Origin of the sequence: Neisseria sp. HMSC31F04 (assembly GCF_001807735.1) — a bacterium.
GTDB classification, from domain to species: domain Bacteria; phylum Pseudomonadota; class Gammaproteobacteria; order Burkholderiales; family Neisseriaceae; genus Neisseria; species Neisseria elongata.
Map to the genome: position 1 here is coordinate 1 of NZ_KV790784.1, position 49830 is coordinate 49830.

The 49830-nt window shown below is 51.6% G+C and carries 60 protein-coding genes, 1 tRNA gene and 6 pseudogenes; 33 read left to right on the plus strand and 34 right to left on the minus strand.

Going from position 1 to position 49830, the window contains the following annotated elements:
* Window positions 1-312: 312 nt before the first annotated feature.
* Together hscA and hscB are read right to left on the minus strand one after the other, a co-directional pair.
* Window positions 313-2166, minus strand: coding sequence for a Fe-S protein assembly chaperone HscA (gene hscA, locus HMPREF3107_RS02620; RefSeq protein ID WP_070453097.1), 1854 nt, complete (start codon window positions 2164-2166; stop codon window positions 313-315).
* 41 nt (window positions 2167-2207) lie between these two features.
* Window positions 2208-2708, minus strand: a complete 501-nt coding sequence (hscB, locus tag HMPREF3107_RS02625) for a Fe-S protein assembly co-chaperone HscB (RefSeq protein ID WP_070453099.1) — start codon at window positions 2706-2708, stop codon at window positions 2208-2210.
* 199 nt (window positions 2709-2907) lie between these two features.
* Between hscB and HMPREF3107_RS02630 the strand changes: the two are divergent.
* Window positions 2908-3146: pseudogene (locus HMPREF3107_RS02630) on the plus strand (alternative ribosome-rescue factor A).
* Here the strand turns inward: HMPREF3107_RS02630 and iscA are convergent.
* From iscA to iscR, 7 genes are all read right to left on the minus strand, one after another.
* Window positions 3106-3426: an iron-sulfur cluster assembly protein IscA gene (iscA, locus tag HMPREF3107_RS02635; protein ID WP_070453105.1), complete on the minus strand. Its 321-nt coding sequence runs from the start codon at window positions 3424-3426 to the stop codon at window positions 3106-3108. The pseudogene HMPREF3107_RS02630 and the gene iscA sit on opposite strands and share 41 nt — an antisense overlap.
* A gap of 46 nt (window positions 3427-3472) precedes the next feature.
* The gene (locus HMPREF3107_RS02640) at window positions 3473-3727 is read right to left on the minus strand and encodes a recombinase RecA (protein WP_070453109.1); all 255 of its coding nucleotides are present in this window, start codon (window positions 3725-3727) and stop codon (window positions 3473-3475) included.
* A 141-nt stretch (window positions 3728-3868) separates the two neighbouring features.
* Window positions 3869-4255, minus strand: a complete 387-nt coding sequence (iscU, locus tag HMPREF3107_RS02645; protein ID WP_003770455.1) for a Fe-S cluster assembly scaffold IscU — start codon at window positions 4253-4255, stop codon at window positions 3869-3871.
* Between the two features lie 69 nt (window positions 4256-4324).
* Window positions 4325-4453, minus strand: a complete 129-nt coding sequence (locus HMPREF3107_RS12680) for a hypothetical protein (protein WP_003712319.1) — start codon at window positions 4451-4453, stop codon at window positions 4325-4327.
* Between the two features lie 242 nt (window positions 4454-4695).
* On the minus strand, window positions 4696-4977 hold the full coding sequence (locus HMPREF3107_RS02650) for a hypothetical protein (protein WP_141742813.1): 282 nt from the start codon (window positions 4975-4977) through the stop codon (window positions 4696-4698).
* Window positions 4978-4994: 17 nt separating this feature from the next.
* Window positions 4995-6209, minus strand: coding sequence for an IscS subfamily cysteine desulfurase (locus tag HMPREF3107_RS02655; protein ID WP_070453116.1), 1215 nt, complete (start codon window positions 6207-6209; stop codon window positions 4995-4997).
* A gap of 26 nt (window positions 6210-6235) precedes the next feature.
* Window positions 6236-6679, minus strand: coding sequence for a Fe-S cluster assembly transcriptional regulator IscR (gene iscR / locus HMPREF3107_RS02660; RefSeq protein WP_003770462.1), 444 nt, complete (start codon window positions 6677-6679; stop codon window positions 6236-6238).
* Window positions 6680-6909: 230 nt separating this feature from the next.
* Between iscR and HMPREF3107_RS02665 the strand changes: the two genes are divergently transcribed.
* A complete protein-coding gene (locus HMPREF3107_RS02665; RefSeq protein ID WP_040665678.1) occupies window positions 6910-8079 on the plus strand; it encodes an alpha-hydroxy acid oxidase in 1170 nt (389 codons plus the stop codon).
* A 128-nt stretch (window positions 8080-8207) separates the two neighbouring features.
* On the opposite strand, the gene HMPREF3107_RS02670 is transcribed toward HMPREF3107_RS02665, so the two are convergent.
* The 3 genes from HMPREF3107_RS02670 to mnmA all read right to left on the minus strand — a co-directional run bounded on the left by HMPREF3107_RS02670 (window position 8208) and on the right by mnmA (window position 12379).
* Window positions 8208-9245 carry a histone deacetylase family protein gene (locus tag HMPREF3107_RS02670; RefSeq protein ID WP_070453118.1) on the minus strand — a complete coding sequence of 346 codons (1038 nt, stop codon included), beginning with the start codon at window positions 9243-9245 and terminating at the stop codon, window positions 8208-8210.
* 266 nt (window positions 9246-9511) lie between these two features.
* Window positions 9512-11197: an AMP-binding protein gene (locus HMPREF3107_RS02675; protein WP_070453125.1), complete on the minus strand. Its 1686-nt coding sequence runs from the start codon at window positions 11195-11197 to the stop codon at window positions 9512-9514.
* Window positions 11198-11275: 78 nt separating this feature from the next.
* Window positions 11276-12379: a tRNA 2-thiouridine(34) synthase MnmA gene (gene mnmA, locus HMPREF3107_RS02680; protein WP_070453128.1), complete on the minus strand. Its 1104-nt coding sequence runs from the start codon at window positions 12377-12379 to the stop codon at window positions 11276-11278.
* Window positions 12380-12552: 173 nt separating this feature from the next.
* Here mnmA and HMPREF3107_RS02685 point away from each other — a divergent pair.
* A tRNA-Ile gene (locus HMPREF3107_RS02685) sits at window positions 12553-12628 on the plus strand.
* Window positions 12629-12838: 210 nt separating this feature from the next.
* Here HMPREF3107_RS02685 and HMPREF3107_RS12055 read toward each other — a convergent pair.
* From HMPREF3107_RS12055 to HMPREF3107_RS11330, 4 genes are all read right to left on the minus strand, one after another.
* Window positions 12839-13006, minus strand: coding sequence for a hypothetical protein (locus HMPREF3107_RS12055; RefSeq protein ID WP_168160507.1), 168 nt, complete (start codon window positions 13004-13006; stop codon window positions 12839-12841).
* 12 nt (window positions 13007-13018) lie between these two features.
* Complete coding sequence (locus tag HMPREF3107_RS12060; protein WP_070453131.1) at window positions 13019-13471, minus strand: hypothetical protein; 453 nt, start codon at window positions 13469-13471, stop codon at window positions 13019-13021.
* Window positions 13472-13595: 124 nt separating this feature from the next.
* A complete protein-coding gene (locus HMPREF3107_RS02695; RefSeq protein ID WP_070453135.1) occupies window positions 13596-13886 on the minus strand; it encodes a helix-turn-helix domain-containing protein in 291 nt (96 codons plus the stop codon).
* An 11-nt stretch (window positions 13887-13897) separates the two neighbouring features.
* Window positions 13898-14074: a DNA-binding protein gene (locus tag HMPREF3107_RS11330; protein WP_083284600.1), complete on the minus strand. Its 177-nt coding sequence runs from the start codon at window positions 14072-14074 to the stop codon at window positions 13898-13900.
* A 116-nt stretch (window positions 14075-14190) separates the two neighbouring features.
* Here HMPREF3107_RS11330 and HMPREF3107_RS02700 point away from each other — a divergent pair, with 116 nt between their 5' ends.
* The 13 genes and pseudogenes from HMPREF3107_RS02700 to HMPREF3107_RS02760 all read left to right on the plus strand — a co-directional run bounded on the left by HMPREF3107_RS02700 (window position 14191) and on the right by HMPREF3107_RS02760 (window position 19566).
* Window positions 14191-14562 carry a helix-turn-helix domain-containing protein gene (locus HMPREF3107_RS02700; RefSeq protein WP_070453137.1) on the plus strand — a complete coding sequence of 124 codons (372 nt, stop codon included), beginning with the start codon at window positions 14191-14193 and terminating at the stop codon, window positions 14560-14562.
* A gap of 1 nt (window position 14563) precedes the next feature.
* Window positions 14564-15187, plus strand: a complete 624-nt coding sequence (locus HMPREF3107_RS02705; RefSeq protein ID WP_002222574.1) for a hypothetical protein — start codon at window positions 14564-14566, stop codon at window positions 15185-15187.
* Window positions 15188-15216: 29 nt separating this feature from the next.
* Entirely contained in the window at window positions 15217-15375 is a 159-nt protein-coding gene (locus HMPREF3107_RS02710) for a S24 family peptidase (protein WP_246828577.1), read from the plus strand.
* A gap of 54 nt (window positions 15376-15429) precedes the next feature.
* Window positions 15430-16398, plus strand: coding sequence for a hypothetical protein (locus HMPREF3107_RS02715; RefSeq protein WP_070453140.1), 969 nt, complete (start codon window positions 15430-15432; stop codon window positions 16396-16398).
* Window positions 16395-16877, plus strand: a complete 483-nt coding sequence (locus HMPREF3107_RS02720) for a hypothetical protein (protein ID WP_070453143.1) — start codon at window positions 16395-16397, stop codon at window positions 16875-16877. Before HMPREF3107_RS02715 ends, HMPREF3107_RS02720 begins: the two co-directional genes overlap by 4 nt.
* A gap of 89 nt (window positions 16878-16966) precedes the next feature.
* A complete protein-coding gene (locus HMPREF3107_RS02725) occupies window positions 16967-17464 on the plus strand; it encodes a glycoside hydrolase family 108 protein (protein ID WP_070453145.1) in 498 nt (165 codons plus the stop codon).
* A complete protein-coding gene (locus tag HMPREF3107_RS02730) occupies window positions 17448-17834 on the plus strand; it encodes a hypothetical protein (RefSeq protein ID WP_070453148.1) in 387 nt (128 codons plus the stop codon). Before HMPREF3107_RS02725 ends, HMPREF3107_RS02730 begins: the two co-directional genes overlap by 17 nt.
* Window positions 17835-17853: 19 nt before the next feature.
* Complete coding sequence (locus tag HMPREF3107_RS02735; protein WP_172459032.1) at window positions 17854-18033, plus strand: hypothetical protein; 180 nt, start codon at window positions 17854-17856, stop codon at window positions 18031-18033.
* Window positions 18026-18169: a TraR/DksA C4-type zinc finger protein gene (locus tag HMPREF3107_RS02740; protein ID WP_371327472.1), complete on the plus strand. Its 144-nt coding sequence runs from the start codon at window positions 18026-18028 to the stop codon at window positions 18167-18169. The genes HMPREF3107_RS02735 and HMPREF3107_RS02740 overlap by 8 nt, the downstream gene beginning before the upstream one ends.
* A 65-nt stretch (window positions 18170-18234) precedes the next feature.
* Entirely contained in the window at window positions 18235-18555 is a 321-nt protein-coding gene (locus tag HMPREF3107_RS02745) for a hypothetical protein (RefSeq protein WP_070453151.1), read from the plus strand.
* The gene (locus HMPREF3107_RS02750) at window positions 18552-18851 is read left to right on the plus strand and encodes a hypothetical protein (RefSeq protein ID WP_246828578.1); all 300 of its coding nucleotides are present in this window, start codon (window positions 18552-18554) and stop codon (window positions 18849-18851) included. The genes HMPREF3107_RS02745 and HMPREF3107_RS02750 overlap by 4 nt, the downstream gene beginning before the upstream one ends.
* Window positions 18794-19120: pseudogene (locus HMPREF3107_RS02755) on the plus strand (phage head morphogenesis protein); the annotation flags it as partial. The gene HMPREF3107_RS02750 and the pseudogene HMPREF3107_RS02755, both read left to right, overlap by 58 nt.
* A gap of 2 nt (window positions 19121-19122) precedes the next feature.
* Window positions 19123-19566: a phage virion morphogenesis protein gene (locus tag HMPREF3107_RS02760; RefSeq protein WP_070453154.1), complete on the plus strand. Its 444-nt coding sequence runs from the start codon at window positions 19123-19125 to the stop codon at window positions 19564-19566.
* A 302-nt stretch (window positions 19567-19868) separates the two neighbouring features.
* On the opposite strand, the gene pntB is transcribed toward HMPREF3107_RS02760, so the two are convergent.
* Complete coding sequence (pntB, locus tag HMPREF3107_RS02765) at window positions 19869-21254, minus strand: Re/Si-specific NAD(P)(+) transhydrogenase subunit beta (RefSeq protein WP_070453157.1); 1386 nt, start codon at window positions 21252-21254, stop codon at window positions 19869-19871.
* A gap of 98 nt (window positions 21255-21352) precedes the next feature.
* On the minus strand, window positions 21353-22894 hold the full coding sequence (locus HMPREF3107_RS02770; RefSeq protein WP_070453160.1) for a Re/Si-specific NAD(P)(+) transhydrogenase subunit alpha: 1542 nt from the start codon (window positions 22892-22894) through the stop codon (window positions 21353-21355).
* 287 nt (window positions 22895-23181) lie between these two features.
* Between HMPREF3107_RS02770 and gloA the strand changes: the two genes are divergently transcribed.
* Window positions 23182-23589, plus strand: coding sequence for a lactoylglutathione lyase (gene gloA, locus HMPREF3107_RS02775; RefSeq protein ID WP_070453163.1), 408 nt, complete (start codon window positions 23182-23184; stop codon window positions 23587-23589).
* Between the two features lie 84 nt (window positions 23590-23673).
* Here gloA and serS read toward each other — a convergent pair whose 3' ends face one another.
* From serS to HMPREF3107_RS02790, 3 genes are all read right to left on the minus strand, one after another.
* Window positions 23674-24966, minus strand: a complete 1293-nt coding sequence (serS, locus tag HMPREF3107_RS02780) for a serine--tRNA ligase (RefSeq protein WP_070453165.1) — start codon at window positions 24964-24966, stop codon at window positions 23674-23676.
* A gap of 122 nt (window positions 24967-25088) precedes the next feature.
* On the minus strand, window positions 25089-26501 hold the full coding sequence (locus HMPREF3107_RS02785; protein ID WP_070453167.1) for an SLC13 family permease: 1413 nt from the start codon (window positions 26499-26501) through the stop codon (window positions 25089-25091).
* Window positions 26502-26680: 179 nt separating this feature from the next.
* Window positions 26681-27124: a DUF6882 domain-containing protein gene (locus tag HMPREF3107_RS02790; protein ID WP_070453170.1), complete on the minus strand. Its 444-nt coding sequence runs from the start codon at window positions 27122-27124 to the stop codon at window positions 26681-26683.
* Window positions 27125-27148: 24 nt separating this feature from the next.
* Here HMPREF3107_RS02790 and HMPREF3107_RS12280 point away from each other — a divergent pair, with 24 nt between their 5' ends.
* Window positions 27149-27436, plus strand: coding sequence for a hypothetical protein (locus HMPREF3107_RS12280; protein WP_210391380.1), 288 nt, complete (start codon window positions 27149-27151; stop codon window positions 27434-27436).
* On the opposite strand, the gene HMPREF3107_RS02800 is transcribed toward HMPREF3107_RS12280, so the two are convergent.
* The 9 genes from HMPREF3107_RS02800 to HMPREF3107_RS02840 all read right to left on the minus strand — a co-directional run bounded on the left by HMPREF3107_RS02800 (window position 27406) and on the right by HMPREF3107_RS02840 (window position 36292).
* Window positions 27406-27900, minus strand: coding sequence for a hypothetical protein (locus tag HMPREF3107_RS02800; protein WP_070453178.1), 495 nt, complete (start codon window positions 27898-27900; stop codon window positions 27406-27408). The two genes, HMPREF3107_RS12280 and HMPREF3107_RS02800, sit on opposite strands and share 31 nt — an antisense overlap.
* 101 nt (window positions 27901-28001) lie before the next feature.
* A complete protein-coding gene (locus HMPREF3107_RS02805) occupies window positions 28002-28268 on the minus strand; it encodes a WGR domain-containing protein (RefSeq protein WP_246828579.1) in 267 nt (88 codons plus the stop codon).
* A gap of 65 nt (window positions 28269-28333) precedes the next feature.
* Entirely contained in the window at window positions 28334-29959 is a 1626-nt protein-coding gene (locus HMPREF3107_RS02810; RefSeq protein ID WP_070453182.1) for an ABC-F family ATPase, read from the minus strand.
* Window positions 29960-30059: 100 nt separating this feature from the next.
* Window positions 30060-30551 (minus strand): DUF456 domain-containing protein, encoded by a 492-nt coding sequence (locus HMPREF3107_RS02815; protein ID WP_070453185.1) that lies wholly within the window; start codon window positions 30549-30551, stop codon window positions 30060-30062.
* 139 nt (window positions 30552-30690) lie between these two features.
* The gene (rodA, locus tag HMPREF3107_RS02820; RefSeq protein ID WP_003770545.1) at window positions 30691-31797 is read right to left on the minus strand and encodes a rod shape-determining protein RodA; all 1107 of its coding nucleotides are present in this window, start codon (window positions 31795-31797) and stop codon (window positions 30691-30693) included.
* The gene (mrdA, locus tag HMPREF3107_RS02825; RefSeq protein ID WP_070453188.1) at window positions 31794-33848 is read right to left on the minus strand and encodes a penicillin-binding protein 2; all 2055 of its coding nucleotides are present in this window, start codon (window positions 33846-33848) and stop codon (window positions 31794-31796) included. Before mrdA ends, rodA begins: the two co-directional genes overlap by 4 nt.
* Window positions 33845-34348 carry a rod shape-determining protein MreD gene (gene mreD / locus HMPREF3107_RS02830; RefSeq protein ID WP_070453191.1) on the minus strand — a complete coding sequence of 168 codons (504 nt, stop codon included), beginning with the start codon at window positions 34346-34348 and terminating at the stop codon, window positions 33845-33847. Before mreD ends, mrdA begins: the two co-directional genes overlap by 4 nt.
* A 6-nt stretch (window positions 34349-34354) precedes the next feature.
* Complete coding sequence (gene mreC, locus HMPREF3107_RS02835; protein ID WP_070453194.1) at window positions 34355-35230, minus strand: rod shape-determining protein MreC; 876 nt, start codon at window positions 35228-35230, stop codon at window positions 34355-34357.
* Between the two features lie 18 nt (window positions 35231-35248).
* Window positions 35249-36292 carry a rod shape-determining protein gene (locus HMPREF3107_RS02840; RefSeq protein WP_049248438.1) on the minus strand — a complete coding sequence of 348 codons (1044 nt, stop codon included), beginning with the start codon at window positions 36290-36292 and terminating at the stop codon, window positions 35249-35251.
* Window positions 36293-36488: 196 nt separating this feature from the next.
* Here HMPREF3107_RS02840 and gatC point away from each other — a divergent pair, with 196 nt between their 5' ends.
* From gatC to HMPREF3107_RS02900, 13 genes and pseudogenes are all read left to right on the plus strand, one after another.
* A complete protein-coding gene (gatC, locus tag HMPREF3107_RS02845) occupies window positions 36489-36779 on the plus strand; it encodes an Asp-tRNA(Asn)/Glu-tRNA(Gln) amidotransferase subunit GatC (RefSeq protein WP_040665683.1) in 291 nt (96 codons plus the stop codon).
* A gap of 26 nt (window positions 36780-36805) precedes the next feature.
* Window positions 36806-37294 (plus strand): hypothetical protein, encoded by a 489-nt coding sequence (locus HMPREF3107_RS02850; protein ID WP_239482445.1) that lies wholly within the window; start codon window positions 36806-36808, stop codon window positions 37292-37294.
* Between the two features lie 184 nt (window positions 37295-37478).
* The gene (locus tag HMPREF3107_RS12515) at window positions 37479-37682 is read left to right on the plus strand and encodes a hypothetical protein (RefSeq protein ID WP_246828580.1); all 204 of its coding nucleotides are present in this window, start codon (window positions 37479-37481) and stop codon (window positions 37680-37682) included.
* Window positions 37683-38145: 463 nt separating this feature from the next.
* Window positions 38146-38724, plus strand: coding sequence for a DUF4303 domain-containing protein (locus tag HMPREF3107_RS02860; protein ID WP_070453197.1), 579 nt, complete (start codon window positions 38146-38148; stop codon window positions 38722-38724).
* A 77-nt stretch (window positions 38725-38801) separates the two neighbouring features.
* Window positions 38802-40250: an Asp-tRNA(Asn)/Glu-tRNA(Gln) amidotransferase subunit GatA gene (gatA, locus tag HMPREF3107_RS02865; protein ID WP_070453200.1), complete on the plus strand. Its 1449-nt coding sequence runs from the start codon at window positions 38802-38804 to the stop codon at window positions 40248-40250.
* A gap of 205 nt (window positions 40251-40455) precedes the next feature.
* Window positions 40456-40908: a hypothetical protein gene (locus HMPREF3107_RS02870; protein WP_070453203.1), complete on the plus strand. Its 453-nt coding sequence runs from the start codon at window positions 40456-40458 to the stop codon at window positions 40906-40908.
* 135 nt (window positions 40909-41043) lie between these two features.
* Complete coding sequence (locus HMPREF3107_RS02875; protein WP_070453206.1) at window positions 41044-41400, plus strand: VOC family protein; 357 nt, start codon at window positions 41044-41046, stop codon at window positions 41398-41400.
* Window positions 41401-41414: 14 nt separating this feature from the next.
* Window positions 41415-42035 (plus strand): trimeric intracellular cation channel family protein, encoded by a 621-nt coding sequence (locus HMPREF3107_RS02880; protein WP_070453210.1) that lies wholly within the window; start codon window positions 41415-41417, stop codon window positions 42033-42035.
* A 66-nt stretch (window positions 42036-42101) separates the two neighbouring features.
* Window positions 42102-42209 (plus strand): annotated as a pseudogene (locus tag HMPREF3107_RS12285) (IS5/IS1182 family transposase); the annotation flags it as partial.
* A 36-nt stretch (window positions 42210-42245) separates the two neighbouring features.
* A complete protein-coding gene (gene gatB, locus HMPREF3107_RS02885) occupies window positions 42246-43676 on the plus strand; it encodes an Asp-tRNA(Asn)/Glu-tRNA(Gln) amidotransferase subunit GatB (RefSeq protein WP_070453213.1) in 1431 nt (476 codons plus the stop codon).
* A gap of 124 nt (window positions 43677-43800) precedes the next feature.
* Window positions 43801-44049, plus strand: coding sequence for a hypothetical protein (locus tag HMPREF3107_RS02890; protein ID WP_070453216.1), 249 nt, complete (start codon window positions 43801-43803; stop codon window positions 44047-44049).
* 157 nt (window positions 44050-44206) lie between these two features.
* Window positions 44207-45145, plus strand: coding sequence for a nuclease-related domain-containing protein (locus HMPREF3107_RS02895; RefSeq protein ID WP_070453219.1), 939 nt, complete (start codon window positions 44207-44209; stop codon window positions 45143-45145).
* Window positions 45146-45287: 142 nt separating this feature from the next.
* Window positions 45288-45479 (plus strand): hypothetical protein, encoded by a 192-nt coding sequence (locus HMPREF3107_RS02900; RefSeq protein ID WP_141742815.1) that lies wholly within the window; start codon window positions 45288-45290, stop codon window positions 45477-45479.
* A gap of 145 nt (window positions 45480-45624) precedes the next feature.
* Here HMPREF3107_RS02900 and HMPREF3107_RS02905 read toward each other — a convergent pair whose 3' ends face one another.
* Window positions 45625-46161, minus strand: a complete 537-nt coding sequence (locus HMPREF3107_RS02905; RefSeq protein WP_070453224.1) for a hypothetical protein — start codon at window positions 46159-46161, stop codon at window positions 45625-45627.
* A gap of 69 nt (window positions 46162-46230) precedes the next feature.
* On the opposite strand from HMPREF3107_RS02905, the gene HMPREF3107_RS02910 reads away from it, so the two are divergent.
* Window positions 46231-46518, plus strand: coding sequence for a hypothetical protein (locus HMPREF3107_RS02910; RefSeq protein WP_070453227.1), 288 nt, complete (start codon window positions 46231-46233; stop codon window positions 46516-46518).
* 64 nt (window positions 46519-46582) lie between these two features.
* Entirely contained in the window at window positions 46583-47227 is a 645-nt protein-coding gene (locus HMPREF3107_RS02915) for a DUF1294 domain-containing protein (protein WP_041961390.1), read from the plus strand.
* A gap of 68 nt (window positions 47228-47295) precedes the next feature.
* On the opposite strand, the pseudogene mog reads toward HMPREF3107_RS02915, so the two are convergent.
* From mog to narH, 3 pseudogenes are all read right to left on the minus strand, one after another.
* A pseudogene (mog, locus tag HMPREF3107_RS02920) lies at window positions 47296-47874 on the minus strand (molybdopterin adenylyltransferase).
* Between the two features lie 359 nt (window positions 47875-48233).
* Window positions 48234-48971 (minus strand): annotated as a pseudogene (locus tag HMPREF3107_RS02925) (molybdopterin dinucleotide binding domain-containing protein); the annotation flags it as partial.
* Window positions 48971-49783: pseudogene (gene narH / locus HMPREF3107_RS02930) on the minus strand (nitrate reductase subunit beta); the annotation flags it as partial. The pseudogenes narH and HMPREF3107_RS02925, both read right to left, overlap by 1 nt.
* Window positions 49784-49830: the final 47 nt, after the last annotated feature.

Consider the following 49830-nt stretch of genomic DNA (forward strand, 5'->3'; position numbering starts at 1 on the left):
ACTTTCGTCATTCAATGACAGTAATCTTGTATTTTCAATATATTCCTTCGTTCTTCTGTTTGTCATATCTTGCTTAAAATCATAAACCAAATACATATCATCATCTAAATTTAAATAGCTCATTTTATATCTCCAATTTTTTCAAATGGAGTCCGTCTTCGATTTCAGTGGTTAATTTTGTTCCGCTTTTGCCGAAATATTCATCAGATAGACAATGCCGGACTTTTCCATCTTGATTCTTTATTTCGTTTTTACAGACGCTATCTTCAGACGGCCTATTTCGTTTTATAGGCCGTCTGAAACCTTGTAACGTCAAATGTTATCAACATTCTGTCCTGTCAGCGCGCGCTGTATGGTGCGGTTCATGCGTTTGGCGGCGAAGTTGTCGGTGCTTTGTCCCAGTTTGGCGACGGCGGCGCGGATTTCTTCGGCCGTGCCTTCTTTCAGACGGCTTTGCAGTTCGGCGATGCAGCCGCGTATATCGGCTTGTTCGTTCTCGTCCAGCAAGTCGCCGTCCAGTTCGAGTGCGGCGGTTACGGCGGCGGTGATGCTTTCGGCTTCGACCAGGGCTTCGGCGCGGGCACGGGCGGCCATGTCTTCGGCGGCGTTGGCCATGCTGTCTTTAAGCATTTGGGTGATGGTTTGGTCGTCCAAGCCGTAGGAAGGTTTGACTTCGATTTGCGCCTGTACGCCGGTGGTTTGTTCCTGCGCGGATACGGACAGCAGACCGTCGGCATCGACTTGGAAGGTTACGCGGATACGCGCTGCGCCCGCACTCATCGGCGGGATACCGCGCAGGGTGAATTTGGCCAGGCTGCGGCAGTCGGCGACGAGTTCGCGTTCGCCTTGGACGACGTGGATGGTCATCGCGGTTTGGCCGTCTTTGAAGGTGGTGAATTCTTGTGCGCGGGCGGTGGGGATGGTGGTGTTGCGCGGGATGATTTTTTCGGCCAGCCCGCCGTAGGTTTCGAGTCCGAGCGACAGCGGGGTTACATCCAAGAGCAGCCAGTCGCCGCTGTTTTTGTTGCCGGCGAGTATGTCGGCCTGCATGGCCGCGCCCAGTGCGACGACTTGGTCGGGGTTGAGGTTGTTGAGCGGGGTTTGGCCGAAATAGGTGGCGACGGCTTGTTGGATGTGGGGCATACGGGTCGAGCCGCCGACCATAATCACGCCTTTGATATCGGCTTTGGACACACCCGCGTCTTTGAGTGCTTGTTTGACGGGTTCTATGGTTTTTTGGACGAGTTGTCGGGTCAGATTTTGAAATTCCTGGCGGGTGATGACTGTGCTGATGCTGCGGCCGTCTGAAAGAGTGGTTTCGACCGTGGTTTGTTCGTGCCCGGTGAGTTGTTCTTTGGCACGGCGCGACAGGGAGAGCAGGTTTTGGCTGTCTTGTTCGTTCAGGGCGGAGAGTTTGTTTTGTTCGAGTAGGTGGCAGAACAGGCGGTGGTCGAAGTCGTCGCCGCCCAGCGCGCTGTTGCCATTGGTTGATTTGACGGCAAACAGGCCTTTGCTCAGTTCGAGTACGGATACGTCCAGCGTGCCGCCGCCCAAGTCGTAAACGACAAACGTGCCTTCCGCGCCGTTGTCCAGCCCGTAGGCGATGGCGGCGGCGGTGGGTTCGTTCAGCAGGCGCAGGACGTTGATGCCCGCCAGCCGTGCCGCGTCTTTGGTGGCTTGGCGTTGGGCTTCGTCGAAATAGGCGGGAACGGTGATGACCGCGCCGACAAGCGTGCCGCCCAAGTTGGCTTCGGCGCGTTCTTTCAGGTGGCGCAGGATGTCGGCAGAGACGTCTATCGGGGTTTTCGCGCCTTGCCGCGTGTTGATTTCGATGATGTTTCCGCCGTTGCCGAAGCGGTAGGGCAGGTGGGCGGTGTCGATGTCTTCGAGTTTGCGCCCAATCAGGCGTTTGGCGGAACTGACGGTGTTTTGCGGATCGGCTTTTTGCGCGCCCAAGGCTTCGCTGCCGATGACCAGGCCGTCTGAAAGGTAGCGGACGACGGAGGGCAGGGCGGTGTGCCCATGCTCGTCTTTCAGGCAGGTTGCACTGCCGCTTTTAACGGTGGCAACCAGGCTGTTGGTCGTGCCCAAGTCTATGCCGACGGCGAGGCGGTGTTGGTGGGGGGCGGCGGATTTGCCGGGTTCGGCGATTTGGAGTAGTGCCATGATGTGTTCTTTATGTGTTTGGGGTTTCGGTCGGTTTCGGTTTAAGTGGCGTTTTCGATTTCCTGCCGAATTTTATTGAGAAAACGGCCTTGCCGCACGAGTTGGGCGGCAGTTTGATATTGTTGCGCATCGAAGGCGGCAGCCAGTTGGCCGTATAGGGCGGTTTGCTCCGCAGATACTTGGCCCTCCAAGGCATTCAGGGCGGCGGTGTCGCCTGCCGCACGGGCTTCGGCCAGCGTTTCGCGCCATTCCATCTGCTGCATCAGGAATTCGGGGGCGAAGGCGGTGTGTTCGGGGGCATCGGCATCGATGTTTTGCGTCATGAGCAGGCTGGCGGCGCGGTCGATGGGGTTTTTCAGGATGCGGTAGGCTTCGTTTACGGCGGCAGCCATCATCACGGCCTGTTTTTGTTCGAAAGCCGATGCTGAGGCAAATTTGTCGGGATGGCAGTTGGCCGCCAGCGCGAGGTAGCGGGTTTCAAGCGCGTTTTCGTCGATTTGGAAGGTTTCGGGCAGGCCGAACAGGGTAAAGTGTTGGTTCATCGAAATTTCCTTAATGCTTGAAACTCCATCTTTCGGGACGGTAGGGCAGGGTTCGTTCGGGCAGGGTGCCGGCGTTTCCAGCAGGGCTGTACATGGGGCTGTGCCTCATATGCGGCCTTTTTGTTGAAACATCAGCTTGTTACGTTTTTTTGTTTTGGCTATAATCCGCCCCTTCGTTTTAATATGAAAGGACTGGCAGATGGCCGGAAAGGTTCAGCTCAATAAGGGCAAAATCCGCGATAATGCGTTGAAGGCTTTGGTTAAATCCAATTTGTTCCGCCACAAGGTAGAGCGCAAACGGAAAGGCAAAGGCAGTTACAACAGGCAGGAAGCGAAAAAATGGCGGGACGGTTTTGATACTGTCCCGTCTTTTTTGTTGCCCGTTTCCCGACGGATGTCAAACGTGGAAGCTTTCGCCGCAGCCGCATGAATCTTTGACGTTGGGGTTTTCGAATTTGAAACCTTCCTGCAAACCTTCTTTGGTGTAGTCCATTTGCGTGCCGTCGAGATACACCAGGCTTTTGGGGTCGATGTAGACTTTTGCGCCGTTTTGTTCGAATACCAAGTCTTCGGGGTCGGCTTCATCGACAAATTCGAGATTATAAGCCATACCGGAGCAGCCGCTGGTTTTCACGCCCAAGCGAACGCCTAAGCCTTTGCCGCGTTTTTCAAGGAAGTTTTTGATGTGGTTGGCGGCGTTTTCTGTGATGGTAATCATGTTTTTCCTTTGTTTTCGAGTGGAAGCGGGTTTCAGACGGCCTGATTTACTTTGAACGGCCGTCTGAAAGGTTTTGGCGTGCCCATTGGATTGCGGCGTTTACGGCGGCTTTGGCCTGCGGGCTGTTTTTCCAGCAGGTTGAGCCGGTCAGTGCCGCGCCGTGTTGTAAAACGGTATCTGCATCGGCTGCCACAAGTTTGGCTACATCATCCAAGCCCATTTGCCGCAACCGCTGCAATACGGTTTTGCCTATGCCTTTGACGGCAAGCAGCGATTGGGTTTGTTCTTCGGTAAAGGGCATGAATTTCTTTCTTTGCCGTGCGGTTGTCGCCGTGGTCTCTTGATGGTTTGCCGGCCTGTCTCGTGTGGGGGGCAGGCTGTTTGGGCGCGGCATTTTGTTTTTCAGACGGCCTTTCGGATAGCAGGCCGTCTGAAAACGGCATCAGGCCGTTTCACGTTTTTTGCGGTAGTCGGACACGGCGGCTTTAACTGCGTCTTCGGCCAAAATTGAACAGTGGATTTTTACCGGCGGCAATTCCAATTCTTCGGCGATTTCGCTGTTTTTAATTGCCATGGCTTCATCCAAACTCTTGCCTTTCAGCAATTCGGTAACAAGCGAAGACGAAGCGATGGCGGAACCGCACCCGTAAGTTTTAAATTTCGCATCTTCGATGATGCCCTCGTCGTTCACTTTGATTTGCAGGCGCATCACGTCGCCGCAGGCCGGTGCGCCGACCATGCCGGTGCCGACAGACTCGTCGTCTTTGTCGAATGTGCCGACGTTGCGGGGGTTTTCGTAGTGGTCGATTACTTTATCGCTGTATGCCATGGTGTGGTTTCCTTTATGTTTTTTGATGGTTGAAAATGGTTTGTTTGCCGATTTCAGACGGCCTGAAATTTAGATTTTGCACGCGCCGCCTTCGCAGCCGTCGTCGTTTTCCGAATCGACGCCCCCTTCTACGGTAACGCCGTCAAAATCTTCGAGCAGGTTGTCGAGATTATCGAGGTCAAGTTCTTGTTCGTTCATGGTTTTGTATCCTTGATTTTAATGTGGTGGCTTTTAGGTCGTCTGAAAAGGTCTTTTTGAGGTTTCAGACGACCTTTTTTATTTATTAGGTAGGTTGGGTTGTTAAACCCGACATTTCGGGCGGATTGATAGGCTTGTTGGGTTTCCAACCTAACCTACGCTTGCTTTTTAATGTATATATTTGACAGATTAAATTGCTAAATCCAACATTATAGGTTTTTCGTATTTTTAAACTAGCCTACTTATTCCCTATTACCTATTATTGGATGGTCTTCAATAATCAACCAACCCAAACTACCTACACCATTATTAATAATATCTAAGTGATGTCCGCCTTCATACACATGGACATTTTTCTTAGAAAACAGTTTGGGTTGCAACTTTCTTAACACGGATAGAGCAAATTCAATATCCTGTTTCAGCTTGTCGAGCTCCTGTGAGTAATCCAAATCAAATTGATCAACCATCTCACCATAAATAATACGTTTTTCATTACTTGATAACTTTAGTACTTTAATTTTCATTATTTGCTCCTTTAATCTTAATGCGCTGCCCATTCAATCGAGTTCAAGTCAATCCCGTCTTTGAACATTTCCCACAGCGGCGACAGTTCGCGCAGTTTGCCGATTTTGGATTTGATCAGTTCGGCGGCGAATTTGACTTCTTCTTCGGTAGTCATGCGGCCGAAGGTGATGCGCAGGGATGAGTGCGCCAATTCGTCGTTGCGGCCGAGCGCGCGCAGGACGTAGCTTGGCTCAAGGCTGGCAGAAGTACAGGCGGAACCGCTGGATACGGCGAGTTCTTTCACCGCCATAATCAGGCTTTCGCCTTCGACGAAGTTGAAGCTGACGTTCAGGTTGTTCGGGGCGCGGTGTTCGAGGTCGCCGTTGATATAGACTTCTTCGATGCCTTCGATGCCTTTAAGGAAGATGTCGCGCAGTTTACGGTAGTGCGCCATGTCTTGCTCGAGTTCTTCTTTGGCGATACGGAAGGCTTCGCCCATGCCGACGATTTGGTGGGTCGGCAGTGTGCCGCTGCGGAAACCGCGCTCGTGACCGCCGCCGTGCATTTGGGCTTCGAGGCGGACGCGGGGTTTGCGGCGGACATACAGTGCGCCGATGCCTTTGGGGCCGTACACTTTATGACCGGACATGGACAGCAGGTCGATTTTGGCGGCTTCAACGTCAACAGGCACTTTGCCGCAGGCTTGGGCGGCATCGACGTGGAAGATGATTTTGCGTTCACGGCAGATTGCGCCGATGGCGGGAATGTCTTGTACCACGCCGATTTCGTTGTTCACCCACATTACGGAAATCAGGATGGTGTCGTCGCGGATGGCGGCTTTGAGTTCTTCCAAATCAATCAAACCGTTTTCCTGCACGCCGAGATAGGTTACTTCGAAACCTTGGCGTTCGAGTTCGCGCATGGTGTCGAGTACGGCTTTGTGTTCGGTTTTGACGGTGATGAGGTGTTTGCCTTTGGTTTTGTAAAAGTTTGCCGCGCCTTTGATGGCGAGGTTGTCGGACTCGGTCGCGCCACTGGTGAAAACGATTTCTTTGGCATCGGCGTTAATCAGGGCGGCGATGTCGGCGCGGGCTTTTTCGACGGCTTCTTCCGCTGTCCAGCCGAATGCGTGGCTGCTGGAAGCGGGGTTGCCAAAGGTTTCGGTCAGGTAGGGAATCATTTTTTCGGCCACACGTTTGTCAACGGGGGTGGTGGCGGCGTAGTCGAGGTAGATGGGGGTTTTGACGGTCATGGTGTGTTCTTTCTTACTGTTGTTTGTCAGTTGATATGGGTCAGATGAACGATTTTGTTCGAGTGGTGGTCTTTTTGATTGAGTACGGTTTGCAGGGTTACGCTGCTGAGGTATTGGTTGATGGTGCGGTTTAGGTTTTCCCACAGGTCGTGGGTCAGGCAGGGAGCACCGTTGTGGCAGTTGGCTTTGCTGCTGCACAGGGTTGCATCCAGCCTGTCTTCGGCGGCGGTGATGATTTGGGCAATGCTGATTTCGTCGGCCGCTGCAGCTAATACATAGCCGCCGCCCGGCCCGCGTATGCTGTCCACCAGTTTGGCCCGGCGGAGTTTGCCAAACAGCTGTTCCAAATAGGATAGTGAGATGTTTTGACGTTCGCTGATGTCGTTTAGTTTGACCGCGCCGTTTTGGGCATTCATGGCCAAATCGAGCATGGCGGTTACGGCGAAGCGTCCTTTGGTAGTCAGTCGCATGGTGGTTGGTGTTGTTATGGTTTCGGGGCGGATTTTGCGATAGTTGAGTGAATTAGTCAAGTATTTGCGCTTTATTTGACGACAGTCAATTCGAATAAAATTTAAAATGATATGTATTTTGCAAATAATGAAAATTTGCGTTAAAGTGCGGCATTTTACCGCAGCAGGGAGGCCGTCTGAAAACGGGGCTTGCGGCGGTTGGATTTAAGCCGATAAGAAGGAAGGAAAATATGCGTGATTTAAGCAAAATGACTTGTATTGAGGATTTACGCCGTGTGGCGAAATTCAAAATGCCGAAGATGTTTTACGACTACATTGATTCTGGCTCGTGGACACAAACCACTTACCGTGCCAATACCGCCGATTTTATCCCGATTCAGTTTCGGCAGAAGGTTTTGGTGGATATGGAGGGGCGTTCTTTGGCGGCCAAGATGATCGGGCAGGATGTCAAAATGCCGCTGGCCATCGCGCCGACGGGTTTTACCGGTATGGCTTGGGCGGACGGCGAAATCCATGCGGCACGGGCGGCGGAGAAATTCGGCGTGCCGTTTTCATTGTCCACGATGTCGATTTGTTCGATTGAAGATGTGGCTGAAAACACTTCCGCGCCGTTTTGGTTTCAGCTTTATGTGATGCGCGACCGCGAATTTATGGAAAATCTGATTAAGCGGGCGCAGGCGGCAAAATGTTCGGCGTTGATTCTGACTGCGGACTTGCAGGTTTTGGGGCAACGCCATAAGGATATTAAAAACGGTTTGTCCGCGCCGCCCAAACCGACGTTGTTGAACTGCATCAATCTGGCGATGAAATGGGAATGGTGCTGGAATATGTTGCATACCGAGCGGAGAACTTTCCGCAATATCGTCGGCCATGCGAAAAACGTCGGCGATTTGTCTTCGCTGTCTTCATGGACTTCCGAACAGTTCGACCCGCGCCTGAGCTGGGATGATGTTGCCCGAATTAAGGATTTGTGGGGCGGCAAGCTGATTATCAAAGGGATTATGGAACCTGAAGATGCGGAGTTGGCGGTCAAACACGGGGCGGATGCGATTGTGGTGTCCAATCACGGCGGCCGCCAGTTGGACGGTGCACCTTCGTCTATTCATGCATTGCCTGATATCGTACAGGCGGTTGGCAGCCGGACCGAAGTGTGGCTGGACAGCGGCATCCGCAGCGGGCAGGATATGCTGAAGGCTTGGGCGATGGGCGCGCGCGGCTTTATGACGGGCAGGGCGTTTTTATACGGACTGGGTGCGTACGGCGAGGATGGCGTGCGCCGCGCTTTGGAGATTATGTATAACGAAATGGATATTACGATGGCGTTTACCGGCCACCGCAATCTGCATGATGTGGATAAAAATATATTGGTGGAAGGCACTTATCCGCAGCCTGCGCGCTGATTGCCTGTGTTATTGTGGCGATTTCGCAGGATTTTCCGCAAATAGAGTGTGCCGCATTCGCAGAATGATGAGGGTTGCGGCAGTTGCGGATAGCCGATATTGACTGTTCAGGCCGTCTGAAAGTTTTTTCAGACGGCCTGATTTTTCTCTTCTTCCTGTTTCAACAGCTGCTCATATTCGACGGCGCAGGGCGGTTTTCCCAGTCCGGCGAGTACGTACAAATGGGCGGCGGCAGCGGTGGCCAGCGAGGGCGGGTGATAGCCGCCTTCGAGGACGGAAACGATTTTGCCGCCGCATTGCGGGGCGGTTTGCATGATTTTATGCGTCAGCCAGGCGTAGTCGGCTTCGTGCAGGCGCGTATCGCCGAGAGGATCGTCGCGGTGTGCGTCGAAACCGGCGGAGAGCAGGATCAGTTGCGGTTTGAAGGCGCGCAGGCGCGGCAGCCATTCGTTACGGACGGTATGGCGGAATTCGCGGCTGCCGCAGCGTTCGGACAGGGCTGCATTGAAACAGTTGCCGTTCTGCGGCAAGGGATGGTTGTCGTAGGGATACAGCCTGTTTTGACTCAAGCCCAGCAGCAGGATGTTGGGTTGTCCGTGCAGGATTTCTTCGCTGCCGTCTCCTCTGTGCACATCGAAATCGAGTACGGCAACCCGTTGCAGGCGGTGCCGCGAAACGGCGTGCATGGCGGCGACGGCTGTGTGGTTGATGAGGCAGAAGCTGCCGCTTTGTTTGCTTTTGGCATGATGTCCGGGCGGGCGGGTGGCACAAAAGGCGTTGCGTATTTTGCCGGCCAGGACGAAATCGACGGCTTTAACCACGGTGCCTGCGGCGATTCTGGCGGCTTCCAATGCGTTGTCGGTTAAAACGGTGTCGTCGTCGATGCGGCGTATTTTGCCTGTCTGAGGCTGCATGCCTTCCAGCCGGAAGAGGTAGCTGCGCGAGTGGGCGAGTGCGATTTGACTGTCGGTTGCCTCTTTTCCCTGAATCTGCAACAGGTGCGGCCAGATGCCCTGACGGCGCAGTTCGGCCTCGACGGCGGCCACGCGTTCGGGGCTGTCGGGGTGTTTCGGCGGCCGGTAGGCATGCATCGTCGGGTGGTCAAACCAGCCGAGGCGCAAAGGGTGGCCGAACAGGCGGCGCAACCGCTGGGGAAGGGGTAGCATGATTTATTTTCGGCAGTCTGGTCGGAAAAGGAGGTATGACGGTTGGTCCGTCTGAAAAAAGAAGCCGGATTGTAATCAAATTAGAGTAGTTTGTCAGATTTGGGGCGCGGATAAGGATAGGCCGTCTGAAAGCGGTATCGGGTTGAAACGAGGCAAACCCGCAGGATATTTATCTGCGGGTTTGTCGTCCTGCATCGGCAGGGATTGAATCCTTGAAGGTTGGCGCAGTTGTGTTGCTTCGCGTTTTCAGACGGCCTTCGGCGATATTAGGCGGATGCCGCGTTTTGTTCCACTTCTTTGCGCAGTTCGCGGCGCAGGATTTTGCCGACGTTGGATTTGGGCAGTTCGTCGCGGAATTCGATGTCTTTGGGCACTTTATAGGCGGTCAGCTCGGTGCGGCAGAAGGCGATGAGCTCTTCCGCGGTCAGCGATTCGTCTTTTTTGACGATAAACAGTTTCAATGCTTCGCCGGTTTTCGGGCTGGAAACGCCGATGCAGGCGGCTTCTAAAACTTTCGGGTGCGAGGCGGCAACGTCTTCGACTTCGTTCGGGTAAACGTTGAAGCCCGAAACGACAATCAGGTCTTTTTTACGGTCGACCAGCTTGAACCAGCCTTTTTCGTCCATAACGGCGATGTCGCCTGTGGCAAGGAAACCGCGCTCATCCAGTACTTTGGCGGTTTCTTCGGGACGGTTCCAATAGCCTTGCATCACTTGCGGGCCGCGTATCCACATTTCGCCCGGTTGCCCTTGTGCGACTTCATTGCCGTCGGCGTCGCGCAGTTCGATTTCGGTCGAAGGTATCGGCAGGCCGATGCCGCCGCTGTATGTTTCGATATTCAGCGGGTTGCAGCACACCCCCGGACTGGCTTCGGTCAGGCCGTAGGCTTCGACGATGGGTGTGCCGGTAATGTCTTTCCATTTTTCGGCAACGGCTTTCTGGGTGGCCATGCCGCCGCCGAGGGTGAGTTTGAGCGAGCTGAAATCGACGGTGGCGAAGTCGGGCTGGTTCACCATGCCGTTAAACAGGGTGTTGACGCCGACAAAGACGCTGACGCGCTCTTTTTTCATGTCGCCGATAAAGCTTTTCATGTCGCGCGGGTTGGTAATCAGAATGATTTTGGAACCGGCCTGGGTAAAAATCATCAGGTTTACGGTCAGCGCGAAGATGTGGTAGAGCGGCAGCGCGGCGATGACGGTTTCTTTGCCGGGCCGGAGCAAATTGACAATCCATTCGGCCGCCTGCTGCATATTGGCGCAGATATTGCCGTGGCTGAGGACGGCGCCTTTTGCCACACCGGTCGTGCCGCCCGTGTATTGCAGCAGCGCGGTGTCTTCGCGGGTCAGGGTAACGGGGCGGAAGGTGTGTGCCGCGCCTTCTTTCAAGGCCGTCTGAAAAGGGATGGTGTCGGAAATGCGGTATTCGGGCACCATTTTTTTCACTTTGCGCAGGACGAAATTCATCAGCGTGCCTTTGAAGAAGCCGAACATTTCTCCGACGGAGGCGACGATGACGTGTTTGATTTGCGTGCGCGGCAGCACCAGCTCCAGCGTGTTGGCAAAATTTTCCAAAACGATGATGGTGGTCGCGCCGCTGTCTTTCAACTGATGCTCCAGCTCGCGCGGGGTGTAGAGCGGATTGGTGTTCACCACCACCAGCCCCGCCTGCAGGATGCCGAAAAGCGCAATCGGGTATTGCAACAGGTTGGGCAGCATAATCGCCACGCGCTCGCCGCGCGGCAGCTTCAGGACGTTTTGCAGATAGGAGGCGAAGTCTTCCGCCAGCTTGCCGACTTCGGCGTAAGTGAGCGTTTTGCCCATGTTTTGAAACGCTGGTTGATGCGCGAATTTTTCCACGCTTTGACGGAATACGTCGGGGATGGATTGGTAGAGTGTCTCGTCGATTTCGGCTTTTACGCCTTTTTCATAGCTGTCGAGCCAGGGCTTTTCCATAATGTTCGCTTTCTAGGTTGAGGCCGTCTGAAACGTTTTGGCGAAATGCGCCAATCGGTTTTCAGACGGCCTGATGTTTTATCGAGTGATGATGACGGGCTTGTCTGTGGACATGATAATGCCGCCGCCCAAGCAGACATCGCCGTCGTACAGCACGGCGGATTGACCGGGCGTTACCGCCCATTGCGGTTCGTCGAACACCAGCTCGACCGTTTCATCATCGAGATAACGTAACTCACACGGCGCGTCCGCCATGCGGTAGCGGGTTTTGCAGGTGTAGCGCCCTTCTTTCGGGCGTTCGGGCAGCGTGAAACTCAAATCGTTCATAACAAGGCTGCGGGTATAGAGCAGCGGATGGTCATGACCTTGTACGACGATGAGTTCGTTTTTCGTCAAATCTTTAGCGGCGACAAACCACGGTTCGCCTGCGCCGCCGATGCCCAATCCTTTGCGCTGTCCGAGCGTGTAGAACATCAGCCCGACGTGTTCGCCGACGGTTTTTCCTTCGGGCGTTACCATTTTGCCGTTGTTGGTCGGCAGGTATTTTTGCAAAAACTCGCGGAACGGACGCTCGCCGATGAAGCAGATGCCGGTACTGTCTTTTTTGGCGGCAGTCGGCAAATTGAATTCGGCGGCAAGGCGGCGGACTTCAGGTTTTTCCAAATCGCCCAACGGGAAAATCGCGCGCTCGAGTTGGAAAGGCTTGAGGCGGTAGAGGAAATAGCTTTGGTCTTTGTTTTGGTCCAAACCTTTGAGCAGATAATGCACGCCGTTGCGGACTTCTTTGCGTGCATAGTGGCCGGTGGCAATGGTATCCGCGCCCTGCTCTATGGCATAGTCCAAAAAGCATTTGAATTTGATTTCCGCGTTGCACAACACATCCGGATTCGGCGTGCGTCCCGCGCTATATTCTTTGAGGAAATAAGCGAATACGTTGTCTTTGTATTGGGCGGCGAAATTGACGATGTCGATGTCTATGCCGATGATGTCAGCGACGGCGATAGCATCAAATGAGTCTTGCTTAATGCTGCAATATTCGTCATTATCGTCGTCCTCCCAGTTTTGCATAAATACACCGCGCACTTGATGACCCTGCTGCTTGAGCAGGGCGGCGGTTACGGAGGAATCGACACCGCCGGAGAGTCCGACGATGATGTTTTGCTGTGTGTGGTCGATGTTCATGCCTGGGAGGTGGAAATGAGATGAGGATAAGGGGTTTGCAAATTGCTAATTGCGCCAGATTTTATATTTTCAGACGGCCTTTGTATAGCAGGCCGTCTGAAAATATAAAATCTATGCTTGTTTCAATGCAAATTTAAGGATACAATCGCGCCCTTATTTGTTTTGTTCTAGCCGGGTCTGTAGCTCAGGGGTTAGAGCAGGGGACTCATAATCCCTTGGTCGTGGGTTCGAACCCCACCGGACCCACCATATCTAAGCCGCATGGAATATAGGTTCCGGCGGTTTTTTTGTGTCTGAACAATTGGTTTGGCGGATGTCGGCATGATGCAAAGCGGGCCTGATCGGACTGTTTCCATCTGTCGTATCTTATGAAGCGGCCTGCGAAAAACTGCGCTGATTCTTGAGAAAATCCGTTTTGTTTTTTGTTGCACTATCTGCAATCTTTTTTCACTTTTTTATTTACCAATTGCATATGGCCAGCTCGCCGTCTTTGCCCGGCATCACGATTTGCCCGGTACATTGCCCGACAACCAGCGCCTCATGCTCGGCGGCAGTGAGGGCGGCCGCGCCTTCCGGCGGCGTGCCGTCGGTGTGCAAAAATCCGTTTTGGTAGTAATACACAGTCATGATTCAGCTCCTTTATTTCCAACGCCCGATAGCGACAAAATTAACCGTCACATCCGGGGTGTTATAGACCGGCTCGTGCAACCAGTAGTGCACGGCCGACCGGTTGCTCTGCCTGTTGTCAATCGTTACCCAAATATCGCGCACGTTGCCTTCCGGTGCAGACAGGGTGGCGACCACCACCGGGGCGGTGACAAAGGCCAGCGGCCACGTCAGCACCCGGGCGGCCTGGCTGTTATTGTGGTTTTGGATGCGTACCGTGCCGGATTCGATTTGCGTACCGTCCGGCAGCTTGCAAATGTCAAATGTGCCGATTTTTTGGTGCACGGTGAGCGCGGCCACTGCCTCGGCAAAGTCGCTGATTTCGGCGGCGCGGTGGGTGTGCCCCTTGTCGGACTTGTTTTGCAACTGTGCAGCCAATGTAGAGGCATCCAGCACGCCGGCGTTGGTAACCTTGCCGTACCCCACTGCTCCATCACCAGCACACTGCGCATCGCCGCCTGATTACTCACTTTGTCGGTTGCGATAATTTCAATTTCTGTATTCATTTTTTATCTCCAAAGTTTCCGACGTCGGAAACTTTCAGAATCCGTTAATCCATATCGACTCGCTTGCCGATTTCGGCAATCTTGCTTTGCAGTCGTTCATGCTGCTGCCTGAACCGCTCGGCGATTTGCAGGGTTTTGATACCGTAGGCGTAGTTGCCGTTTTCAAGCCTGATGACCAAACCGGAGGCAACCAAATCATCAATATCCCTGCTGACTTGCGATGGCGTCAGCCCCAGTCCGGCCGATAAATCCTTATTGCTCAGACCGATAATCGGATGCTCATCAAGCGCAATAAAGACCCTCAATAGCCGTTGTACCCTTTTACTTTCTGCCATCCGCATCCTCCTTATTTCAGTCCCAGTTTCTTGGCAATTTCGTGCCCCTTGCCGTAGTTGCCTTTGCGTTGTCCGCCGACCACCAGATACACATCGCGCGGCTTAAAGCCGTTGTCTCTTGCCCACTGCGCCAGCGTTTGGCCGTTTTTGGCAAAATTTTCTTTTAATTTTTCGATAGTTATAGCCATAGATAGCCCTTTTCCATTGTGATAAAATAGTGAACTGTTTATGCACTAGAAATTAACTAGTGCATTACTGATGCGTGAATTATGAGAAAAATTTTTCTCTTTTTCAAGGATTAAATGTGGAAAATTATTATCTTTTTGGTAACCGATTGAAAGAAGAAAGAAAAAACTTGGGACTAAACCAAGCTGAAATAGCTAAAAAATGTGGTGTTTCTCGTGAAATGTGGGGAAAGTGGGAGCGAGGTGAGAATAAACCTTCAAGCGAAAAACTTTTCTCTTTTGAGCAGATTGGCATAGACGTTCAATACGTCATGCATGGCAGGCGCGGAGAAACAGCCACCATGCCGTCTGAATCCTTGAGTGCCGAAGAACAAGAGCTGCTTACCCTGTTCCGCGAAGCGGCAGCTGCCGACCGTGAAATGATTCTGATGGTTGCGCGCAGGGCAGAGAAAAAAGCCCAAACTGCGCTTGGTAAAGTGAGTAATGGATAAAATGGATCAATTCGAATTGTGCCAAAAAGAACATGTCAATCCATTTGCCTTGTCAAAGCAATATCTATTGGTTGTAACATTCGTCAAATCCAGCAGTAAAAATTTTCAGGCAGCATTACTTTGGGCAAGAAGTGCCAAATTATTTGAGAATCTTGAGATTGGAAAAGAAACCATCTATTGCTGCGCTTTCGATAAAACAGCAGAACAGGCTGGGATGGCCGGGGTATTTTTGAATTATATTGAAAATTGGAATGGCAAACAGATTTACATTAATGGCCGAATCCATAGTGGCAGTATTTATGATTTGTTAGGGGTTTTAGACTGCTATCAAAAATCACAGTCCTGTCCCAACCCTAAAAGCCACTGTTGCTTTGTTTCAGACGACATTTTTCTATGGCATGGATCAAGACCAACGTTTGAAATCAGTCTTGATCTAACTGGAAAGAAAAAAGAAACATCCTCTGCAAAGAAATTTGTGATGCCTTGTATTAATTTCCGTCACCATAGGATTGAAAAAGAAACCTACTTAGGAAATTGGAATGAACAAATTGCCGCATTGGCAGTAAAACAAAATATAGATTGGTGTCCAAGTTTTGATATTGAGAATTTTAGACAGTATGAATAATTACTATCTATATAGGAATTGCAGCAGCGATGTGTTATGGGTCAAACCGTATCCAACGCCAAATCGATGGCAGCCTGCTCTTGATTTCCGACAACGCAACCTATCCGTCTATGCCCTTGGCACTGGCGGAACACCCCGATATTCAAATCATCGGACAGGTAGTGCAGGTATCGAAAGATTTGAATTGATGCCGTCTGAATTTATTTTTCGACACAGATATTAAAAGAGAAAGGACTGTACAAATGGCAAAAAAAACTACTAAAACCATTCATTATTTACGTGCACAGGCAGATCATGATCTATTCGATTTGGAAGCGGCGTTAAGAACGGTTTTGTCAGCTGCTCCTACTGTTCAAGATACACAAATTGAACAATACAATCAGCTTACCCAAATCATGCATAGAACTCTGGATCCTAAAGATGCAAAAGGCAATTCAATTGGTGGATTACTGATACACATTGGCAGCGGTACAAAAGACGAACATATCCGCACTATGAGCAATAAACCTGTACAGCAAGATGATCATGGTGGAACACAAGCTCCTCCAAGTGGATATTCCTTTTTGCGTAAAGAGGCTTTTTTGTATATTGTTGGGCACCATGTAATTTTTTGCGGACATGGTTTTTTGTCAGCATCAACGGTTGCTTCTTATTTAAGTTTACTAAGCAATAAATTGAGAGAGAGCAATCCGAATATTGTTCTCTTTAATATTGAATTCAAAGCAGTAGGAAATTGCGATAAGTTGTCATTGATACAACAACATGGAGTGAAAAGCATTACTTTAGATGCTTCGGCATATCAATTATCCAGAGATAGACTGTATCAAAATAGCCGTTCAACCATTGCCAAAGCATTAGGGAAGGTCGGTAGTGTATTTACAAGCGAATTGAGTGATGAGGAATTGGAAGCACAATCCGAAATTCATATCAATTTAGAAGTCTTACTAAATGGTAATTCGAGAGCCAGCATCGAAGCACAATCTTTAATGCAGGAACAGGCAGAGGAAATTATTGATGATGAAACAGTTAATCAAGGATTTTCTATTACCACGCAACAAGGTGAAGTGATTAAGCCTTCTGATGTAAAACTGTCTAAATCTGTTAGAATTGGTCGATACGATGAAGCTAACTCGTTACTTCCTGACTCAGCATTTACAGCAATCAGTGAATATTTTCTAGAACTCCAAAGCAGAAACTTAACTGAACAATGAAAAAATACCTGCCCTTACTACGTTTTGTGTTGATTGCTTGTATATCAGCATTTTTAGCATGGAAAGGGCAACCTTTTGTTCATGGGAACGAGAAGGCCGTTGATTTAATTATTAACGTATTTGCAATCTTAGCCGGTTTTTTAATTGCCATTATGACATTGTTTAGTGATATGAGGTTTGATGAAGATGCAAATTGGCGACAAATTCAAATTCGTGAAGGCGTACAAGAACAACGGTATATAAAACATTCCTTACTTTTTTACACATATCTCGCCGTATTGGTTTGTGTTTTTATTGTCATCTTGTTTGCTCATAAAGAAGAATACAAAAATGGACCAGCCATTTTTTGGCTTGAACGGAGCTATTTATTTTTAGCCTGTATTTCCATTTTTTATTCTGTATTCTTACCTGGGAATTTAATTAAAAGCCGAAAAGAAGAGTTTAAAAAACTCATGGAAAAGAAGAAACCCAAAATCTAGAACAGGTTTTAACCTCCATTAAAAGCCCCCTCAGACGGCCTTTCCTACAATCCCTGTATTGATTTCCAACTCAATACAGGGATTTTTCCATGTCAGACAAATTCAACCAATTCATCGAACGCGTCCTCAGCCATGAGGGCAAGTATGTTAACCACCCTCAAGACCCCGGCGGCGAAACCAACTGGGGCATCACCAAGCGTACCGCAATGGCAAATGGCTTTAACGGTTCCATGCGCGCCATGACGCGCGAGCAGGCCGTCAGCATTTACCGCAAGGCATTTTGGGAGCGTTACCATGCCGACCAAATGCCCGAAGCGGTTGCTTTCCAATTCTTCGATGCCTGCATCAACCACGGCTACGGCAATGCCGCCCGTATGCTGCAACGCGCCGCAGGCGTGCCGGACGACGGCGTTATCGGCGAAATCAGCCTCAACGCCATCAATTCCCTTCCCGAAAACGACCTTTTATTACGGTTCAACGCCGAGCGTCTGGTCTTTTATGCCCTGATTAAGCGCGGCCTGTCAGTCATTCCGCAAGTAGCGGAAATCAAGCGGCGCGAAGGAGGCGGAAATGTGGACGGTGATTAAGGCATGGCCGGCCGCATTGCTCGCCGCCGTATTACTGGGCGGCACATATGGTGCAGGCTACGTCCGTGCCAAACATACCTGCACGGCGGAGACGACGCAGATGCAGCTGATCCATACGGCGCAACGTTTGGCTGCCGAGCAGGCATACGGCGAGAAGCTGGCTGCAGCGGCGGCTGAAAAGCAACATTGGTATGACTTATCGCAACGACAAAGCAAAGAGTTGGCCGAGGCACAGGCCGAATTGGAGAAATCCCGCAACACCTTACAGGAGCAAACCCGTGCAGCAGTGGATAAAGACGGCAGCAGCTTTAACGGTATCGGCCCTAACAGCCTGCACCTCTACAAACGCGCCTTCGGATACACCGATTAAAACCGTGGAGGCGGCTGTTTTGCCGCCCGTATCTTCCGGGCTGCTGGTCAAATACGAACGCCCCGAACGTCCGACCGGCGGCTCACCCGAACAACTTTTAAACCACGTTATCCGCTATGGCGAATACTGCCAAAAGCTGGAAGTGCAAATCTCCGGCTGGCAGGCGTGGTATTCGAAAGGCCGTCTGAAAGATGACTGATTTTGCCGACCAAGCCGCCGAATACGAAGCCGTCTTTTTGAGCGAGGCTTTATCCAAACATCAAACCAAACCTCAACATTCCGTCAGCCTGAGCCACTGTGAAGATTGCGGCAGCCCGATACCTGAAGCCAGGTAAAAAGCCGTCCAAGGCTGTACGCGCTGTGTGTTGTGTCAAGAATATTACGAGAGGGGTTATCCCTAATGGAAAAAACGTTTATCCACATCGAATTTTGGCAGTTGGTCGGATTCCTCCTGTCCTTCCTCGGCATCTGTTTTATCTTCGGCAAAATGCTGCTGGCTCAATTCCGCGAGCAGCAGGACGAACGCCAAAAACAGCAGGAACGCCTACAGGGTAAAGTCGAAATCATGGAAAACAAACTGGCGGAATTCAACGCCGGTCTGCCCCTGACCTATGTTTTGAGGGAAGACTACATCCGCAATCAGGTCGTCCTCGAAGCCAAGCTCGACAACGTCGCCGAAAAACTCACCGAAATATACAAGATGGAAAGCGTAAAGAAATGATTAGCCAAGAATTGATTGCCAAACAACGCCGCGAGGGGATGCGTTGGAACATCATCAACACCCTTAATAAAGCCCGCCCGCACACCACCAGCGAGACCTTCCTACTGGACATCATGAATGCGATTTACCCGCAGACCACCGCCACCGAACTGCGCCAGCAGCTCGACTACCTTGCCGACCGCAAAATGGTCGAGCTGAATAAAGCACCGCACGGCTTGTGGTTTAAAGAGTACATATCATGGGTGAGAGCCGCGTTCAAGCCAGACCGACTCTTGAGTCCGTCACCGTCGATATAGGTTCAAACCCTTATACCGGGGAGGCACGCTATGCCCGGCGCACCGGCATCCGCATCAACAACAAATTTATCGCCCCCAATGCGGGCTTCAATGCTAACCAAGGCAAATCCATGTTGTCCCGCATGGCGCAAATTGCCGTGGAAAAGGCGCAGGCAACCCATCCGGATATCGCCCGGATTGCCATCAAAACCATGATGGCTAACCAGAAATTCAAAAACGCCCTAACCCCCGAATCGTTGGCATGGGTGCGCGAATTATTGAGGGGCTGACCATGCTTGAAATTAAATTAGACGCAGACCAGCTCGACCACGGCTTGAATACGCTGCTCAAAAACGCCACCGACACCCGCGCCATGATGCGGGGCATCGCCACCGAGTTGCTGTCTATGACCGAAGAAAACTTCGAATCCGAAGGTTGGGGCGGACAGCGGTGGAAACAAAGCCGGCGCGCCGCAGATGAAGGAGGCAAGACCCTGCAAAAAAGCGGGCAACTCGCCGCCAGCCTGACCACACAGGTCGACAGCAACTATGCCCGCATCGGCAGCAACAAAAAATATGCCGCCATCCACCACCTCGGCGGTCAAGCAGGCCGCGGCCACAAAACCAACCTCCCAGCACGCCCCTATCTCCCCATCAACGGCAACAACCAACTCCAACCCGATGCCGAACGCAGAATCCTCGACATCGCCATCACCGCCCTCAAAAAAGGACTCTGACAATAAAAAAACGGACGATAAAATGTCGTCCGTTTCTTGTTGCACTATTTGCAACTCCATTTCACTTTTTCCATCCCGCCCCATCCCCCATCATCCCACTTCTTCCCATTTATCTCATCATACCTATATATTTATCTCATTGGGTTTCAATCTTAAATGGGTCGGAATGGGCCGGTCGGCTGCTATTGGGTGTGAAATTCGAATGACGTTAAAAAATCGCTGCAAGCCTTCATGGATAGGGTTTGCAGCGATTTTGTCCAACCAGACGGATTTAAAATCTTAGCCGAGCTTTTCAGACGGCCTTATTTCTTCAATTCCGCCAAAATCTCGTCAACGGTTTTCTTCGCGTCGCCGAAGCACATCACGCTGTTTTCGTTGAAGAACAGAGGGTTTTGTACGCCTGCGTAGCCGGTGTTCATCGAGCGTTTGAAGACGACGACTTCTTTTGCCTTCCACACTTCCAACACGGGCATGCCGGCAATCGGGCTGTTCGGGTCGGTTTGGGCGGCGGGGTTGACGGTGTCGTTCGCGCCGATGACCAGCACTACATCGGTTTCAGGGAAGTCGTCGTTAATTTCGTCCATCTCCAAAACGATGTCGTAGGGGACTTTGGCTTCGGCGAGCAGTACGTTCATATGACCGGGCAGGCGGCCGGCGACGGGGTGGATGCCGAAGCGTACTTCGGCGCCGTTTTTACGCAAAAGCTCGGTGATTTCGGCAACGGGGTATTGCGCCTGCGCCACTGCCATGCCGTAGCCCGGGGTGATGATGACGCTGCTTGCGTTGCGCAGCATTTCGGCGACTTCGGCGGGTTTGGCTTCGCGGTATTCGCCGACTTCTTCGCTGCCTGAGGCTGCGGCGGAACCGTCGGTACCGAAGCCGCCTGCGATGACGGAGATGAAGGAGCGGTTCATGGCTTTACACATGATGTACGACAGAATCGCGCCGCTGGAGCCGACTAGTGCGCCGGTTACGATGAGCAGGTCGTTGGAGAGCATGAAGCCTGCCGCTGCTGCCGCCCAGCCGGAGTAGGAGTTCAGCATGGACACGACCACGGGCATATCTGCGCCGCCGATAGAGGCGACCAAGTGCCAGCCGAATGCGAGGGCGATCAGGGTCATCAGAATCAGGATGATGCCGCTGCCGTCAACGGATACGAACACCAGCATCAGGATAAAGGATAAAACCAATGCGGCGAGGTTGAGCTTGTGTTTGGTGGGCAGTTGTAGCGGCGCGCTGCTGATTTTGCCGTTGAGCTTGCCGAACGCGACCAGCGAGCCGGTAAAGGTTACGGCACCGATGAAGATACCCAAATAGACTTCGACCAGATGGATGGTATGCATATCGTGCGAAACGTTGCCCGGCTCGATATAGCTGTTGAAGCCGACCAAAACCGCCGCCAAGCCGACGAAGCTGTGCAGAAGTGCAATCAGTTCGGGCATTTCAGTCATTTCTACTTTTTTGGCTTTGTAGATGCCGATGGCGGCGCCGATCAGCATGGCGATGATGATCCAGCCGAGTCCGTGGGTATTTTCGGAAAACACGGTAACGAACAAGGCGACCGCCATCCCCGCTACGCCGGAATAACAGCCCTGCTTGGCGGTTTCCTGCTTGGACAGCCCCGCCAGCGAGAAGATGAACAGTATCGCGGCTACGATGTATGCCGCTGTAACGAGTCCTGAAGACATGGTGATTCTCCAATTATTTGTGAAAGTAAATGTATTTTGAAACTCGGAGGCCGTCTGAAAACTTGATTCAGACGGCTTTAACAGTCTGAAAACCCGTTTTACCCTTTCCTAAACATATTCAACATCCGGCGCGTTACGAAGAAGCCGCCGAAGATATTGATGCTGGCAATCAGGATGGCGATGAAGGCAAGCAGGGTAACGAAGCCGTTGCCTTGGCTGATTTGCAGCAGCGCACCGACAACGATGATGCCGGAGATGGCATTGGTCACGGACATCAGCGGGGTATGCAGCGAGTGGCTGACGTTCCAGACGACGTAGTAGCCGATGACGCAGGAGAGGATGAACACGATAAAGTGGTTCAAAAATGCTTCGGGTGCGACCGCGCCGACCCACAGTACCAACACGGCGGCGATGACGGCGGGCGCGAGTTTTTTCCACATGGGAACGGGTTTCGGCTCGGGCTTGGCGGCAGGCGCAGCTTTTTCAGATGGCGTTTGCTGCGGCTGGGCGGAAACCTGAATCGGCGGAGGCGGGAAGGTGATTTCGCCGTCGCGGGTAACGGTCATATTTCGGATAATCACGTCTTCGAAGTCCAGCGTGATTTCGCCGTCTTTGTTCGGGCTTAACAGCTTGGTCAGGTTCACCAAGTTGGTGGCGTAAAGCTGGGAAGACTGTCCGGCAAGGCGGTTTGCCATGTCGGTGTAGCCGATGATTTTCACGCCGTTGTCGGTTACGAACAATTCGCCCGGCTTGGTGAGTTCACAGTTGCCGCCCGTCGCCGCCGCCAAATCGACGATGACCGAGCCGGATTTCATGCTTTCCACCATTTCTTTGGTAATCAGCTTGGGCGCGGGTTTGCCCGGAATGGCGGCGGTGGTGATGATGATGTCCACTTCTTTCGCCTGCTCGGCAAAGAGCTTCATCTCGGCGGCGATAAATTCGTCGCTCATCACTTTGGCGTAGCCGTCGCCGCTGCCGCCCGATTCTTGCGGGAAGTCGAGTTTCAGGAATTTACCGCCCATCGATTCGATTTGTTCCGCCACTTCCAAGCGGGTATCGAACGCGCGCACCACTGCGCCGAGCGAGTTTGCCGTACCGATTGCCGCCAAACCCGCCACACCAGCGCCAATCACCAAAACCTGCGCAGGCGGCACTTTGCCGGCGGCAGTAATTTGACCGGTGAAGAAACGGCCGAAGGCGTTGGCGGCTTCAATTACGGCGCGGTAGCCGCTGATGTTTGCCATCGAAGATAAAGCGTCCAAGGCCTGCGCTCGGGAAATGCGGGGAACCATGTCCATCGCCAATACATTGACCTTTTTATCGGCCAGTTTTTTAACCAGTTCTTCGTTTTGGTTCGGATAAAGGAAGCCAACCAAAGTCTGACCTTCTTTCAGACGGCGGCATTCGTTGCCGTTCGGCGCGTTCAGCTTGTAAATTAGCGGGCATTTCCACACTTCGGCGGCTGCGGCAACCGTTGCCCCCGCTTCTTCATAGGCTGCATCGTCAAAACTCGCGCCCAAGCCCGCTCCGTTTTCCACCACCACGTCGAAGCCCAGCTTCTGCAATTGGGCAACGGTGGCGGGGGTGCAGGCCACACGGGTTTCACCGGTAAGGGACTCTTTTGGGATACCGATTTTCATGTATTGTTTCCTTTCAAATATTCAGGATATGGAAAGCGATAAAAGGCAATTGATGCAGTGGGATTCGCGACTGCAAGACCGCCGAAAATTAAGGCATAGCGTTTATCCGAGGATATTGATTAACTTTATAACTGAAAGCCTGAACAGGGGCAACCGCTTTGGCTGAAAAAAACGCATTTCGGCATCGTTTATTGCCGCCCGGCAGCCGCTTGCCGTACAATGTTGCCGCTTGAAGTGCAGGATTGGCAGCACTTTGTCAATTAAACGGATAAAAAAGGAAACACAATATGCGTATGCTCCACACCATGCTGCGGGTGGGCGATTTGAAAAAATCGCTCGAGTTTTATCAGGACGTATTGGGGATGCGGCTGCTGCGTCAGAAGGATTATCCCGAAGGACGGTTTACGCTGGCTTTCGTCGGCTACGGCAGCGAGGTTGAAAGTACGGTTTTGGAACTGACCCACAACTGGGATACCGAAAGCTACGATTTGGGCAATGCCTACGGCCACATCGCCATCGAGGTGGAAGATGCTTATAAAGCCTGCGACCGTGTGAAAGAGAAGGGCGGGAAAGTCGTGCGCGAAGCCGGGCCGATGATGCACGGCACGACCGTGATTGCCTTTGTGGAAGACCCCGACGGTTATAAAATCGAGTTCATCCAGAAAAATACGGGCAAAGATTCCGTACAGTATTAAAAGTTGGCAGACTCTGAAGAGAGGCCGTCTGAAAACCCGTTTTAAGGTTTTCAGACGGCCTCTTTATTTGACGGGACGGCCTGCTTATGCTTCCAGTTTTTCCAAACCGCCTAAGTAAGGACGCAGGGCGGCGGGAATGTTGATGCTGCCGTCTGCGTTTTGGTGGTTCTCCAAAACGGCCACCAAGGTACGGCCGACTGCCAGGCCGGAGCCGTTCAGGGTGTGCACCAGGCGGTTTTTGCCGTTTTCATCTTTGAAGCGGGCCTTCATGCGTCGGGCTTGGAAGTCTTCGCAGTTGGAGCAGCTTGAGATTTCGCGGTAGGTGTTTTGCGCGGGCACCCAAACTTCCAAGTCATACGTTTTGGCCGCACCGAAGCCCATGTCGCCCGTGCAGAGGGTGATGACGCGGTAGGGCAGTTCCAAGGCTTTCAGGATGTTTTCGGCGTGGCCGACCATTTCTTCCAGCGCGTCGTAAGACGTTTCGGGGCGGACGATTTGCACCATTTCCACTTTGTCGAACTGGTGTTGGCGGATCAGGCCGCGCACGTCTTTGCCGTGCGAACCGGCTTCGCTGCGGAAGCAGGGGGAATGGGCGGTCAGTTTCAGCGGCAGTTTTTCAGACGGCACGATGCTGTCGCGCACGGTGTTGGTGAGGGTAACTTCGGCGGTAGGAATCAGGTATTGCGTGGTTTTGCTTTCGTCGCCGCCTCGGGTAACGTGGAACAGGTCTTCGCCGAATTTGGGCAGTTGCCCCGTGCCGTAGAGCGTGCTGTCGTTTACGATATAGGGCGTGTAGTGTTCGGTGTAGCCGTGTTGCTGCGTGTGGGTGTCGAGCATGAATTGCGCCAGTGCGCGGTGCAGGCGGGCGATTTGGCCTTTCATGACGGTGAAGCGGGAGCCTGAGAGGGCCGCGCCGCCTTCAAAGTCCAAGCCCAAGGGTGCACCCAAATCAACGTGGTCTTTGATGTCGAAATCAAATGTGCGCGGTGTGCCGACGCGGCGTACTTCGACGTTTTCCGTTTCGTCTTTGCCGGCGGGTACGCTTTCATGCGGCAGGTTGGGGATGGCGGACAACCAGGCTTCGAGTTCTGCCTGCACGGCCTCGAGTTCGGCGGCGGCCTGTTCCAGACCGGTTTTGATTTGTGCCACGGCATTCATGGCCTGTTCGGCTTCTTCGTGTTTGCCTTGGCCTTTGAGCATACCGATTTTTTTCGATTCGCTGTTGCGCTCGGCCTGCAATTCTTCGGTTTTGACCTGAAGCTGTTTGCGTTTGTTTTCCAGGGCTTCGAAGCGGGCGATGTCGAATTGGAAACCGCGCGCGGCCAGGCGTGAGGCGACTGCGGCTGTGTCGCTGCGGAGTTGTTGGATGTCTAACATGGGATGTCCGTTGGATGGTTTGTCAAGGAATGTGCGGTATTGTAAACGATTTTACAGCGGCAAAAAACCGAAAGGCCGTCTGAAAGAAGGTTTCAGACGGCCTCTAAGACGGTTTCAGGATTTTAGCGCAGGAAGAAGTACGCCCACAGTGAAACCAGGATGATGCTGAGGATGTTGAGCAGCATACCGACCCGCAGCATGTCTTTCTGCGTGACCAGCCCCGTGCCGAACACGATGGCATTCGGCGGTGTGGCCACCGGAAGCATAAAGGCACAAGACGCGCCGATACCGATGATGAGTACCATCACTTCTTTCGGCATGCCCATTTGTTCAGCCACGCTGGCAAAAACGGGCACGAGCAAGGCGGCAGAGGCGGTGTTACTGGTAAATTCGGTCAGGAAGATGATGAAGGCGGACACGGCCAGAATCACAATAAACGGATGGGTGGCGACAAAAGCCGAAGCCATTTCGTTACCCAATGCGGCCGACGCACCCGATTTTTGCAACAGGTTGCTCAAGGCAATGCCGCCGCCGAACAGCAGCAATACGCCCCAGTCGGTATTGCGGGCAACTTCACGCCAACGCACCACACCGAAAATCACCACAGCAACGGCTGCCGTGAGGGCTACGAACGCATCCGGACTATCAATGCCGAATTGTTTTTTCAGTTTGTCGCCCATTACCCAAGCCACGGCCGCAGTGATGAAAATCAGCATGGCAATCACGCGGTGCAGTGTCCATGGAATGTCTTCTTTTTCCACTTTGACACGGTGCGACAGATTAGGCTTTAAGATGACGAACAGAGAAATCAGCATCAGCGGCAACAGTGCCAGCATCATCGGCAGGCCGAATTTCATCCAGCCGGCAAAATCTAAATTCAGGGCTTTGGCGGCGATGGCATTTGGCGGAGAGCCGACCACGGTACCCAAACCGCCGATGCTGGCGCAATAAGCAATGCCGAGAAGGACGAAGACGAAAGTATTGCGGTCTTTTTCCTTATCCAGATGGCTCATCAGACCCATGGCCAGCGGTAACATCATGGCGGCGGTGGCCGTGTTGCTAATCCACATGGAAAGGAGGGCGGTAACGGCAAACAGGAGGTGCACGGCGATAAAGGTGTTGCCGCGCGAAAGGGAAATCAGCCAGACGGCGATTTTCCGGTCCAGCTTCTGCATGTGCAGCGCGGTGGCCAGTGCGAATCCGCCGAAAAAGACATAAATAATCGGGTCGGAAAATCCTGCCAAAGCCTGTTTGGTGCCCATTTCGGGAACTTGGAACAAAATGGCGAAAAGCGGCACAATCAATGCGGTTACCGTGATGTGCACGGCTTCGGTAAACCACATGATGGCGACAAATGCCAAGATGGTCAGGCCTTTATTGACATTTTCGTCATAAGGCAGGATTTGATAGAGCACCACGCTGATAATGGTGGCAACGATGGCGATCATCAGGCCTCGGAAATTGGTTATCGGCGCTTGCGCACTCAATAGTTCCACGTTTTCCGGCTGTTGGTCGATTTGAGGTTTGTTTGTCATGGAAAATCTCTCCTAATGGATTCTTCTTGCCGAAAGCCGAAGCTTCGGTGTGCGCACGATAACATGAATTTACATGAAATGGCAAAAAATTAAAGTAAGGGGATTTTCCAGACATCGAAAATATTGTTTCAGACGGCCTTTACAGCGGCTTTTGATACGTCTGGAGGCCGTCTGAAAAATTATTCTTGCAGTCGGGCAGACAAATCGCGAAAGAAGCCGTCTTCAAAATCGGCTTTCAGCTCGCTGCCGTTGCGTTGCGCCGTGATGCCGATGTGTTTGCCGTTTTCGCTCTGCTCAATTTGATAACCTGCTTGGCGCAGATATTCGGCAACGGCTTCGTGCTGCTGATACAGCACAAACGTTGCCACCATCTCGGGAATGACGACAGTGGCGCGGACAGGATTCTCGGCGGCCAATGCCTGCTGAAGACGAGTGTCGCGCAGGGCAAATACGGCAATGCCTGCATCGTGAAATGCCAAATAATAGCTGTCCGCCTGCGTGATGCCGACGGCAACGGCAGCCACCGCCTCCACATCGTCCTGTTCCAGTTCAAACGTACGTTCAGTCAGCCACGCAATGCCGTTTTCCTTGCCGTATCGTTGCAATGCAAAGCTGTCGCGCACGATGTTTTCGGCAAAATCCTAACCTTGGTTGCCCCAAGCCCACAGCCAAGTGCCGCCGCGCAACACATCCGCCTCAACGCCATAGGCATATTGCAATACTTCTCGCCCAGCCTGCAATTCCTGCTCGGCCTCACCGCCTTCCACCAGCCGTTCAGCCGTATGCAGTTTGCCGGTTATCTGTGGGTATGGGCGGGCTGTGGGGCGCACGTAAAACAAGGACTACCTGAAAACCGCCGTATCGATTTTCAGGTAGCCTCACATGAGCCGATTCCAAGCCTGCGCTATAGTTGGTTTCCAAACCACACCACATAACCGATAGCAAGCAACAGCAACACGATTGCCAGCCAAGTAATCGGCGATACTTTCAGCTCTTTGTAGCGCAAACCAATTGCCTTGCAGGCCCGATAGCGCAGGAAAAACGGCAAAAGGGCGTAGGCAAACATCGCGCCCACCGCCAGCCAAAATGAGATTTGCCCCGCCAGCGGCGACAATGAATCCAACACGCCCGCCATCCAAACAAACAGGGTAAGTAGTGTGGGTATGCCGAGCGTGTACGCCCATATCCGCCGAGCCTGACCCCAATGCACCGGCTGCTTGATGATTTGATAATTCGTGCCCGACAACATGGTCGGTTCCACCGACAAAACCCGCGCGCTATATAGCGGAATCAGCGGTACCCATAAAGCCACAATCCATGCCGTGGTCACGTAAGTGCCGTCCAGCTCGTAATCACATTCGCCAACAAACGTGGTGCCAAACCCATTGAGTGTAAACATCTTTTCCCTTTCTTGTGTTTTAAATAATTAACCCATGGGCTACCTGAAAACCGCTTTGCCGATTTTCAGGTAGCCTCAAATATCATTACCGCCTTACCCGTTCATGCCGCCGAAAGCGTTGTTGCCAGCAGGCTTTCGGCCGGTGCTTTGGTCTGCGGCGTTTCGCCCGGCGCGACATAGCCTTTGGCTTTCTTGGATTGGATGAGCTTGGCGGCATCTTTTTCGCATTTTTCCGCGCTGGCAAAGGTTTTGGTTTTGCTCTGCCCTTTCGTGCCGATGCGTCCAAAGGTAACCGTGTGGCTGCATCCTTCTATGTTGATTTGCCAGAATTTTTCGGATTGTTCATCGCGGTATTCCAAATATGCCATCCAATCGGTCTCCATGTGTTTTGAAAAAGTGCAGGCTGCTTTTTTTCAGGCAGCCTGCACTTGTCTTACTCAATCCCTTTTTTCGCCAAATAGCTCTCATAATCGCCCAGATAATATTCATAGCCGCCTTTGCCATCCAGCTCGATAATCTGGGTGGCGAGCGAGGACACAAACTGGCGGTCGTGCGACACGAAAATCAGCGTGCCTTTGTATTTTTCCAGCGCCATGTTCAGCGATTCGATGCTTTCCATGTCCATGTGGTTGGTCGGCTCGTCCATAATCAGCACGTTGGGTTTCAGCAGCAAGAGTTTGCCGTAGAGCATACGGCCTTTTTCGCCGCCGGAGAGCACTTTCACTTTTTTCACCACGTCGTTGCTGCCGAACAGCAGACGGCCGAGCGTGCCGCGAATCACTTGTTCGTCGTCGCCTTCCTGCCCCCATTGGCGCATCCATTCGGTCAGGTCCATGTCCACGTCGAAATCGTTTTCGTGGTCTTGCGGGTAGTAGCCGATGGTGGCTTTTTCCGCCCATTTGATGCAGCCTGCATCGGGTTTGATGTCGGACAGTTTTTCGTCAAACGCGCCGGCCAGCAGTTTCAGCAGGGTGGATTTGCCTGCGCCGTTCGGGCCGATGATGGCGAGGCGTTGTCCGGCTTCCAGAATGTAAGACAGTTTTTCAAACAGGGTTTTGTCGAACGATTTGGCCAAGTTTTCCACTTCCACGGCTTGACGGTGCAGCTTGTTTTTCTCATCGGTTTCAAAGCGGATATACGGGTTTTGGCGGGTAGACGGTTTCACTTCCACCATTTCGGCTTTGATTTTGTCGGCCTGTTTCAGGCGGCTGGTGGCTTGGCGGGCTTTGGATTTGTTGGCCGAGAAGCGGGCCACAAATTCTTGCAATTCCTGCAATTTTTCTTTGGCTTTGGCGTTGTCTTTCAGCGCGCGCTCGCGGGATTGGGCGGAGGCGAGCATGTAGTCGTCGTAATTGCCGGGGTAAACGGTGATGGTGTTGTAGTCCAAATCCGCCATGTGGGTGCAGACTTCGTTCAGGAAGTGGCGGTCGTGCGAGATGATAATCATGGTGCTGTCGTATTGGTTCAACACGCCTTCCAACCAGCGGATGGTGTTGATGTCCAAGTTGTTGGTCGGCTCGTCCAGCAGCAGCACGTCGGGTTTGGAGAACAGGGCTTGCGCCAGCAGCACGCGTAGCTTGAAGCCGGGGGCAACTTCCGCCATGGTGGCGTTGTGCAGTTCTTCGGCAATGCCCACGCCGCTCAATAATTCGGCGGCGCGCGCTTCGGCGGTGTAGCCATCGTATTCGGCGAACTTGGCTTCCAGTTCGGCGGCTTTCATGTAATCGTCTTCGGTGGCTTCAGGGTTGGCGTAAATCGCGTCGCGTTCGGTCATCGCCGCCCACATTTCGGTGTGCCCCATCATCACCACGTCCAGCACGCGCATGTCTTCGTAGGCAAATTGGTCTTGGCGCAGCTTGCCCAGGCGCACGCCGTGTTCAATCGCCACTTCGCCGCTGGTCTGCTCCAAATCGCCGCCCAAAATCTTCATAAAGGTAGATTTACCCGAACCGTTCGCTCCAATAAGGCCGTAGCGGTTGCCTTCGCCGAATTTGACGGATACGTTTTCAAACAGCGGCTTCGCGCCGAACTGCATGGTGATGTTGTTGGTGGAAATCATGGAATAGCTCTTTCAAATAGGGAAATCAAAAATCGGCGGATTGTAGCATAAGAGGGCATACGCCCGATAACGTACCGGATTTGGAATTTTTCAGACGGCCTTAAAACAGGCTGTAAAGCCATACGCCCAACAGGGTCAGGAGGATGGCGACGGCACAGCCGACTTTCGCCACCACGCCCAAGATGAAGCCTATAAAGGCTCCGATGCCGACTTTTCCTGCCAGCCAGGCATCTTTGCGGGCGAGGAATTCTCCGATTGCGGCACCGAGCAGAGGGCCGAGCAGCAGGCCGGGAATGCCGAAAAAGGCACCGGCAATGCCGCCGAAAAACGATCCCCAGACGGCCTCTTTACTTGCGCCGGTGAATTTTGCGCCGAGCATTCCCGCTACGAAATCGGTTGCCGTGCCGACGGCAGTAAAGATGCCGATGGCAATCAGGGTGCCGCTGCCGATGGTGGCGTAGTCGTCGGCATATCCGAGCAGCCAGGCTCCGACGAACATGAGGATCAGTCCGGGAAGGGCAGGGTATATCGTGCCGAGCAGGCCGATGGCGAGGGCGGTCAGTCCGAGGATGATGAGCAGGGTGGGTGCCATGATGCAGGTACTTTCTAAACGGCTGGTGGGGAAATATGTTTTTCAGACGGCCCGGATGGTGTGCGAAGTGGGGAAACCATGTCAAGGCCGTCTGAAAGATTCGGGAGAAGATTGATTGTAAGGGCGGTTTTCAGACGGCCTAACGCCGTTTGTCTTTCTGATTGGCGATGCCCATCAAGAGGGCGAGGATGATCATAATGGACAACGTGGATGTGCCGCCGTAGCTGACCAGCGGCAGCGGTACGCCGACCACGGGCAGGATGCCGCTGACCATGCCCATATTGACAAAGGCATAGCAGAAGAAAGTCATGGTCAGCGCGCCGGCCAGCGTGCGGCTATAGAGGTTGTGTGCCTGTGAGGCGATGTAGAGCCCGCGGCCGAGGATGACCAGGTAAATCAACAGCAGAAGGAGGTTGCCGATCAGGCCAAATTCTTCGCCATATACCGCGAAGATGAAGTCGGTGGTGGACTCGGGGATGTAATCGAGATGGGTTTGCGTACCGTTGAGCCAGCCTTTGCCCCAAACGCCGCCCGAACCGATGGCAATCATCGATTGGATGATGTGGTATCCGTCGCCAAGCGGGTCTTTTGTCGGATCGAGCAGAGTGAGGACGCGGGTTTTTTGATAGTCGTGCATACCGTAGTTCCACATCAACGGCAGGGCACAGATGAAGAGGACGACGGAGGCGAAAATGACTTTCCACGGTAGTCCGGCGAAGAAGACGACGAACAGGCCGGAAGCCATAATCAGGGTGGCCGTGCCGAGGTCGGGCTGTTTGAGGATCAGCATGACCGGCACCATGACCAATATCAGTGCGATCAGGTAGTGATGCCAGCGCAGGCTGCCGCTATGGCGTTGGAAATACCAGGCCACCATCATCGGCAGGGCTATTTTCATGATTTCGGAAGGTTGGATGCGGATGCCGAGGTTCAGCCAGCGGGTGGAGCCGTTTACGGTAATGCCGAAAAAATGCACGCCCAACAGCAGCAGTACGCCGAGAATGTAGGCGGGCGGTGCAAAGGCAGCCAGTGTTTGCGGCTTGATACGGGCAATAATCCACAGCAGGACAAAGCCGATGATGGTGTGTATGGTCTTGCTTTCCAGTCGGCCGATGTCTTGGCCGTCGGCCGAGTAGAGCAGGAACAGGCTCATGATGTAGATGATCAGCATGGCGTAAAAGAGCCAGGCATCCATCGGATCCCAAATCAGGCGTTTGAGTTTCAAGAGGATGTTTTCTTCGGTCATGGTGCGGCTTCCGAGGCGGCCGAATGTGCGGCTTCAGGGTTGTGGATGGTGCGGAAGGCTTCGGTGATTTTGTTTTCAGACGGCCTCACAGTGCCGCTGCCTGCCAGCAGGGGATTTTCCACGCCTGTTTTGTTGTGGTTGTCCACCGGGATGTCGTGGTCGCCGCCCGATTTGAGTTTGAGCAGGTAATAATCGCTCAGTCCGCGGGCCAGGGGGGCGGCATTGGCACCCCAGCCGCCGTTTTCCAAAATCACGGCAATGGCGATTTGCGGTTTTTCCATGGGCGCGAAGGCGATGAACCAGGAATGGTCGCGGTGTTGTTCGGCCAGTGCGGCGGCATTGTAGTTTTTACCTTGGGCGATTTGCACCACTTGGGCAGTACCGGTTTTGCCGCCCATGCTGTATTTCAGACCCACGCCGATTTTTCGCGCGGTTCCGCCCGGATGCAGTACTTTGGCCATCGCCGCTTTGACGTAGTTGAAATTACTTTGCTTGAACGGCAGGACGCGCTGCGGTTTAGGGTCGATCAGGGTGATTTGCTGTTTATTGTGATCCAGCAGCTCTTTAACTAAGTGCGGACGGTAAACCACGCCGTTGTTGGCCAAGGTGGCGGTGGCGTGCGCCATTTGCAGCGGAGTATAGGCGTTATAGCCCTGGCCGATGCTGATCGGCACCATCTCGGCCGTGTTCCAGCGGCGCCGTTCGGGCGGTAACTTGGAAAACCGTTTTTCTTTCCATTCGGGCGAGGGGAGTACGCCGCGGTATTCGTTCGGCAAATCGATACCGGTTTGTTGGCCGAAATCGAATTCCGCCAAATACGGACGGATTTTCTCAATGCCCATTTCAAATCCGAGGCGGTAGAAAAAGGTATCCGAGGAAACTTGGATGGCTTTGCTTAAGTTAGCCGAACCGTGGCCGCTGCGGACGGAGTCGCGGAATATATGTTTGGTTCCCGGAATGCTCCATGCGCCGGGGGCGGGAATCACGGACGATTGGGTAATTTTGCCGCTTTCGAGCAGGGCCATGGCCATAAATGGTTTGAAAGTGGAGCCCGGCGGATACAGGCCTTGGGTAACACGGTTGATGAGCGGCTTTTGCCAGTTTTCGTTCAATGCTTTCCAATTCTCGCTGTCGATGCCGTCGATGAAGAGGTTGGGGTTGAAAGACGGGTTGGATACAAAAGCCAGTACGCCGCCTGTTTGCGGGTTGATGGCCACCATGGCTCCGCGTTTGCCGCGCATCAGGCGGACGGCTTCTTGTTGCAGGCGGATGTCCATTGCCAGCTTCAGGGTTTGGCCGTTTTGCGGCGGAACGGTGCGCAGGGTGCGGATGATGTTGCCGTAGGCGTCTTTTTCCACTTCGCGGTAGCCGGGCAAGCCATGCAGCTGGCGTTCGTAAAAACTTTCCAAGCCGGATTTGCCGATGTGGGTGCTGCCCCGATACAGTGAGCCCAGTTTTTCTTCAGCCAGTTTGGCTTGGTCTTTGTCGCTGATGCGGCCGATGTAACCGATGAAATGTGCGGTCAATTCCCCATAAGGGTATTCGCGGAAGGTTCGGGCGTTAATTTCTACGCCGGGCAGCGCATATAAGCGGGCGGCGATACGTGATGCCTCGTCCGGCGTGAGTTTCAGCTTGAGCGGGATTTTTTCGTAGGAACGGAATTCGGTGCGGAATTTCTGAAAACGGTTTAAATCGGATTCGGTAATGTCGGCCAGTGTTTTTAGGACGGCGATTGTGTCGTCCAGTTTGCCTTTGATTTGGCTGGGTATGATTTCCAATGAGTAGGCAGGATAGTTACGCGCCAGCACAACGCCGTTCGCATCGACGATTTCTCCCCGTATCGGTGCCGTAGGAATTAAGGAAATACGGTTGGAGGCTGCTTGGGCGGTAAATTCGTCCCGTTTGTGGATTTGAAGATGGACAAAGCGTGCCGCCAAGATGCTGAATAACACGAAGATAAACAGAAAGGCGGCAAGTAGTCTGATACGGAAGTCGCGCTGGATGGAGGCATTATCATTGCCGGGACGCGAAATGTGGCGGAGTGTTTTCATCGGCGGCGACGGGGCAGGTTAAGGACGGCCAGCATTAATTTGTTCAGCATCGGCCAGGCCAATGCGCCCACAACAGGGGCTAAAAGTCCGGATAGGCCGATGAGGTGGTGTTCGCTTATCAGGCGGATAATCAGCAGTGTAAGCTGACTTCCGGTTAGTGCGATAAAGACGGCAACCGCTTGAAAGGCATAGCTTTGCAGGATAATGCGCCGTTGGTATTTTTGAATGAAGAAGACCATCAGGACATAGGCCAGCGCATGTTGTCCGAGTGGTAGGGCGATACCGGTATCCAGAATTAGGCCGCAGGCGAACGCGGTAAACAGGCCGACCGATTGCGGACGGTTAAGCCCCCAATACAGCAGGCTCAGGGCAGTCATTTCGGGCAGCCAGAAAGACAATGCGGCAGGAAACGGAATCAGGTCAAACAGCAGGGAAGCAGCAAAAGTGGCGGCAATCAGACGTTTGGGAATCCGGTTGTGAAAGTCGTCAAAATCAGTCATGGGTTCTTATTGGGGAGAGGATGCCGCAACGGAAGAGGCAGTCTGAATCGACAGTTCTTCAATTTGCGGCAATACCAAAACATATTTGCTGCTGCGAATGGCGGCAGGAATGGATAAGGTTGTGCGGTAGTAAGGCGTTCCGGAAGAACGCAGGGCACTTTCCACTTTGGCCACGGGAATGCCGGCAGGGTAGACAGAATCCATTCCTGATGTAACCAGTAAATCACCAGGCTGCAAATCGGCATCTAATGGGAAATAGCGCAGGGAAACCTGGTTGCTGTCGCCATAGACTAAACTGCGTACGCCAGTACGCGCCACCATCACGGGAATGACTGTTTGACTGCTGGTGAGTACGGTTAATTCGGCATTAAAAGGCTGCACTGCCGAGATTTGGCCGATTAGGCCGTATTGGTCGATTACCGCATCGCCGGCCTTCAGTCCGTCGTTGCTGCCTTTGTTTAACAATAATTTGTCAGACAAGGGGTTTTTGCCGTTTGAAACTATTTGTGCCGCCGTGCTGTTGCCGATACCACTGCCGGCTAAAAGGTTGAGTTTTTTCAATTCTGCCAGCTGAAGCTGCTGTACGTCGTTTTGCCGGATGGCGGTGCTCAGGCGCATATTTTCGGTTTGCAGTCTTTGATTTTCCTGAATGAGCGTTTGCTGTGATTGCAGGAATGTACTGCCGTAGTCATACAGTGCGACAGGCTGGTCGGCCAGCCATTGCAAAGGTTGCAGTGCGGTGGCCAAGTAAGCCTTGAGTTGGCGGACGGCTGCATAGCGGTTGTCCAATACCATCAACAGGATGCTGATTATCGACAGGATAATCAACCTATTGACGGGACGCTCGCGATAACTACGGGTAAAACTAAGCGATTTGGACATGGCGGATAACGGCGGAAATTAGGGGTTCGGAGCAAAAATCGAATTCAGACGGCCTATCAAGTCCAATGCGCGGCCTGTGCCGCGTGCCACGCAGGTCAGCGGATCTTCGGCAATCATAACGGGCAATCCGGTTTCTTCAGCCAAAAGCCGATCCAATCCTTTCAATAATGCTCCGCCACCGGTCAGTACCAAGCCGCGTTCGGCAATGTCGGCGCCCAGTTCGGGCGGGGTTTTTTCCAGTGCGGTTTTTACAGATTGTACAATTTGATTGATAGGCTCTGTAATGGCTTCAAGTATTTCGTTGGAGGAAATGGTAAACGAACGCGGGATACCTTCGGCAACATTGTGGCCTTTTACTTCGATTTCTTTGACTTCCATGCCTGGGAATGCTGTGCCGATTTCTTTTTTGATGCTTTCGGCAGTTGCTTCGCCAATCAGCATGCCGTAATTGCGGCGGACATAGTTAATAATCGCTTCGTCAAAGGCATCTCCGCCGACACGTACCGAATGGGAATATACCATGCCGGATAAGGACATTACTCCCACCTCGGTTGTACCGCCGCCGATATCGACCACCATTGAACCGGTCGGCTCGTCAATCGGCAGACCTGCACCTATGGCTGCAGCCATAGGTTCTTGAATCAGATAGACAGCTGATGCACCGGCTTCTTCAGCTGAGTTTTGAATCGCTTTTCTTTCTACTTGGGTAGAGCCGCAGGGAACACAGATGACGATACGCGGGGTGGCGGCAAAACGGCTATTGGTTACTTTTTTAATGAAATGCTTCAGCATATCAGAGGTTACGGTAAATTCAGCAATAACGCCGTCCTTCATGGGGCGGATGGCTTTGATGCTGCCCGGCGTGCGGCCGAGCATTTTTTTTGCATCAGTGCCGACGGCCAAAACCGAACGTTGTCCCGTGTCGGGGTGAATCTGCATGGCCACCACTGAAGGTTCGTCCAAAACGATGCCCTTGCCTTTGGAGTAAATCAAAGTGTTGGCGGTGCCCAAGTCGATAGCCAAATCATTGGAGAAATAACGTGTGATGAAACGCAGAAACATGAGTAATCCTGAATGGTAACAATGTATTGAACACATTTTCAGACGGCCTGAATCAAGCGCGACAGGCCGTCTGAAAAGCGGAAATCTTTAATGGCAGGGAAGGTTTCGGTTATAATCCCGCGCCCGAAGTAGTTCGGAAAACGCGCTATCATACCTTAATTCGCCAATATTGCTAATTATCTTTAAGGAATTTTTCATGGCCTTGAATTTGTCTGATGTGGAAAAAATTGCCAAGCTGTCGCGCTTGAGTTTGACAGAAAACGAGAAAACGAAAACTTTGTCCGAGTTGAATGACATTTTCGCTATGGTTGAGAAAATGCAGTCTGTGAATACAGACGGAGTAGAGCCTATGCCGCATCCGCATGAAACCGCGCTGCGCCTGCGTGAAGATGCCGTTACCGAAACTGATCACGCTGCCGAATATCAGGCTGTGGCCCCCGAAGTTCGCAATCGCCTGTATATCGTGCCCCAGGTGATTGAAGAATAAGTTAAATTTAATTTTTTAGAGAGTCAATGATGAACAAAATCTTAACAGCATTACTGCTCGGCGCATTTGCCGTTAGTGCTCATGCCGCACCGAAACAGGGTGATAACGAAAAATCCGCCGCCCTGCTTGCCGGCCGTTCGGGTAAAACCGTACATTTGTATGACTACGAAACCCCGGATGGCACATACAGTGCATCGCTCTATCCGTCCAGTGTAAAAAATCTTGGCAACGGTTGGTATTCGACCGTCACGCTGCATCAGCCTGCCCGTGCAGGCAAACATGCCCATATGCTGATTTTGGATTGGGTGCACTGCCAAGAGCCCAAGCAGTCTGTCATGAGTGCGATTGCACTGTTCGGAAAAAACGGCAAACTTGAAGAGCGCGCCGATATCCACGATTACGATAGTCCTGAAAAAATGCCGCAGGAAGTCATTGAGCAGGTGCAAAAAGAAGATTCCGAAGAAGCCATGCACAGCGGCAAAATGGTGGAAACCGTGTGCCGTCGCGTGAAATAAACAAGCATCAGATGTTTTGCTTTGCCTAAGCAGGCCGTCTGTAAAGCAATATCTACTCTTTCAGACGGCCTGAAAGGCATTTCTATGAAGCAGGATTTTATTCTGAAGTCAGTCGCCAAATGGCAGACGGTTTGCAACATTTCATTGTCGCGCAGGCGAGCCATTTTCAGACGGCCTGATAACTATGAAACATAAACACAGCAAGTCTGTATGCACGATGTCTCCCGATCGGCTTGTCAAAATACTGGCCTACCTGCGTGAATATGCTCAACAGTGGAGCAAAGCATACGAAAAAATCGCGGAGCAAGTCTGCCACGCATTTGCCGCTACCTCGCTGAAGATGAAAGGGATTATTGGGAAAATGTCCTTTTCCAAGGACACCGTGTAGGAGAAATTCCGCGTTTAAATCCCTGCTCCGCCATCACATTTATGGATAGTATAGGCAGGCATTTCGCCCTGCCATATTACTTGCTTTGGGCATTACAAGAACCAGACGGTATGGTTGCCGATAAATTGGCTTATGCATTGGAGAACAGCTATTACACTGATGAACTGCTGCTCATGCACAACAACGCACTTTGTTGAATGCAGTCCGTTTTCTCGTGGAAATAACGGCAAATACCTACGACGACGGCTACTATTCGTGTATCGACAGCCCATGGCAGGCTACATTTGAACACTTAAGCCAAATATTATCGGATGCTGATATTTTGCCCAATAAAAAATAAGATTTTTAAAAGGCCGTCTGAAAGAGCAAGTGTGGTTTTTAAAGAGTAATTGTGAAATAGACAATGACAAATACAGTCTGTTCCGCAGAAGAATAGACAAAATGCACGAAGCAAAGGAACCCCATGTCCACCGAGCAACAACACCTGCACACCGCCGCCATTAGCCACATCCGCCAATGTTTCAACCGTATCAATCAACAGGTCGAACAGGCAGGTAAAGAAGTTGCCGTGTATTATTTCTATCTGGTAGACGACTTTTTTGTCGCAGGCAACGCCGCGATTACCCATCAGGATTTAGAAACCTTTGCTGCCAAGCACAGGAAAAAATACAAAAACTGCACCATCCTGCAGGCGATTTGGGATGGCAGATGTACACTTTATGACGGCAAAACCGAAATCCAGAATGCTTCAGATAACTGGCTGAAAAACCAAAGCGAGCTCTACCAAGTTGCATACCGTAGCATAGAAAATCTAGATGATGACGACATCTATCAGCAAAAACGCACCGAATACGAAACAGCCCTGATAGCCGCACTGCAACAATGCGACCAAGAAGGCCTGTTCGGCAATCGCGCTGAAAACGGTATATTGCTGTTTGCGTTTTATATTGATGATTATGATGAAAATGACGAACAATCGCTGCTTTACCGTTCCGCCACGCAGCTCAACCAACCGGATACTTACCAAAAATTGATAGGCTGATATTTTCAGACGGCCTCAAAAGCAGCCTGCACCATTAACCCTTTAAAATTTCACTTATTTTCAACCGAAAGACCCTCATGACCCAATACACCCTCAAACAAGCCAGCCAACTGCTGCAATCCAAACAAATCTCCGCCGTCGAACTGGCAACCGAATATCTTGCCGCCATTACCGCGCAGAATTCGGCAATCAACGGCTACATCACACTGGACCAAGACAAAACCCTCGCCGAAGCCCGTGCCGCCGACGCACGTATCGCGCAAGGCAACGCCACGGCGCTTACCGGCGTACCCATCGCCTACAAAGACATTTTCTGTCAAACAGGCTGGCGCAGTGCATGCAGCTCCAAAATGCTGGACAATTTCGTTTCGCCCTACACTGCCACCGTCGTCCAAAACCTGCTCGACGAAGGCATGGTAACGCTCGGCCGTACCAACATGGACGAATTCGCTATGGGTTCGACCAATGAAACCTCATTCTACGGCGCAACCAAAAACCCATGGAATCTTGAGCACGTACCCGGCGGTTCGTCCGGCGGCTCCGCAGCCGTTGTTGCAGCACGTATTGCTCCTGCCGCGCTCGGTTCCGATACCGGCGGCTCTATCCGCCAGCCCGCATCACACTGCGGCATCACCGGTATCAAACCTACCTACGGCACGGTTTCCCGCTTCGGCATGGTTGCCTACGCATCCAGTTTCGACCAAGCTGGTCCGATGGCACAAACTGCCGAAGACTGCGCGATTTTGCTCAATGCGATGGCGAGCTTTGACGAGCGCGATTCCACCAGCTTGGAACGCAGCAAAGAAGACTACACCCGCGATTTGGACAAACCGCTCAAAGGCATGAAAATCGGCCTGCCTAAAGAATATTTCGGCGAAGGCGCCGATGCCGATGTGCAGGCTGCCTTGCAAAATGTCATCGACCTCTTAAAAGCGCAAGAGGCGGAAACTATTGAAGTTTCCCTGCCCCAAACCGGCCTGTCCATCCCCGCTTACTACGTCCTCGCTTCCGCCGAAGCCAGCACCAATCTTTCCCGCTACGACGGCGTGCGCTACGGCCACCGCGCCGCCCAATTCGGCGACTTAGAAGAAATGTACAGCAACACCCGCGCCGAAGGTTTCGGCAGCGAAGTCAAACGCCGCATCATGATCGGTACTTATGTGTTGTCGCACGGCTACTACGATGCCTATTACCTGAAAGCCCAAAAATTGCGCCGCCTTGTCGCCAACGATTTTCAGACGGCCTTCGCGCAATGCGACTTCATCCTCGCCCCGACTGCGCCCACAGCAGCCCCAAAACTCGGCAGCGACATCCACGATCCCGTTCAGATGTACCTTTCCGACATCTACACCATCGCCGTGAATCTGGCAGGATTGCCTGCCCTAACCCTGCCCGCAGGTTTCAGCAGCAGTGGACTGCCCATCGGCGTGCAATTTATCGGCAACCACTTCTCCGAAGCCAAAATCCTTGGCGCAGCGCATCAAGTACAGCTGGCGAGCGATTGGCATACAAAAGCACCTGTGTGAGGTTTCTGGTAACCTTTGAGGCCGTCTGAAAACCGCATGGATGAATGATAAAAACGTGCGAAGTGCCGATCTGCCGCCAAGAAATGGTAATCTCATCAAGATATTATCCGCACAAGCGAACGAGTCATTGAAGATGAGAAAAGCAGCCTGCATCTCCCATTCTATAAAATGCAGGCTACCTGAAACCCAAGACCAAGGACATCTAATGCCCGCCGCAATCCTCGTATACGCCGCGCTCCTGCTCTGTAGCACCTCCGCCGTAGCCTCTGCCAATAGCGACATCTTGTTCTATTGCCAAACCACCAACGGTAAGCAAGTGCATATCCAACAACACGACAGCAACGTGCGCTACCGCTTTGGCAAAAACCCGGCCCACCCCGAACTGGAATTCACACAACCCAAAACTCAGGTTTACCAGCGGAACTTCACAGTCGATGACAACGGCTACCGCGCCCACGCAAGACAAATGTGGCTGCACAACGGTAATGCGCACTATGTCACTACCGTGCTTTACCTTTCAAAAGGAACGGTGTATTCGCTGGGCGTATACCATGACGGCAAAGATGTCGACATTCCCTGCCGGCGGCGACACGCCTTTGAAAACATAACGCGCATTGATGCTCTGCCTGAACTTCCTGACGATTTTGAAGTTGAATAAGTTATTGATTTACTGTATTAATTACGGTTTAAAATAGCGTGCTATCGCCGCCTCATTGGAAGATTTTTTTGACCTGTTTGACTGGGCATAATCCTTTTTTCAGGTAGCCCCAAGAAAACCAACTAAGAGATTACAATGAAAAAACTGTTCCAAACCAGTTCGTTAGTTTCCGTGCTCAATGTATCCGATTACACAGTGGCTCTGACATGGTACAGCGCATGGCTTGGCGAGCCCGATGAAACACCGATGGACGGAATGGCCGAATGGCGTATTGCCGACAATGCCTGGCTGCAACTGGATGCCACTGCAGAAACGGTAAAGCCCTCGGCGGCCATTATCGGCGTGAATAACTTGGCCGCCTGCCGCACCGCGCTGCTGGAAGCAGGAATTGCCGTTGGCGAAATCCAAGATTGGGAAGTGGTATTAAGCTGCGATTTGCACGACCCCGACGGCAATCAAATTTCGCTGGCACAAATCATCAGCCAACAATAAGGCTACCTGAAACCATGACCACCACCGACTTCATCCAAATCATCGGCACCGCCGCCTTCGCCGTGTCCGGCTACCTCGTCGGCTACAGCAAACGGCTCGACGTGCTCGGCGTGGTTATCACCGCCTTGCTCACCGCCGTGGGCGGCGGCATGATGCGCGATGCGCTGGTGGGGCGCATACCGCAGGTATTCCTGCATACCGACGCACTTACCGTTGTGTTTGCAACCCTCGTTATTGCTTGGCTGCTGCGTGTGCAACGCTATCGCCGTACCTACCTGACAACCGCCTTCCTAATTGCCGATGCCGTTGGCTTGGCCGCCTTCAGCATCACCGGGGCACAAATCGGTATTGCCCTACAATTAAACCTGTTTGGAGTCATCATGCTTGCCTTCATAACCGCCGTGGGCGGCGGCATTGCCCGAGATATTTTGGTGAACGACGTGCCCATCGTATTGCGCGCCGACCTCTACGGCAGCGTTGCCATCTTCATTGGCGGGCTGATGTATTTCCTCGCGCGGCTCGGCTGGATAAACGCCTTTACCCTGCATCTGCTGTTTGCCGCCGGCCTGTTTCTGCGGCTGGCCGCCTACCGCTTCCACTGGCAGCTTCCCGGCTTCCAGCCACGCAGAAAATAGCGGTAAAAGGCCGTCTGAAAGATAGAATCTAGGTTTTCAGGTAGCCTCTGCCCACCCGGAAATCCTTATAGTGGATTAAATTTAAATCAGGACAAGGCGACGAAGCTGCAGACAGTACAAATAGTACGGCAAGGCGAGCCAACGCTGTACTGGTTTAAATTTAATTCACTATACAAACCGATTAACCCTTCTTCAACAGAAAGACCCCTTATGACCTGGGAAACCATAATCGGACTGGAAATCCACGTCCAACTCAATACCAAATCCAAAATCTTCAGCGGCGCATCGACCGCATTCGGTGCGAAACCCAATGCGCACGCCAGCGTAGTGGAATGCGCACTGCCGGGCGTACTGCCGGTAATGAACCGCGAAGTCGTTGAAAAAGCCATCAAATTAGGCTTGGCTTTGGATGCGAAAATCAATCAGAAAAACGTGTTCGACCGTAAAAACTACTTCTATCCTGATTTGCCAAAAGGCTATCAAATCAGCCAGTTGGATTTGCCGATTGTCGAACATGGCAAATTGGAAATCGTGGTTGGCGACGATGTGAAAACCATCAACGTAACCCGCGCGCACATGGAAGAAGATGCGGGAAAATCCGTGCACGAGGGCTTGAACGGTGCAACCGGTATTGACTTGAACCGCGCCGGCACGCCGCTGCTGGAAGTGGTATCCGAACCCGAAATGCGCTCCGCTGCTGAAGCCGTTGCCTACGCCAAAGCCTTACACAGCTTGGTCACATGGCTGGACATCTGCGACGGCAATATGGCGGAAGGTTCGTTCCGCGTTGATGCCAACGTATCCGTACGCCCAAAAGGCCAAGCGGAGTTCGGCACGCGCCGCGAAATTAAAAACCTCAATTCCTTCCGCTTCTTGGAGCAGGCAATTAATTACGAAGTGGAAGCGCAAATCGAAATTTTGGAAGACGGCGGCAAGGTGCAGCAGGCAACCATGCTGTTCGACCCGGAAAAAGGCGAAACCCGCGTGATGCGTTTGAAAGAAGACGCGCATGACTACCGCTACTTCCCCGACCCCGATTTGCTGCCTGTCATCATTTCAGACGACCGGTTGCAAAAAGCCAAAGAAGAAATGCCCGAGCTGCCGAAAGAAATGGCAGCGCGTTTCGTGGCTGATTACGGCGTGTCCGACTACGACGCGCGCCTGCTCACCGCCAGCCGCGTGCAGGCTGCCTATTTTGAAGAGGCCGCCAAAGAGAGCGGACAAGGCAAGCTGACTGCCAACTGGATGAACGGCGAACTCGCCGCCATGCTGAACAAAGAAGGCATGGAGCTTACCGACAGCCCGATTACCGCTCCGCGCCTTGCCGCTCTGGTAGGCAAAATCGCCGACGGCACATTAAGCAGCAAATTGGCGAAAAAAGCCTTTGAAGCCATGTGGGCGGAACCCGAAGCCACCATCGCCGAAATTATTGAAAAACACGGCTTGCAGCAGATGACCGATACCGGCGCGATTGAAGCCATGGTGGACGAAGTGCTGGCAAACAACGCCAAAGCCGTGGAACAGTTCAAATCCGGTAACGAAAAAGCCCTGAATGCGATTGTGGGACAAGTGATGAAGGCCAGCAAAGGCAAAGCCAATCCCGCACAGGTGCAGGAGCTGATTAAATCGAAGTTAGGGTAAATTAAAGTGCAGGCTGCCTGAAAAACGATAAAAGGGTTTTCAGGCAACCTTTTTAGTAATCCAACCCAAGGAATCCCATGTCTTACTATCTCATACTCCGCAACCATACCGACCACCCTGACCAATGGCTGGAAGACGCCGCCTGCTCACCGAAGAATTCTTCCTGCAATGCGACGACTGTAGGGGAAACCTCTGTTTCTATGGAGTAGGCGACGAAGACGATGAAGAAAGCTACGTTGAGCTGTCATACGAATTCAACGCGGACACAGGTCGCCACGAAATTTGGTCGGACAACCCTACTTCTGCCTCCGCACACATCATGTATCAAATCGAACAGCAGCTGAACGATGGCACCACTTTAGATGCCGAATAAATACCAGTCTGCCTCTGAAAGTATTTTCAAGTAGCCTTATAATGCTGCTTAAATACCCGTCTACACTGCAAACTAAGGTGCAGGCTGCTTTTATCAAACGAAAAGCAGCCTGCACACATCCTAACGCCTGTCTTTTTGTGTACAGAAAGATTCAATCATGCTGATTAAAGAAGCCGACAGCCGCCAAAGCGACCTTGACGAACTCAACGCCCTGCTTGCACTGCCGCATGTCAATGCCGATACCAAGCAGCAAATCCGGCAGGAAATCCGCAATATCCAATCCGGCATCAAAGGCGAAACCGATGCCGCATTCCAAATCAACTTCCATTACGAAAACAGCCCAAGATGGGCAGTTATACACGACTTGCGCTTGGAATTTGAAGGCCACGCCGCGCAAATCGACCACCTGCTTATCAACCGTTTTCTGGAAATTTATGTGTGCGAAAGCAAGCGTTTTGCCGAAGGCATCGGCTTCAACGAGCACGGCGAATTTTACCGCTATGTCCAAGGCAAACCCTATGCCATCGAATCGCCCATCGAGCAGAACAACCGCCACATCCTACTGCTGAAGCGCCTGTTCGATAGCGGCGAAATCGACCTGCCCACCCGCTTGGGCTTCCGCATGAAACCCTCGCTGCACAGCCTGATTCTGATTGCCAATACATCCGCCATCCACCGCCCGAAAAACAGTAAAAAAGTGGACGGCATGGACAGGATTATCAAGGTGGAACAACTAGTTAAACGCAGAGACCAAGATTTAAAAGAAGAAAATTTCCTGCATACTTTCAGCAGCGTTAATAAATTGATTTCAACGGAAACGCTGCAAAATTTTGCCGAAAATCTGGCGGACTTGCATACGCCGGCGAAGAAAGATTGGAAAGCCCGTTTCGGCATTGAAGAAAGGCCGTCTGAAAAAGAGGCTGAACTCCTTTCTAGCATAGCCTTGGGCACACCGCAAACCAAGCGGCTGTTCTGTGCCGACTATAAAACAACTGTCTCCCCAAACGTTGCCGCTTTCTGCTGGAACAATAAAGGCCGTTTCCACGGCAGGGTATATTGCTTCGACTGCCAGCGGAAATATAAGGCCGGTTCATAGTGCGGAGTGATTGCACCAATGCGGATACAACAAAAAATATCCTAAAGGCTGCTTCTGCTTGCCCAAAAGCAACCTGCATTTTTATCAACGGAAACTCACATACCGACAACAATAAACAGCAGTTTTGTTCTCGGGGAATTTCATGAAAATTGCCAAAATCATGATTTTGTGGGCTGCTTTGCTTGGAAGTTCATGGGGGGCTGAATTGGACACGGCTGATGCGGGCGACTATGTGCTGCTGAACAAAGAACCGCAACCGATGAGCCTGAAAATTCATCTGTTTTTAGTCAGTCTTGCCATGCCGTCTGAAAATAGAATAGGGCATAAGCTTTAATTCTGTTAAAGCTTGATTTTCAGACGGCCTTCAAACCATTAAAAATCAAGGAATAAGATGAAAATAATATTATCCGCAGTCCGTTACCGTTTGCCGTTTAAGGTGCATCTTGCTGTATATTTTGAAAAATAATGGGAAAGGATAATTATGCCAGCGGGAGAAATTCTATTTTAAAATGATTGGATATGACTAATTCTTTGAATTTATCCGAGAATACCCAAATCAAATCATCGTTTATATCCTTTGCGCAAAACTCGAAGCCGGAGATATTTTTTAAGAATACAGGCGGGTGATCAATAAATTTTTCTCCGTCGATTTCATAAAAGCTTGATTTTTCCATATCCACTAAATTGGTAGCTAATTTAATTTTTCCCAGGAAAAATTTGAATTCTTCATCCTTAATTTTCAGCTTGGCAGGGAAGAAATCTAGTTCATTTTTTAATGTCTCAGCCAATTTATAAGTAAAATTTTCAGAAAACAATAATATTTTGGGAATGGTTTGAACGTAATCCGTTTGGTGAATGTTTGTAGAAGTATAGCCGCTTTGAGCAATAAAAACAGCTTCGTTTGTATACCTGCCTTCATTATAATTAATGAAATCGATAATTTTTCTATCTGCCTGCTTTAAGTCCGCATACGCATCTTTATTGTCTACGGCAGAATATATTTGATAAATATTCATTGTCCATCCTTTAAGATTAACATCCACCCGTCTGCTTTCAGACGGCCTCATTTATCCGAGCCAATAATTATGATCAACCTTTCAAACGATGAAGCATTAGGTGCCGCTGCCATCGCCGCACATAAATTTTCCTTTAAAAATAAAGAATATCTTATATGGCCACAGCTTTGCGGCTGTTTTCATTGTTTAACCATCTTTCATTCGACAGAACTGAAAGAGGATGACTTTCTGTCGGAAGACGACGGACAGTATACTGCATGGTGTCCTTATTGCGGCATCGACAGCATCATCGGGGAAGATTGCGGGTATGAAATTACCCCGGAACTATTGGCAGCGATGAAAGACTATTGGTTTTAAAAGATATAAAGTATAGAGTAGGGCTTTCAGACGGCCTCCAAATATCAAATAATCAAAAGAAAAAATGACTGAAAAATTTAAAGGCCACATTGTGAAGTGGCACGATGAAAAAGGTTTCGGCTTCATTAAATGCCAAGATTTATCGGAAGAGATCTTTTTTCATATCAGCCAATATAAAGGGAAGCAGCGTCCTGAAATTAATGAGCAGGTGGTGTTTACTTTAGGCAAAAATAGGCAGGGGAAAACGCAGGCTTTGCAGGTGCAAGAATGGCTGTTTGTGCGCAAACAACAGCGAAAACGAGAATATTGGCAACAGCAGCAAGACGAATTTGAGAATAATCGCCAACTTTTTACTGTTTGCGCCATGGCTCCCTATATCCTATTGGCAGCTGCTTGGTTGATTGGAAAAGTTCCGACTGTATTGCCATTGTGGTACATTATATTCAGCCTGATGGCTTTTGCAGCTTATGCTAAAGACAAATATGCTGCGGAAAACGGCAGCTGGCGTACTCCTGAAAATACGTTGCACATGCTTAGCCTGTTTGGCGGGTGGAGTGGTGCATGGTTGGCGCAAATTTGGCTGCGGCATAAATCAAAGAAAACAGAATTTCGCCGAATCTATTGGCTGACTGTCTTGATTAACTTGTCGCTACTTTTCTATTTATTATTTTCTCCATCAGGCCATCGCTGGCTTAGCATTTGGAGATAACTGTTATTTGTAAATAAGCGGTAAGAATAAAAATTTTTGAGTTGCATCAGTTATCAAAGACGGTATCTTTATTTTTGTTTGGGGCGGAAGGCGGTGCAGATGGCGGTATCGGTTTCAATGAAGCCACCGCCGATTAAATCCACACAATAAGGAATGGCACCGAATAGGCCTGGTACAACGATGCTGCCATCTTCCGAACGTACGCCGCCCAATGTTTCAGCAATGGCTTTGGGTTGGCCGGGTAGATTCACAATCAGGCTGTTGCCACGAATGCCTGCTGTTTGGCGTGACAAAATGGCTGTAGGTACATAATGCAGGCTGATACGGCGCATTTGTTCGCCAAAACCGGGCAGTTCCTTGTCTAATACGGCTTGTGTGGCTTCGGGTGTGATGTCGCGTGGTGCAGGCCCCGTGCCGCCGGTGGTAAAAATCACATCGCAATGCTCTTCATCTGCCATATGGATAAGCACGCTTTTGATTTCGTCTTGATCGTCAGGAATAAGGGCTTCCACATAACGGATCGGATTGAGGACGGCGTTGTCAAGCTAGCTTTTGAGTGCGGGAATACCTTCATCGGCATACACGCCGCTGCTGGTGCGGTCACTGGTGGAAATTAGGCCGATGGTGATGGTAGAGAGTGTGTTCATGATAATGGCAGACTCAAAAGATAGAAAACTGCATTGTACCTGATTAGCTGTATCTGTTGTGGGTACTGGCAATGTGTTCAATAGTAGTGCGTAAAACATAGGCCTCTAATAAGAAGGTTTATTTCGCACAAGGTGTTCATAATTCCCCTAAAAATGCATTCCACCCAAGAGAGTGCAGTAGTCTGATTGTATCTACATTATCATTTTAATTAACTAGTAGTCCTAGCAGGATTGAATCTTGTACATAAATTGATTTAGTCTTTTGATTTCTCATTGATTAAAAGTTTGATACTAAAAAATGCCCGTCTGAAAGTTTCCTCTCAGACAGGCATTTCTCTTCACTAAGTTTTCAGGCGGCCTTAACCTGCAGGTTCGTCCATCCAATCCACTTTGCTCATTTTACGCACAATCACCCATTCGTCGCGGTTAGAGCCTACTGTACCGTAGTAGTTAAAACCGTAGGCAAGTTGTGCGTAGCCGCCGATCATGTGGGTTGGTTTCAGAATGGCGCGGGTTACCGAATTGTGGATACCGCCGCGTTTTTGCGAAACCTCGCCTGCCGGAGTATGGACAATTTTTTCCTGTGCGTGATACATCAGGATCATGGTTTCGGGGATGCGTTGGCTTACCACGGCGCGACAGGCAATGGTACCGTTGGCATTAAACACTTCTACCCAGTCGTTATCGACAATGCCGGCTTTCTTGGCATCGACTTCGGAAATCCACACATGTGGGCCACCACGGAACAGGGTAAGCATGCGCAGGTTTTCCGAATAGGTACTGTGAATACCCCATTTTTGGTGAGGTGTGAGGAAGTTCAGGGTAATTTCCTTGTTACCGTTGGGGTATTTGCCCAGCAGTTTTTTGGTGGTTTTAAAATCAACAGCAGGTTTGTATACACATAAGTGTTCGCCGAAATCCCGCATCCATTTGTGGTCTTGATAGAACTGCTGGCGGCCGGTAATGGTACGCCACGGGATCAGTTCGTGTACGTTGGTATAGCCGGCGTTGTAACACACTTCTTCGCTTTCCACGCCCGACCAAATCGGAGAGGTAACGATTTTGCGCGGCTGGGCAACGATGTCGCGGAAGCGGATACGCCCAAATAGCGGATGCGGCCTACGCAGGTTCCGGAACATACAGTCGGCTGGCCGCCTTCGATACGCGGATAGCAGAATGTGCATTTTTCAGCTTTGCCGGAAGTCCAGTTGTAGTAGATTTTTTTGTAGGGGCAACCGGATACGCACATACGCCAGCCGCGGCATTTGTCTTGGTCGATCAGTACGATGCCGTCGTCTTCGCGTTTGTAGATGCTGCCTGACGGGCAGGAGGCTACGCAGGTCGGGTTCAAACAATGCTCGCACAGGCGCGGCAGGTACATCATGAAGGTCTGTTCGAACGCAGCGTGCATGTCTTTTTGAATGTCTTCGAACAGTACGTCTTTTGCACGTTTTTCAAATTCGCCTGCCAAATCGTCTTCCCAGTTCGGACCCCATTCCACTTTGTCCATTTTTTTGCCGGTAAGTACGGAGACAGGACGGGCGGTCGGCGGCGTTTTCATTTTCGGCGCGTTTTGCAGATGCTCGTAATCGTAGGTGAACGGCTCATAGTAGTCGTCGATTTGTGGCATGTTTGGGTTGGCAAAAATATTCGCTAAAATCTTCAATTTGCTGCCTTGTTTGGGTACCAGTTTGCCGTCGGGTTTGCGCACCCAGCCGCCATTCCATTTGTTTTGGTCTTCCCAGTTTTTCGGAAAGCCGATGCCGGGCTTGGTTTCGACGTTGTTAAACCACGCATATTCCACGCCGTCGCGCGAAGTCCAGACGTTTTTGCAGGTAACGGAGCAGGTGTGGCAGCCGATACATTTGTCTAAGTTCAGAACCATGCCGACTTGTGCTCTGATTTTCATGGTAGTGTTCCTTTTGGAGACCTTTGCAAAATCCCCCCAAAATCCCC

What these genes read in the sequence shown, in the direction of transcription:
- HMPREF3107_RS02785 (WP_070453167.1), bottom strand. Translation starts at nt 26,501, where the DNA reads ATGACAAACAAACCTCAAATCGACCAACAGCCGGAAAACGTGGAACTA.
- mreD (WP_070453191.1), bottom strand. Translation starts at nt 34,348, where the DNA reads ATGACTGATTTTGACGACTTTCACAACCGGATTCCCAAACGTCTGATT.
- HMPREF3107_RS02895 (WP_070453219.1), top strand. Translation starts at nt 44,207, where the DNA reads ATGCTGATTAAAGAAGCCGACAGCCGCCAAAGCGACCTTGACGAACTC.
- HMPREF3107_RS02740 (WP_371327472.1), top strand. Translation starts at nt 18,026, where the DNA reads ATGACTGATTTTGCCGACCAAGCCGCCGAATACGAAGCCGTCTTTTTG.
- HMPREF3107_RS02870 (WP_070453203.1), top strand. Translation starts at nt 40,456, where the DNA reads ATGCCCGCCGCAATCCTCGTATACGCCGCGCTCCTGCTCTGTAGCACC.
- iscR (WP_003770462.1), bottom strand. Translation starts at nt 6,679, where the DNA reads ATGCGACTGACTACCAAAGGACGCTTCGCCGTAACCGCCATGCTCGAT.
- pntB (WP_070453157.1), bottom strand. Translation starts at nt 21,254, where the DNA reads ATGTCTTCAGGACTCGTTACAGCGGCATACATCGTAGCCGCGATACTG.
- HMPREF3107_RS02915 (WP_041961390.1), top strand. Translation starts at nt 46,583, where the DNA reads ATGACTGAAAAATTTAAAGGCCACATTGTGAAGTGGCACGATGAAAAA.
- HMPREF3107_RS02745 (WP_070453151.1), top strand. Translation starts at nt 18,235, where the DNA reads ATGGAAAAAACGTTTATCCACATCGAATTTTGGCAGTTGGTCGGATTC.
- gatA (WP_070453200.1), top strand. Translation starts at nt 38,802, where the DNA reads ATGACCCAATACACCCTCAAACAAGCCAGCCAACTGCTGCAATCCAAA.
- HMPREF3107_RS02880 (WP_070453210.1), top strand. Translation starts at nt 41,415, where the DNA reads ATGACCACCACCGACTTCATCCAAATCATCGGCACCGCCGCCTTCGCC.
- HMPREF3107_RS02910 (WP_070453227.1), top strand. Translation starts at nt 46,231, where the DNA reads ATGATCAACCTTTCAAACGATGAAGCATTAGGTGCCGCTGCCATCGCC.
- HMPREF3107_RS02900 (WP_141742815.1), top strand. Translation starts at nt 45,288, where the DNA reads ATGAAAATTGCCAAAATCATGATTTTGTGGGCTGCTTTGCTTGGAAGT.
- HMPREF3107_RS02760 (WP_070453154.1), top strand. Translation starts at nt 19,123, where the DNA reads ATGCTTGAAATTAAATTAGACGCAGACCAGCTCGACCACGGCTTGAAT.
- HMPREF3107_RS12680 (WP_003712319.1), bottom strand. Translation starts at nt 4,453, where the DNA reads ATGAACGAACAAGAACTTGACCTCGATAATCTCGACAACCTGCTCGAA.
- HMPREF3107_RS02840 (WP_049248438.1), bottom strand. Translation starts at nt 36,292, where the DNA reads ATGTTTCTGCGTTTCATCACACGTTATTTCTCCAATGATTTGGCTATC.
- gatB (WP_070453213.1), top strand. Translation starts at nt 42,246, where the DNA reads ATGACCTGGGAAACCATAATCGGACTGGAAATCCACGTCCAACTCAAT.
- HMPREF3107_RS02750 (WP_246828578.1), top strand. Translation starts at nt 18,552, where the DNA reads ATGATTAGCCAAGAATTGATTGCCAAACAACGCCGCGAGGGGATGCGT.
- HMPREF3107_RS02705 (WP_002222574.1), top strand. Translation starts at nt 14,564, where the DNA reads ATGGATCAATTCGAATTGTGCCAAAAAGAACATGTCAATCCATTTGCC.
- HMPREF3107_RS02670 (WP_070453118.1), bottom strand. Translation starts at nt 9,245, where the DNA reads ATGCTACCCCTTCCCCAGCGGTTGCGCCGCCTGTTCGGCCACCCTTTG.
- HMPREF3107_RS02640 (WP_070453109.1), bottom strand. Translation starts at nt 3,727, where the DNA reads ATGCCCTTTACCGAAGAACAAACCCAATCGCTGCTTGCCGTCAAAGGC.
- mnmA (WP_070453128.1), bottom strand. Translation starts at nt 12,379, where the DNA reads ATGAACATCGACCACACACAGCAAAACATCATCGTCGGACTCTCCGGC.
- HMPREF3107_RS02815 (WP_070453185.1), bottom strand. Translation starts at nt 30,551, where the DNA reads ATGGCACCCACCCTGCTCATCATCCTCGGACTGACCGCCCTCGCCATC.
- HMPREF3107_RS12055 (WP_168160507.1), bottom strand. Translation starts at nt 13,006, where the DNA reads ATGACTGTGTATTACTACCAAAACGGATTTTTGCACACCGACGGCACG.
- gatC (WP_040665683.1), top strand. Translation starts at nt 36,489, where the DNA reads ATGGCCTTGAATTTGTCTGATGTGGAAAAAATTGCCAAGCTGTCGCGC.
- HMPREF3107_RS02655 (WP_070453116.1), bottom strand. Translation starts at nt 6,209, where the DNA reads ATGACCGTCAAAACCCCCATCTACCTCGACTACGCCGCCACCACCCCC.
- HMPREF3107_RS02675 (WP_070453125.1), bottom strand. Translation starts at nt 11,197, where the DNA reads ATGGAAAAGCCCTGGCTCGACAGCTATGAAAAAGGCGTAAAAGCCGAA.
- HMPREF3107_RS12515 (WP_246828580.1), top strand. Translation starts at nt 37,479, where the DNA reads ATGAAACATAAACACAGCAAGTCTGTATGCACGATGTCTCCCGATCGG.
- serS (WP_070453165.1), bottom strand. Translation starts at nt 24,966, where the DNA reads ATGTTAGACATCCAACAACTCCGCAGCGACACAGCCGCAGTCGCCTCA.
- HMPREF3107_RS02810 (WP_070453182.1), bottom strand. Translation starts at nt 29,959, where the DNA reads ATGATTTCCACCAACAACATCACCATGCAGTTCGGCGCGAAGCCGCTG.
- HMPREF3107_RS02800 (WP_070453178.1), bottom strand. Translation starts at nt 27,900, where the DNA reads ATGTTTACACTCAATGGGTTTGGCACCACGTTTGTTGGCGAATGTGAT.
- HMPREF3107_RS02725 (WP_070453145.1), top strand. Translation starts at nt 16,967, where the DNA reads ATGTCAGACAAATTCAACCAATTCATCGAACGCGTCCTCAGCCATGAG.
- HMPREF3107_RS02665 (WP_040665678.1), top strand. Translation starts at nt 6,910, where the DNA reads ATGCGTGATTTAAGCAAAATGACTTGTATTGAGGATTTACGCCGTGTG.
- HMPREF3107_RS02730 (WP_070453148.1), top strand. Translation starts at nt 17,448, where the DNA reads ATGTGGACGGTGATTAAGGCATGGCCGGCCGCATTGCTCGCCGCCGTA.
- HMPREF3107_RS02905 (WP_070453224.1), bottom strand. Translation starts at nt 46,161, where the DNA reads ATGAATATTTATCAAATATATTCTGCCGTAGACAATAAAGATGCGTAT.
- hscA (WP_070453097.1), bottom strand. Translation starts at nt 2,166, where the DNA reads ATGGCACTACTCCAAATCGCCGAACCCGGCAAATCCGCCGCCCCCCAC.
- HMPREF3107_RS02890 (WP_070453216.1), top strand. Translation starts at nt 43,801, where the DNA reads ATGGCTGGAAGACGCCGCCTGCTCACCGAAGAATTCTTCCTGCAATGC.
- HMPREF3107_RS02860 (WP_070453197.1), top strand. Translation starts at nt 38,146, where the DNA reads ATGTCCACCGAGCAACAACACCTGCACACCGCCGCCATTAGCCACATC.
- mrdA (WP_070453188.1), bottom strand. Translation starts at nt 33,848, where the DNA reads ATGAAAACACTCCGCCACATTTCGCGTCCCGGCAATGATAATGCCTCC.
- rodA (WP_003770545.1), bottom strand. Translation starts at nt 31,797, where the DNA reads ATGACCGAAGAAAACATCCTCTTGAAACTCAAACGCCTGATTTGGGAT.
- HMPREF3107_RS02720 (WP_070453143.1), top strand. Translation starts at nt 16,395, where the DNA reads ATGAAAAAATACCTGCCCTTACTACGTTTTGTGTTGATTGCTTGTATA.
- HMPREF3107_RS02710 (WP_246828577.1), top strand. Translation starts at nt 15,217, where the DNA reads ATGTGTTATGGGTCAAACCGTATCCAACGCCAAATCGATGGCAGCCTG.
- iscU (WP_003770455.1), bottom strand. Translation starts at nt 4,255, where the DNA reads ATGGCATACAGCGATAAAGTAATCGACCACTACGAAAACCCCCGCAAC.
- iscA (WP_070453105.1), bottom strand. Translation starts at nt 3,426, where the DNA reads ATGATTACCATCACAGAAAACGCCGCCAACCACATCAAAAACTTCCTT.
- HMPREF3107_RS02850 (WP_239482445.1), top strand. Translation starts at nt 36,806, where the DNA reads ATGATGAACAAAATCTTAACAGCATTACTGCTCGGCGCATTTGCCGTT.
- hscB (WP_070453099.1), bottom strand. Translation starts at nt 2,708, where the DNA reads ATGAACCAACACTTTACCCTGTTCGGCCTGCCCGAAACCTTCCAAATC.
- HMPREF3107_RS02650 (WP_141742813.1), bottom strand. Translation starts at nt 4,977, where the DNA reads ATGAAAATTAAAGTACTAAAGTTATCAAGTAATGAAAAACGTATTATT.
- HMPREF3107_RS02715 (WP_070453140.1), top strand. Translation starts at nt 15,430, where the DNA reads ATGGCAAAAAAAACTACTAAAACCATTCATTATTTACGTGCACAGGCA.
- HMPREF3107_RS11330 (WP_083284600.1), bottom strand. Translation starts at nt 14,074, where the DNA reads ATGGCTATAACTATCGAAAAATTAAAAGAAAATTTTGCCAAAAACGGC.
- HMPREF3107_RS02875 (WP_070453206.1), top strand. Translation starts at nt 41,044, where the DNA reads ATGAAAAAACTGTTCCAAACCAGTTCGTTAGTTTCCGTGCTCAATGTA.
- HMPREF3107_RS02695 (WP_070453135.1), bottom strand. Translation starts at nt 13,886, where the DNA reads ATGGCAGAAAGTAAAAGGGTACAACGGCTATTGAGGGTCTTTATTGCG.
- gloA (WP_070453163.1), top strand. Translation starts at nt 23,182, where the DNA reads ATGCGTATGCTCCACACCATGCTGCGGGTGGGCGATTTGAAAAAATCG.
- HMPREF3107_RS02770 (WP_070453160.1), bottom strand. Translation starts at nt 22,894, where the DNA reads ATGAAAATCGGTATCCCAAAAGAGTCCCTTACCGGTGAAACCCGTGTG.
- mreC (WP_070453194.1), bottom strand. Translation starts at nt 35,230, where the DNA reads ATGTCCAAATCGCTTAGTTTTACCCGTAGTTATCGCGAGCGTCCCGTC.
- HMPREF3107_RS02805 (WP_246828579.1), bottom strand. Translation starts at nt 28,268, where the DNA reads ATGGCATATTTGGAATACCGCGATGAACAATCCGAAAAATTCTGGCAA.